The 47,376-nt window shown below is 63.3% G+C and carries 49 protein-coding genes and 3 pseudogenes; 22 read left to right on the plus strand and 30 right to left on the minus strand.

Annotated features, from left to right (window positions below):
- Positions 1–107: 107 nt before the first annotated feature.
- The 4 genes from cax to WKW77_RS33155 all read right to left on the minus strand — a co-directional run bounded on the left by cax (position 108) and on the right by WKW77_RS33155 (position 4,499).
- The gene (gene cax, locus WKW77_RS33140; RefSeq protein ID WP_340361142.1) at positions 108–1,211 is read right to left on the minus strand and encodes a calcium/proton exchanger; all 1,104 of its coding nucleotides are present in this window, start codon (positions 1,209–1,211) and stop codon (positions 108–110) included.
- Between the two features lie 36 nt (positions 1,212–1,247).
- Positions 1,248–2,450, minus strand: a complete 1,203-nt coding sequence (locus tag WKW77_RS33145) for a BamA/TamA family outer membrane protein (RefSeq protein WP_340361143.1) — start codon at positions 2,448–2,450, stop codon at positions 1,248–1,250.
- A 38-nt stretch (positions 2,451–2,488) separates the two neighbouring features.
- Complete coding sequence (locus WKW77_RS33150) at positions 2,489–3,571, minus strand: AraC family transcriptional regulator (RefSeq protein ID WP_340361144.1); 1,083 nt, start codon at positions 3,569–3,571, stop codon at positions 2,489–2,491.
- Between the two features lie 289 nt (positions 3,572–3,860).
- The gene (locus WKW77_RS33155) at positions 3,861–4,499 is read right to left on the minus strand and encodes a response regulator transcription factor (RefSeq protein WP_340361145.1); all 639 of its coding nucleotides are present in this window, start codon (positions 4,497–4,499) and stop codon (positions 3,861–3,863) included.
- A 192-nt stretch (positions 4,500–4,691) separates the two neighbouring features.
- Between WKW77_RS33155 and WKW77_RS33160 the strand changes: the two genes are divergently transcribed.
- The 4 genes from WKW77_RS33160 (at position 4,692) to WKW77_RS33175 (ending at position 8,326) form a co-directional block, all read left to right on the plus strand.
- Positions 4,692–5,255 carry a BPSL1445 family SYLF domain-containing lipoprotein gene (locus WKW77_RS33160; RefSeq protein WP_340361146.1) on the plus strand — a complete coding sequence of 188 codons (564 nt, stop codon included), beginning with the start codon at positions 4,692–4,694 and terminating at the stop codon, positions 5,253–5,255.
- 20 nt (positions 5,256–5,275) lie between these two features.
- Complete coding sequence (locus WKW77_RS33165; protein WP_340361147.1) at positions 5,276–5,881, plus strand: hypothetical protein; 606 nt, start codon at positions 5,276–5,278, stop codon at positions 5,879–5,881.
- 645 nt (positions 5,882–6,526) lie between these two features.
- Entirely contained in the window at positions 6,527–7,441 is a 915-nt protein-coding gene (locus WKW77_RS33170) for a BamA/TamA family outer membrane protein (protein ID WP_340361148.1), read from the plus strand.
- A gap of 114 nt (positions 7,442–7,555) precedes the next feature.
- On the plus strand, positions 7,556–8,326 hold the full coding sequence (locus tag WKW77_RS33175; RefSeq protein ID WP_340361149.1) for a porin family protein: 771 nt from the start codon (positions 7,556–7,558) through the stop codon (positions 8,324–8,326).
- Positions 8,327–8,357: 31 nt separating this feature from the next.
- On the opposite strand, the gene WKW77_RS33180 is transcribed toward WKW77_RS33175, so the two are convergent.
- From WKW77_RS33180 to WKW77_RS33225, 10 genes are all read right to left on the minus strand, one after another.
- Positions 8,358–8,855: a hypothetical protein gene (locus tag WKW77_RS33180; RefSeq protein ID WP_340361150.1), complete on the minus strand. Its 498-nt coding sequence runs from the start codon at positions 8,853–8,855 to the stop codon at positions 8,358–8,360.
- 113 nt (positions 8,856–8,968) lie between these two features.
- Positions 8,969–9,508, minus strand: coding sequence for a cupin domain-containing protein (locus WKW77_RS33185; RefSeq protein ID WP_340361151.1), 540 nt, complete (start codon positions 9,506–9,508; stop codon positions 8,969–8,971).
- A gap of 20 nt (positions 9,509–9,528) precedes the next feature.
- On the minus strand, positions 9,529–10,755 hold the full coding sequence (locus tag WKW77_RS33190) for an alcohol dehydrogenase catalytic domain-containing protein (RefSeq protein ID WP_340361187.1): 1,227 nt from the start codon (positions 10,753–10,755) through the stop codon (positions 9,529–9,531).
- Between the two features lie 49 nt (positions 10,756–10,804).
- Entirely contained in the window at positions 10,805–11,674 is an 870-nt protein-coding gene (locus tag WKW77_RS33195; RefSeq protein WP_340361152.1) for an alpha/beta fold hydrolase, read from the minus strand.
- A gap of 38 nt (positions 11,675–11,712) precedes the next feature.
- The gene (gene dmpG, locus WKW77_RS33200; RefSeq protein WP_340361153.1) at positions 11,713–12,780 is read right to left on the minus strand and encodes a 4-hydroxy-2-oxovalerate aldolase; all 1,068 of its coding nucleotides are present in this window, start codon (positions 12,778–12,780) and stop codon (positions 11,713–11,715) included.
- Between the two features lie 11 nt (positions 12,781–12,791).
- A complete protein-coding gene (locus WKW77_RS33205; RefSeq protein ID WP_340361154.1) occupies positions 12,792–13,742 on the minus strand; it encodes an acetaldehyde dehydrogenase (acetylating) in 951 nt (316 codons plus the stop codon).
- 67 nt (positions 13,743–13,809) lie between these two features.
- Entirely contained in the window at positions 13,810–14,598 is a 789-nt protein-coding gene (gene mhpD, locus WKW77_RS33210) for a 2-keto-4-pentenoate hydratase (RefSeq protein ID WP_340361155.1), read from the minus strand.
- 13 nt (positions 14,599–14,611) lie between these two features.
- Entirely contained in the window at positions 14,612–15,562 is a 951-nt protein-coding gene (locus tag WKW77_RS33215) for a 3-carboxyethylcatechol 2,3-dioxygenase (RefSeq protein ID WP_340361156.1), read from the minus strand.
- The gene (locus WKW77_RS33220; RefSeq protein WP_340361157.1) at positions 15,562–17,337 is read right to left on the minus strand and encodes an FAD-dependent oxidoreductase; all 1,776 of its coding nucleotides are present in this window, start codon (positions 17,335–17,337) and stop codon (positions 15,562–15,564) included. The genes WKW77_RS33215 and WKW77_RS33220 overlap by 1 nt, the downstream gene beginning before the upstream one ends.
- An 18-nt stretch (positions 17,338–17,355) precedes the next feature.
- Positions 17,356–18,351: a Bug family tripartite tricarboxylate transporter substrate binding protein gene (locus tag WKW77_RS33225; RefSeq protein ID WP_340361158.1), complete on the minus strand. Its 996-nt coding sequence runs from the start codon at positions 18,349–18,351 to the stop codon at positions 17,356–17,358.
- 121 nt (positions 18,352–18,472) lie between these two features.
- Here WKW77_RS33225 and WKW77_RS33230 point away from each other — a divergent pair, with 121 nt between their 5' ends.
- Positions 18,473–19,288: a DNA-binding transcriptional regulator gene (locus WKW77_RS33230; RefSeq protein ID WP_340361159.1), complete on the plus strand. Its 816-nt coding sequence runs from the start codon at positions 18,473–18,475 to the stop codon at positions 19,286–19,288.
- A 235-nt stretch (positions 19,289–19,523) separates the two neighbouring features.
- Here WKW77_RS33230 and WKW77_RS33235 read toward each other — a convergent pair whose 3' ends face one another.
- The 6 genes from WKW77_RS33235 to WKW77_RS33260 form a co-directional block, all read right to left on the minus strand.
- Positions 19,524–19,991, minus strand: coding sequence for an acyl-CoA thioesterase (locus WKW77_RS33235; protein ID WP_340361160.1), 468 nt, complete (start codon positions 19,989–19,991; stop codon positions 19,524–19,526).
- A 13-nt stretch (positions 19,992–20,004) separates the two neighbouring features.
- Positions 20,005–21,318, minus strand: a complete 1,314-nt coding sequence (locus WKW77_RS33240; RefSeq protein WP_340361161.1) for a CitMHS family transporter — start codon at positions 21,316–21,318, stop codon at positions 20,005–20,007.
- Positions 21,319–21,472: 154 nt separating this feature from the next.
- Positions 21,473–24,253, minus strand: a complete 2,781-nt coding sequence (gene acnA / locus WKW77_RS33245; RefSeq protein WP_340361162.1) for an aconitate hydratase AcnA — start codon at positions 24,251–24,253, stop codon at positions 21,473–21,475.
- Between the two features lie 161 nt (positions 24,254–24,414).
- Positions 24,415–25,413: a Bug family tripartite tricarboxylate transporter substrate binding protein gene (locus WKW77_RS33250; RefSeq protein ID WP_340361163.1), complete on the minus strand. Its 999-nt coding sequence runs from the start codon at positions 25,411–25,413 to the stop codon at positions 24,415–24,417.
- A 210-nt stretch (positions 25,414–25,623) separates the two neighbouring features.
- Complete coding sequence (locus WKW77_RS33255; RefSeq protein ID WP_340361164.1) at positions 25,624–26,541, minus strand: GntR family transcriptional regulator; 918 nt, start codon at positions 26,539–26,541, stop codon at positions 25,624–25,626.
- A gap of 23 nt (positions 26,542–26,564) precedes the next feature.
- Positions 26,565–27,548: a Bug family tripartite tricarboxylate transporter substrate binding protein gene (locus WKW77_RS33260; RefSeq protein WP_340361165.1), complete on the minus strand. Its 984-nt coding sequence runs from the start codon at positions 27,546–27,548 to the stop codon at positions 26,565–26,567.
- 92 nt (positions 27,549–27,640) lie between these two features.
- Between WKW77_RS33260 and WKW77_RS33265 the strand changes: the two genes are divergently transcribed.
- The 4 genes from WKW77_RS33265 to WKW77_RS33280 all read left to right on the plus strand — a co-directional run bounded on the left by WKW77_RS33265 (position 27,641) and on the right by WKW77_RS33280 (position 30,877).
- Positions 27,641–28,726 carry a lactonase family protein gene (locus WKW77_RS33265; protein WP_340361166.1) on the plus strand — a complete coding sequence of 362 codons (1,086 nt, stop codon included), beginning with the start codon at positions 27,641–27,643 and terminating at the stop codon, positions 28,724–28,726.
- Positions 28,723–29,919 (plus strand): 2-methylaconitate cis-trans isomerase PrpF, encoded by a 1,197-nt coding sequence (gene prpF / locus WKW77_RS33270; RefSeq protein WP_340361167.1) that lies wholly within the window; start codon positions 28,723–28,725, stop codon positions 29,917–29,919. The genes WKW77_RS33265 and prpF overlap by 4 nt, the downstream gene beginning before the upstream one ends.
- A 6-nt stretch (positions 29,920–29,925) precedes the next feature.
- Positions 29,926–30,666 carry an ABC transporter substrate-binding protein gene (locus tag WKW77_RS33275; RefSeq protein ID WP_422823313.1) on the plus strand — a complete coding sequence of 247 codons (741 nt, stop codon included), beginning with the start codon at positions 29,926–29,928 and terminating at the stop codon, positions 30,664–30,666.
- A gap of 88 nt (positions 30,667–30,754) precedes the next feature.
- Positions 30,755–30,877, plus strand: a complete 123-nt coding sequence (locus tag WKW77_RS33280; RefSeq protein ID WP_340361168.1) for a hypothetical protein — start codon at positions 30,755–30,757, stop codon at positions 30,875–30,877.
- 484 nt (positions 30,878–31,361) lie between these two features.
- Here the strand turns inward: WKW77_RS33280 and WKW77_RS33285 are convergent.
- The 4 genes and pseudogenes from WKW77_RS33285 to WKW77_RS33300 all read right to left on the minus strand — a co-directional run.
- Positions 31,362–31,713: pseudogene (locus WKW77_RS33285) on the minus strand (transposase); the annotation flags it as partial.
- Positions 31,674–31,775: pseudogene (locus WKW77_RS33290) on the minus strand (IS5/IS1182 family transposase); the annotation flags it as partial. The pseudogenes WKW77_RS33285 and WKW77_RS33290, both read right to left, overlap by 40 nt.
- Positions 31,776–31,879: 104 nt before the next feature.
- The gene (locus tag WKW77_RS33295) at positions 31,880–32,677 is read right to left on the minus strand and encodes an SMP-30/gluconolactonase/LRE family protein (protein WP_340361169.1); all 798 of its coding nucleotides are present in this window, start codon (positions 32,675–32,677) and stop codon (positions 31,880–31,882) included.
- Positions 32,678–32,889: 212 nt separating this feature from the next.
- Complete coding sequence (locus tag WKW77_RS33300) at positions 32,890–33,147, minus strand: hypothetical protein (RefSeq protein ID WP_340361170.1); 258 nt, start codon at positions 33,145–33,147, stop codon at positions 32,890–32,892.
- 141 nt (positions 33,148–33,288) lie between these two features.
- Here WKW77_RS33300 and WKW77_RS33305 point away from each other — a divergent pair, with 141 nt between their 5' ends.
- The 5 genes and pseudogenes from WKW77_RS33305 to WKW77_RS35180 all read left to right on the plus strand — a co-directional run bounded on the left by WKW77_RS33305 (position 33,289) and on the right by WKW77_RS35180 (position 36,803).
- Entirely contained in the window at positions 33,289–33,942 is a 654-nt protein-coding gene (locus tag WKW77_RS33305) for a phosphoribosyltransferase (protein WP_340361171.1), read from the plus strand.
- A gap of 294 nt (positions 33,943–34,236) precedes the next feature.
- Positions 34,237–34,649: pseudogene (locus WKW77_RS35175) on the plus strand (CapA family protein).
- Positions 34,650–34,764: 115 nt separating this feature from the next.
- On the plus strand, positions 34,765–35,415 hold the full coding sequence (locus WKW77_RS33315; RefSeq protein WP_340361172.1) for a BON domain-containing protein: 651 nt from the start codon (positions 34,765–34,767) through the stop codon (positions 35,413–35,415).
- Between the two features lie 771 nt (positions 35,416–36,186).
- Positions 36,187–36,534, plus strand: a complete 348-nt coding sequence (locus tag WKW77_RS33320; protein ID WP_340361173.1) for a PspC domain-containing protein — start codon at positions 36,187–36,189, stop codon at positions 36,532–36,534.
- Positions 36,534–36,803 (plus strand): IclR family transcriptional regulator domain-containing protein, encoded by a 270-nt coding sequence (locus WKW77_RS35180; RefSeq protein WP_479694175.1) that lies wholly within the window; start codon positions 36,534–36,536, stop codon positions 36,801–36,803. Before WKW77_RS33320 ends, WKW77_RS35180 begins: the two co-directional genes overlap by 1 nt.
- On the opposite strand, the gene WKW77_RS33325 is transcribed toward WKW77_RS35180, so the two are convergent.
- The 4 genes from WKW77_RS33325 to WKW77_RS33340 all read right to left on the minus strand — a co-directional run bounded on the left by WKW77_RS33325 (position 36,749) and on the right by WKW77_RS33340 (position 38,705).
- The gene (locus tag WKW77_RS33325) at positions 36,749–36,940 is read right to left on the minus strand and encodes a hypothetical protein (protein WP_340361174.1); all 192 of its coding nucleotides are present in this window, start codon (positions 36,938–36,940) and stop codon (positions 36,749–36,751) included. The genes WKW77_RS35180 and WKW77_RS33325 overlap by 55 nt on opposite strands.
- Before the next feature lie 71 nt (positions 36,941–37,011).
- Complete coding sequence (locus tag WKW77_RS33330) at positions 37,012–37,545, minus strand: murein hydrolase activator EnvC family protein (RefSeq protein WP_340361175.1); 534 nt, start codon at positions 37,543–37,545, stop codon at positions 37,012–37,014.
- Between the two features lie 230 nt (positions 37,546–37,775).
- Positions 37,776–38,102 (minus strand): EthD family reductase, encoded by a 327-nt coding sequence (locus tag WKW77_RS33335; protein ID WP_340361176.1) that lies wholly within the window; start codon positions 38,100–38,102, stop codon positions 37,776–37,778.
- 60 nt (positions 38,103–38,162) lie between these two features.
- A complete protein-coding gene (locus WKW77_RS33340) occupies positions 38,163–38,705 on the minus strand; it encodes a carboxymuconolactone decarboxylase family protein (protein WP_340361177.1) in 543 nt (180 codons plus the stop codon).
- 115 nt (positions 38,706–38,820) lie between these two features.
- Between WKW77_RS33340 and WKW77_RS33345 the strand changes: the two genes are divergently transcribed.
- The 3 genes from WKW77_RS33345 (at position 38,821) to WKW77_RS33355 (ending at position 39,951) form a co-directional block, all read left to right on the plus strand.
- Positions 38,821–39,087: a winged helix-turn-helix transcriptional regulator gene (locus WKW77_RS33345; RefSeq protein ID WP_422823315.1), complete on the plus strand. Its 267-nt coding sequence runs from the start codon at positions 38,821–38,823 to the stop codon at positions 39,085–39,087.
- 301 nt (positions 39,088–39,388) lie between these two features.
- Positions 39,389–39,706 (plus strand): glutamine amidotransferase-related protein, encoded by a 318-nt coding sequence (locus WKW77_RS33350; RefSeq protein ID WP_340361189.1) that lies wholly within the window; start codon positions 39,389–39,391, stop codon positions 39,704–39,706.
- A complete protein-coding gene (locus tag WKW77_RS33355; protein ID WP_340361179.1) occupies positions 39,592–39,951 on the plus strand; it encodes a glutamine amidotransferase-related protein in 360 nt (119 codons plus the stop codon). Before WKW77_RS33350 ends, WKW77_RS33355 begins: the two co-directional genes overlap by 115 nt.
- A gap of 49 nt (positions 39,952–40,000) precedes the next feature.
- Here the strand turns inward: WKW77_RS33355 and WKW77_RS33360 are convergent, their stop codons facing one another.
- On the minus strand, positions 40,001–41,785 hold the full coding sequence (locus tag WKW77_RS33360) for an amidohydrolase (protein ID WP_340361180.1): 1,785 nt from the start codon (positions 41,783–41,785) through the stop codon (positions 40,001–40,003).
- Positions 41,786–41,881: 96 nt separating this feature from the next.
- Here WKW77_RS33360 and WKW77_RS33365 point away from each other — a divergent pair, with 96 nt between their 5' ends.
- The 5 genes from WKW77_RS33365 (at position 41,882) to WKW77_RS33385 (ending at position 46,651) form a co-directional block, all read left to right on the plus strand.
- The gene (locus tag WKW77_RS33365; protein ID WP_340361181.1) at positions 41,882–42,802 is read left to right on the plus strand and encodes a LysR substrate-binding domain-containing protein; all 921 of its coding nucleotides are present in this window, start codon (positions 41,882–41,884) and stop codon (positions 42,800–42,802) included.
- A gap of 162 nt (positions 42,803–42,964) precedes the next feature.
- Entirely contained in the window at positions 42,965–43,210 is a 246-nt protein-coding gene (locus tag WKW77_RS33370) for a hypothetical protein (RefSeq protein ID WP_340361182.1), read from the plus strand.
- A gap of 521 nt (positions 43,211–43,731) precedes the next feature.
- Complete coding sequence (locus WKW77_RS33375) at positions 43,732–44,328, plus strand: TetR/AcrR family transcriptional regulator (RefSeq protein ID WP_340361183.1); 597 nt, start codon at positions 43,732–43,734, stop codon at positions 44,326–44,328.
- 111 nt (positions 44,329–44,439) lie between these two features.
- On the plus strand, positions 44,440–45,144 hold the full coding sequence (locus tag WKW77_RS33380) for an SDR family oxidoreductase (protein WP_340361184.1): 705 nt from the start codon (positions 44,440–44,442) through the stop codon (positions 45,142–45,144).
- A 31-nt stretch (positions 45,145–45,175) separates the two neighbouring features.
- Positions 45,176–46,651 (plus strand): MFS transporter, encoded by a 1,476-nt coding sequence (locus WKW77_RS33385; protein WP_340361185.1) that lies wholly within the window; start codon positions 45,176–45,178, stop codon positions 46,649–46,651.
- A 320-nt stretch (positions 46,652–46,971) separates the two neighbouring features.
- On the opposite strand, the gene WKW77_RS33390 is transcribed toward WKW77_RS33385, so the two are convergent.
- Positions 46,972–47,193, minus strand: coding sequence for a hypothetical protein (locus WKW77_RS33390; RefSeq protein WP_340361186.1), 222 nt, complete (start codon positions 47,191–47,193; stop codon positions 46,972–46,974).
- Positions 47,194–47,376: the final 183 nt, after the last annotated feature.

The raw sequence follows: 47,376 nt of genomic DNA on the forward strand, positions 1-47,376 counted from the left end.
ATCGGTCACCACCCACGACTCAACTCGCTTCTTCGCCAAGGTATCGATCCAGCGCCGCGATCACAACGCGGCTCGGATCGATAGTTTACCTATTTACGGATAGGTTCTTAGTGCCCGGGCACGCCAGGCACAAAGAAGAAAGCCATCCCAAAAATCAGATAGACGGCAAGCAGCAACACGCCGCGCAGCCAGTCCGATCGGCCATCGCCGGCGACCTGTCCAGTCACCAGAACCGACAGCAATACCGTGGCTACCAGACCGCCGGGAAACACCAGATCCATCGGCGCCGGTCCTACCCACAAGCTCGCGAGCACCAACACGGGTGCGACGAACAGCGCGACCTGCACGCTCGATCCGATGGCAATGGCGAGCGACAGGTCCATATGGTTCTTCATCGCCGCGCTGATGGCGCTCGCATGTTCGGCCGCGTTGCCGAGAATGGCGACGACGAAAACCCCGACGAAGACACTGCTCAAGCCGAATTCGTGCGCGGTCGGCTCGATCGCGCCGACGAGGACTTCACTGACCCAGGCGATCGCGACCGTCGCCGCCGCCAGAATGAGCAGCGATTTCTGCATCGGCCACGGCGGCGGGGTGTCACCCGTGTCTGCATGCTCGACCGAGCCGACGAACAGCGTCGAATGCGTGATCAACGAGAACACGAGGAATGCCCCGTAGACCGCGAGCAGCACCACGGCGATGGACACGCTCAACAGCACCACCTCGTGCATACCGACGGCCTGACCCTGGATACTTTCCGTGGTGCCCCTGCCCGCCGCGGCGCTATAGGCGGCGGGCAGCACCAGCGCGATGGCGGACAGTGTCAGCAGGGTGGCCTGCGAACGCGTGCCTGCAGCGTTGTAGGTCTGCTCCGGGTGGCGCAAACCACCCGCCAACATGGCCGCCCCGAGCACCAGCAGGATGTTGCCGATGATCGAGCCGGCGATCGACGCCTTGACGACATCGTGCAGGCCCGCGCGCAGTGCGGCAAATGCGATGATCAGTTCGGCCGCGTTGCCAAACGTGGCGTTGAGCAGGCCGCCGATGCCCTCCCCGGTTCGCTCCGCCAGTTGCTCGGTAGCGCGGCTCATCCAGCCAGCCAGCGGGAGTACGGCAACGCAGGCCGTGAGGAACACAAGCAGGTGCTGCTGCGGATAGAAGTGCTCCACGGCAATGCAGATCGGAACGAAGATCAAGAGCCAGTTGAACATGCCGCCCTCCCCCAGGAACACACCCGTGTCTTTCGTTCAAGGCCGGAACCATCCGTTGCCTACCACCAGATAGATCGCCGTGGTGCCCGGGCTGCGCGCCACGTCGATGCCCACGTCCAGCCCGAACTTGCGTGCCAACTCATAGCGAAAACCGAAGCCGCCGCTGCCCACATTCTGTGTGCCAGAAAAGCCATCACCAGTGGTTCGCGTCCTCCCCGCCCCGGCGAAGGCGACGCCGCTCCACCGACCAGAGAAGCGATAACGCCCCTCCACTTCGATGGAGGCCGCCTGGTCGCCTTGGTATCGCACAGCGGGAACGCCGCGCAGCTGGATGAATGGACGCAGGAAGAATGGGGTTCCGTCGGAAGACCACGCGTAATTGCCGCGTGCGCCCAGCGTCACGCCAGCCGAGAGCGGTCGCCAGCCCATCACGATCTGCTGGAACCGCTCGAAACTGTCTGTCGAACCCAGGGACTCGCGCGATGCCAGCCAGGACGTCTCGGCGTAGATGCCGCGCGTGGGCGTGAAGACGTTGTCCCGCGTGTCGTACTCCAGGATGACGGTCGGCGCGGAAACCGTCACGCGGGCACTGTCACGGAACCCGGGCGATCGAGTCTCGTCCTGCAGCTTCGGATCGAAGTCGGCAAAGACGTAGCGCATTCCGAGAGCCCAGGGCGACTCGGGTGCCAACTGCCAGTTCACCTGCGCGACGGCGCCGGTGAACTGCAGCGAGTAACGAACCTTCTCGTCCAGCGAGGAGAGGCCGGAGCCAAGCCCATAGAAATCGAGGTTGACCTGGCCGGTCGCGGCGCCGAACAAGGTGCGCAAGCGCCCGTCCATCCAGCGACTGGCATCACCCGCGAATGCGCCCTTCGTGCCGTTCTCTGTTCCGAACGCTCCGACGCCCGAGATGTCAGGGCGCGCCCACCCTTCCTTGCCGGCTTCTTCTCGCGGCCTGAGGAACATTCCGGCGGCGCCCCCTCCATAACCGATCGCAGGCTCCGTCACGACGATGGGAATCGGCAGGAATCCCCGAGGGTCCTCGAGAAAGCTGCTGACATCGAGTTGGCCATCTTCAGGGTCGAAGAACCTGCTTCGACTCGCGAGAGGCGGATCTTTCCGGGTGGCTGAAGGGGCAGCGGGGTCCGCGCGCACGGGTTCGATCGATGTCTGTGCACCCACGTGCGGCGAGGTGCCCACCGCCAGCACAACCAGAACGGCGCAGGCGAGCAGGGGCACCGTTGAAGGTTTACAAGCCCTCACTTCTCGACCCTCGATCATTCCGCAAGACCGACCCGATGAAGGGTGGCGCTTGCCTCCCGATGATTCATCCACTGCGAGGCCGTCATGCCGAAGCGCCCGCGAAACCAGCGCGAGAAGTCGGCGCCGGAGGCAAAACCGAGCAGGTCTCCCACCTGGTAGAGAGTTCTCACACCACCGGAAAGGTAGGTCTCGGCCATCTCGGCACGCACGTCGTCGATAACCGACGAAACGCTTTCGCCGCTGCCAGCCAGTTGTCGATTCAGTGTGCGCCTGTGCGTGCCAAGCTGCTCCGCAACACGCTCCACGGAGCAACCCCCGCTCGGGATCAGGAGCCGGATGGCGTGACGCACACGATCGAGCGGCTCATCGTGCGACGCAGTGAGCTGCTGGTCCAGCCGGCGCTTGAGCGCGGCTCCGAGCTCCGGGTCGGCCGATGCGATCTTCGAATCCAGTTCACGGCTGCGGCACACGATGGCGTTGAAGGGATGTGCAAAGTCGAGTGCCGGGCCCAGCACGCGCTTGTGGACTTCCAGGCTGCGCGGCGCTCCGTGGCGAAAGCAAAAGCTAACAGGATTGAAATCGTCAGCCGCGAGCGCTCGAAGGACACGAAGCGTGACCGCCGCTGCCATTTCGATCCCCTGCCGGGAGCCACCTGGCTTGCGAAGCTGCAGTTCGAGGAAGACCATCGTGAACTCGCCCATGTGATCGATGGCGAGGCGCAGGCCCGCGTTGTGCAGGCACATGTACCGGCCCAGCGCTTCCAGTGCGGCGCGCAGCGTGGGCTCCTCGCGCAGGACTGCGGCGAGCACGCCGAGATGGCTCAATCGCTGCATTTCGGCAAGCAGCAGCCCGAAGGCCTGCTGATCGGACTGACGCGCAGACTCCTCGAGCAATACTGCCACCGAATCGACGCTGATCAATGTGTCCGGATCGGAGAGCACCTTGCCCGGCAGGCCCGCCGCATCGAGCATGACGATTGGGTCGAGATCGACGGATCGGGCAAGACGCTCGTAGCCGGCCAGGGTGGCGCCACGGGTCAGTCGGCCCGCGCTGCCTCGCGCGCCGTCGCGCTGCTCCAGTGCATCAATGCGCCGCATGGCCGGAAGTCCTTCCCTGCGGAGTCGGAGGCCCCCTTAGGGGGCGTGCAGTCAGCATGTCGCATTGTTGGCGGCCAACCTTGAATTGAACATTGCACCTTTGGGCAACACTGTGCGCCCCTTCGGTCCACTGGGTTTACGAGAGGTGCCTCTGCCGGACGAGGGGCGCGAATGCGGCGCAGGCTTTAGTCGCGCAAAACCCTCTCATTCATCGCTTCTCCCAGTGCTGTTCTGATCTGCGTGCGCGAAAACTCCTGAAGATTCCCTGACGGGTAGGACCGTTCGCTTCTCAACCTTTGCAGCCTTCGACCACACGCACCAGTTCGACGATCGATCTGAATCCCAACTTCTCCATGACCTTCGAGCGATGGTGCTTGAGGGTCCGCTCGGCCAAGCCCAGACGCTCACAGATCGCCTCGCCCGACGATCCAAGAACCAGCTGCTCGTACACCTCCAGCTCTCTCGGCGAAAGGCTCGCCCGGCGAAGCTCGAATGCCTGCCGCAGTTCGCGCGATTCAGCCTTCCGTCTGTGGTCGGCAGCGGCTTTCTCGACGGCCGACAGGATGGCCCGCTCGTCGAGGGGCTCGCAGAAGAAATCCGCTGCGCCCTGTTTCATGGCGCGCACCACATCACGCGCGGTGGTGATCGAGGTCACCAGGATCACGGGCAGGTCCGACTGCGATGCGAGCAACGCCTGCAAGTCCAGCCCTTCGGGGCCGAGCGTGTCCGCGCAAAGGACCATACAGCCGGGAGCGGAACCCGGTTGTTGAAGAAGCAACTCCTCCACGGACCCGAAGGTGACGACTTGGCAGCCGTCGGATTCCAGGATTTGCCTCAACTCGAGGAACAGTTGAAATGCGTCCTCGACCTCGACAAGTCGCACGAGCGGCGCCACAGAGGCACAGCCGTTCCGCTCGAGACCCAGCATATTCACTCCTCTTCCCGTTCTTGTTGAATGACCTGAACCGGTGCGGCACAGGCGGCGATCGGCCGCGGTTCGATGCTGCCTCGGAAATTCGTTGGCGGCAAGCGGTCCAGCGATCGACTCCCGCTCAATTTGCTTGAGGCTTTCTGGCCGGGCGCGCAGAATCCGCGCCCAACAACTCAAAGGAGAAATGCCATGGACAAGCGCTCATTCCTCGCGGTCGGCCTTCTGGGAGTACTCAATTCCGCATGCACCACCACTTCCAGTTCCCGGGGCGATCCGGCTGCGAGGCGAGGCAGCATCGACGCATCGGTCGACAGTGCGCTGTCCAAGCTGCACACCCAGGTGCAGGGATCGCGCGAACTCACGGACAAGGCGAAGGGCGTACTGGTCTTCCCTTCCGTGGTCTCGGCAGGGTTGGGCGTTGGCGGCTCGTATGGCCAGGGCGCCCTGCGCGTCGGAGGCCGCACCGCCGGCTACTACAGCACCACCGCCGCATCGGTAGGGTTGCTGGCCGGCGCCGATTCGAAGGCCGTCTTCGTGCTGTTCATGACGCAGGATTCGCTCGACAAATTCGTCGCGAGCAAGGGCTGGACTGCCGGGGCCGATGCATCGGTCACCATGGCCAAGGTCGGCGCCTCTGCGGCCATCGACACGCAGACCGCGCAGCAGCCCATCATCGGCTTCGCGTTGAGCAACGCCGGGTTGATGGCCAACCTGAGCCTCGATGGCACCAAGATCAACAAGATCGACCTGTAACCCCCAGCCCGGAGATCCGAATGAAGCAACGCCTCGCACTCGTCGCAGCAGCCGCCCTGGTCGGCCTCATTTCCCTTCCCGCCCTCGCGCAGCAGAACCCCGATTCTGTTGTGGTCGGCGCCACGGCGCCCGGCCAAGCCGCGCTCGCGCGCACCACCCGGATCACCGCGACCGTGGAATCCATCGACACGGCCAAACGCGAGGTCACGCTCAAGGGACCCCGCGGCAAGGTCCTGCCGCTGCAGGTCGGCCCCGAAGTCAAGAACCTCGACAAGGTGAAGGTCGGTGACCGTGTCGCGGTGGAGTACCTCGAAGCCCTGACGCTCACGCTCAAGAAGGACGGCAAGGAGGTGCGGGGCAGCAAGCTCGCCGAAGGCGGCGCGCGCTCGGCCGCTGGCGAGCCGCCCGCTGGCGTCGTCGCGCAGCAGCTCGAAGTCACCGCCGACGTGACGGCGGTCAACAAGAAGATGCAGATCGTCACGCTGCGCGGGCCGAACCAGACCGTCGACCTGAAGGTGCGCGACCCCGAACAGCTCAAGCTGATCAAGGTCGGTGATCAGGTGCAGGCCGTCTACACCCAGGCACTCGCGCTCGGCCTCGAACCCGCGGCCGAGCGCAAGAAGTAGCGCGTCTCCGCGCCGCCCGCTCAGTACATGATTTGGCGCTTGGCCTGCCGGCCTTCTTGCTTGGTGTCGCGCTCTTCCTGGCGACACTGGGCGATGCTCTTCCGGTTCTCCGCCCTGCAATCAATCTTGGTCGAGCGAGCCTCGTGCTTGGCGCCTGATTCACGTCACGCCCTTGCTGACGCTGCTGCGCCTGCTCGGTTGCAATCGCCGTCCCCGTCGCAAAGAGAAGAACGGCAGCAGCGGTAACCCCTGAAATCCTGAGCCAAGATCCGCCCGGTCCGTACACCGTGTGTTGGGACATGTCATTCTCCGTTCCACTCATCAATTCGGTCGGCATTAGGCTACTGTCCTCCAGTTGCGTTCAACGCTTGCAACAAAGTGAGAAGTCGAATGGGTCAGTGGGGCCGATGGAAGTGGCCGCGAATACTGTTCGCCATCGGCATCGCGGCTGGCACGCAGGGCTGCGCCGAGCTCACCAACCTTGTTTCAGCCGCTTCCAATCTAGGAGCGGAATCGGGAATCGCAAAGCCCAACGGTGACTCGGCAACGCCACCGAGAGCCACCATCGGCAAGGAGGCCCAGCGCACGGTGGTCCCCATCCCACTTTCGGATCCGACCATTGGCAGTGGACTTGCTGTGCTCGGCATGTATTTCCACCCCCAAAGCGCCGACGAAGCCGCGGCGCAACCGCCCTCGCTCACTGCCGCATTCGCCTTGGCCACCGACAACGGCAGTGCGGTGGCGGGCGTGGCCCATATGCACTACTGGGACTCGGACCAATGGCGCTTTTCCGGTGTGGCGGGCTATGCCCACCTGAACCTGGACTTCTTCGGCGGTGGCGGTCCTGCGAGCAGCCGGGACAACAGCGCCAGATGGACAGTGGACGGGACCTTCATACAGCCGCAGCTCTATCGCCGCATGGCACCGAACTGGTACCTCGGCGCGCAGTTGCGCTATGCCAGCGTGAGGCAGAGCTTCGGTTTCATTCCTGCAGATGCACAACAGGCGACAGGTCCGCTGGACGTGACGACGACGGGCGCCGGCGCACTGCTCCAGCGCGACACGCGCGACAACAAGTTCAACCCCTATGACGGCTCGCTGCTTGACTTCAATACGATGTTCATCCGCGGCGGGCTGGGCGGCGACGTGAGCTACAACGCCTACGACGTTCGTTACCGCAAGTACTTGTCACTGCGGCCCGATCTGGTGCTCGCCACCGATTTGCGCGGCTGCGCCAGAACGGGCGACGTGCCTCTCTTCGACGATTGCTTCATGCAGCTGCGCGGCTATCCCGCGACGCGCTACATCGGCCGGTACATGGCGCTGGCCCAGGCCGAACTGCGATGGCGCGTGGTCGGGCCGCTTGGCCTGGTCGCCTTTGCCGGCACGGGCGTGGTCGCGAACCGCTTCGGCGAGCTCGGCGTGGGTGGCGCGCCGGTGGGATTCGGCATCGGCTTGCGATACATGGTGCTCGAAGCAGAGCGAATCAACCTGCGCGTGGATCTCGCCCAAGGCGGAGGCTCCCACGTGGTGTATCTCTCGGTGACCGAGGCGTTCTGAGCTCGATTCCGCAGGCGTGTGCCTGCGCCCACTCGGTGCGCCTTGCTTCCCCTTCGGATGCCGTGTGATGATGCGCCCCGGTTTCAGCACGGCCCTGAGCGGATGGAGGTACACATGAGCACACTGAAGCGGTCCTACCTTTCAACGGCTGCCGTTCTGGCAGGCCTCGCCAGCCTGCCCGCCGCCGCCCAGGTCGCGGAGTCGGGCAACCCCGGATGGGCGCTGGAGTTCACGCCCTATTTGTGGGCCTCTGTTTCGCCGCTTCACGTGGACCTCGGCACGCGACCATCGAACGGCGTCAACGTCCCGGTCTCCGTCTTCTCGACGAACCTGGACTTCGCCATCATGGGCAGCCTCGAGGCGCGCAAGGGCCGCTGGGGAGGGCTCGTCGACGCGCAGTACGTCAAGCTCGGCGTCACTGGCTCGCAGGCCGCCACGGCACTCACGCCGTTCTCGAACCTGGATATTTCGTACTCCCAGCAGATCTGGACGTTCGCCGGCTTCTATCGCCTGAGCGAAGGGTCGTTCACGGTCGATCTGCTCGGCGGGACCCGCTACCTCTACGCCAAGACGGATACCGAACTGAGTACCGCGTTCGCCCCCGTGACGCTGGGCCAGGAGAGAAACAAGGGGTGGTGGGATGGCATCGTCGGTGCGCGTGCGCTGGTCCCCCTCAGTGGGGATTGGGCCTTGCTCGGCTATCTGGACGTCGGTGGTGGTGGTTCCAAGGTGAGCTACCAGGCGATCGTCGGCGCCAATTACGCCTACTCGCCGCAAACGGTGTTCAAGTTCGGCTACCGCTACTTCAGTTTCGAACGCGATGACGCGCCGGTGATCAAGGCCCGCCTTGGCGGCTTGTATGCGGGCGTCGGGTTCAGGTTCTGAGGCTGCACGAGCACGTCCGCGCGATGGCAAGCTATCGCACCACCTTGACCGCTTGTCCCGGCTTCGGATCTGCGCCGCCGCTGTAGGCGCCGTTCATCAGCCTGAGTTGCGCCTCCGCACTCGCAGCGGGCAGCGTTGACGACTTCGCCAATTCTGCAAAGCCCCCGCGCGGAAAAGGAACGGTTTGCACGGTCCACGGCTTGGCCGCCGCGCGATCCGCCGGGGGCATCGGACGGAACGATGCCTCGGCCTCCTTCAACCCAGCCTCGGCGCGCTGCCGCGCCTGATTGTCCCTCGCAACGGACTGCAGCCAATAGGTGCGATCGCCCGGTCCGGTGACCAGCGTGAGCACAATCGCTCGCGACTGGCCTTTTTCGTTGCGAATCGTTCCGTCGAAATGCGTGGCAACTTCAAACCCCTCACCAAAGCTAATTCGCCTTTGTCTGCTCAGGGCACGTACCCGCTGATCCGCCCTGCCCTCGCCAAGGACGGTCCACGCTGCACAACGGCATTTCGACAGTTCATTCATCGAAGTTGCTGGGTGCCCACTGCTATCGTCCATCCCCGGAGCGAAGAACGACAGCGGTGAGTGCGAAAGCGGCCCAAATTCAGCGACGTTTGCGAGATGCATCTGCGCAGCCGTCAAGGCCGCGTGGCCCCCACGAGGACGAACAGCATGGTCGCTGGTTTGTCACTCTCGTTGCGCCAGGCGTGGCGCGTGCCGTTCTGGATGACCACATCGCGTGGTGCCAGTTTCTTCGTAACGCCGTCGGCTAGTTCAAGGTGCAGCTCGCCCTCAATCAGCACACCGTAGTCGACTGAGTCGGTGGTGTGCATGCCGGGATGGTCGACTTCGAACTTCTCCGCCAAGCCGGGCAAGACCCGCAAGTATTCCCCGCCTGCGGCCACCGGGTCGAAGCCGGGGCTCATCATCACGGCGTCCGGTGGGAACGTGATGAACATCAGGTTCGTCCCACCCGGCGAGGGAGCCCAGGAACGGGCGGTGATTGCGGGATCGCCCTCGATCGCGCCGACTGAAGCATTGGGAGCTGTCTCCCACAACAGGGAAGTGACGAAACCTGGAACGTGCTTGAACTCGGTGGTACGTGGTGCGGCAGCGTCCGATACGAAGACGGCGGTTCCCTTCGAATCATGGCCGGTGACGATACGTCGAATGTGCATGTTGCTCTCCTTGTTGCCATTCAATGAATGATCACGACGTTGGTGAACCCGCCGCTGCGCTGGTCGATCGCATCGAGCGCTTCGTTGACACGCTCGAGCGGAAAGCGCTCGTGCTCGAACACGCCAAGGTTCAGAGTGCCCGCGTGGGCCATCGCCGCCATGTCCTGCCCTTCCGCGGTCGTGAACCACAGAGAGCCGATGTAGGACTTCTGCAGGCACATGAGGGGGAATGGTTCCAGCGGTATCGGATCGGCGACGCCGCCGATGTTGATCGCTTTCCCACCGCGGCGCAGAGCGTTGAACGAGTCGAGCACTGTCGCCACCGCGGCGTTGGGGCCCAGCGCCTCGATGAGCGCATCGACACCAAAGCCCCCGGTCGCTTCCATGACGATTTCGGAAGTCGGCCGCGATCCAAGCGCGATTGGGACGATGCGCTGCGGATCCAGTTGCTGCAGCTTTTCAAGCAGTGCCGTGTTGCGCCCGGTCGCGAAGATCCTCGCCGCGCCCATAGCCAGCGCAAGGATGACCGCGCCCAAGCCCAGGGTGCCCGTCGCGCCGTCAATGAGCACCGTCTGACCCGGGGAGAACTGTGCCTTGCGCAGTGCCGAGTAGGCAGTGCCCAGATAGCCGAAGCGAGCGCCTTGCTCGAAGCTGATGGTGTCGGGCAGCTTCACCAGGTTGGCGGCGGGTGCCGTCAGGTACTGGCCGAAGCCGCCGTATGGATAGTCCTCGAACAGCTGCTGCGAGCCCGGCCCGAAGCCGAAGTAGCCCTGGAAGGTGTAAGCGGTGCAGTTGATGTGGTCGCCCCGCCGGCAGGCCAGGCAGCTTCCGCAAGACAACCCCGGATTCACGTACACGCGGTCGCCGGGCTTGATGTCCGCGCGGACCTGGCTGCCCACCTGCGCCACCACACCGGCCGAGTCGAGGCCGTAGATCGCGGGCAATGCGGGCAGCGGCAAGAAGGGAAACCACTTGGGATAGCTGGTCACCACATTGCGAAGGTTGGGCACCACGCCCGCGGCCTTCACTTCGACAAGCACGTCGTTGGGCCGAACTTCGGGCACCGGGATCGTGTCGATCTGAAATGGTTCGCCGATCTTATGTAGCCGCGCCGCATTCATCATTTTGGTCATAGTCGTCTCCGTTGAAGTGAGGGGAAAAATGACCGGACTGCAACGTCCGGCCGGGAGGATCGCTTGAAGAGCATCGGTCGCTCTTCTTGAATCGCACGGGCGTGACTGTTCCATCGCCACGCATCGGACGCGGCGTTGAACGGACAGTCAGCCTCGAATTGGCTCAGCGCGCGAGGAAGTCCAGCACCATGCGATTGAACTTGTCGGCGTGCTCCCACTGCGCCCAGTGGCCGCAACGGCTGTAGACGTGCAGATCAGCCTTCTGCAGTCCTGTCACCAATCGCAGGCCGATGTCCAGCGGAACGAACCGGTCGTCGCGTCCCCAGATCACCAACGTTGGAGACGCGATCTCGCCAAGCCGGTGCCCCACATCGGGGAACTGCTTCGGGTTCGCCTCAGCACTCTTCACGAAGTTTTCGAGGTGATCGCGGCGGCTGAGCATGTTGTCTAGGCGCGCCCGGAAGAGTTCTTCGGTGAGGTTGCTCGTGTCGTAGACGAACACGTTCATCATGCGCTTGAGGTTCTCGATCGTGGGATCGCGGTACAGGGCGCCAATCAGTTTGATGCCTTCAGTGGGCATCGGCACGAACGGGCTGGGCCCCCCGGTGCCGCCGCCCATCAGCACCAGCTTGCCCACGCGCTCGGGGTTGGCCAGCGCAAAGGCCACCGCACTGTGCCCACCCATCGAGTTGCCGACGATGTGCACCTTGTCGAGGTCAATGGCGTCCATCAGGCCCTTGAGCGCCCGTGCGTTGAGATCGGAGCGCGATCCGGTGCTGACCACTGGATCGCTCTTGCTCCAGCCCGGACAGTCCATCAGGACGACGCGGTAACCGGCGGCCACGAACGGCTCGACGTTGCGATTGAAATTGGCCCAGCCGCTGGCGCCGGGGCCCGAGCCATGGAGCATCACCACAGTCTCGGCGCCGCTGCCGGCGTCGTTGTAGTGCAGTTGCAGGTCGAGGTCACCTTCCTTGATGCGGACGAAGCGGCTTGTGTCGGATTCGGTCATGGGAGCGTTGTTGATGGACATGACTTGGTCTCGGATGTGTTGATTCGGGGAAAAGGGACTCAGGCGGCCTCGCTCATGATGGGCGGCTGGTGAACGCGCTCGTGTTCGACGCCCTTCAATAGGTCGAGGGCCACGTCAACGATCATGTCTTCCTGGCCACCGACCATGCGGCGCTTGCCCAGTTCGACGAGGATGTCCACCGTCTTCAGGCCGTACTTGATAGCTGCCGCTTCCGAATGCCGCAGGAAGCTCGAATACACGCCGGCATAGCCGAGCGCCAGGGTCTCGCGATCCACGCGCACCGGCCGGTCTTGCAAGGGGCGCACGATGTCATCGGCCGCGTCCATCAGCTTGTAGAGATCCGTGCCGTGGTTCCAGCCGAGGCGTGCGGCCGCCGCGATGAACACTTCCAGCGGCGCGTTGCCCGCCCCGGCGCCCATTCCCGCCAGGCTCGCGTCAACGCGGTCGCAGCCTTCTTCCACCGCGACGATGCTGTTGGCCACGCCCAGGCTCAGGTTGTGGTGCGCATGCATCCCCGTCAGCGTGTCGGGCTTGAGCACGTCCTTGAATGCACGGAAGCGATCTCGCACGTCGTTCATGCTCAACGCACCGCCTGAATCCACCACGTAGCAGCAGGTCGCGCCGTAGCTTTCCATCAGCTTGGCCTGCTGCGCCAAAGCTTGGGGGGTGGTCATGTGACTCATCATCAGGAATCCCACGGCCTCCATGCCCAGATGGCGCGCGTACTCGATGTGCTGCCTCGATACGTCGGCCTCGGTGCAATGCGTAGCCACGCGCACGATGCGCGCGCCTGCTTCGTAGGCGTCCTTGAGGTCGTGCACGGTTCCGATGCCCGGCAGCAGCAGCGTTGCGATCTTCGCGTGCTTGACCACGCTGGCGACGGCCCCGATCCATTCGACATCGGTGTGGGCGCCGAAACCGTAGTTGAAACTGCCGCCTTGCAGGCCGTCACCGTGCGCGACTTCGATGGAATCGACTTTTGCTTCGTCGAGCGCCTTGGCGATCTGCTTGGCCTGCTCCACGCTGTATTGATGGCGAATGGCATGACTGCCGTCACGCAGGGTGACATCCGAGATGTAGATTTTCTTTTCGGGTTGGTGGCTCATCAGTGTCTCCTTCAGACTGCCACCGCGGCGAGCATCCGCTCGGCCATGGATTCGCCGGTGCGCAAGGCGGCGCTGGTCATGATGTCGAGGTTGCCGGCGTAAGCAGGCAGATAGTGAGCAGCGCCTTCCACCTCCAGGAAGATGGAGGTCTTCAGCCCGTGCATGCGGGCACCGACGCCAGGAATGCGGATCGGGCGTTCGGCCTCGATTCGGTCGAACTGCACGCGCTGCTTGACGCGATAGCCCTGCACATACGCCTGAACGTCGGCGGCCATGCGCTCGACCGATGCGGCGATTTCGTCTTCGTCGGCGAAGTCGCTCAGCGTGTAGACGGTGTCGCGCATCATCAGCGGCGGCTCGGCCGGATTCAGCACGATGATGGCCTTGCCCTTGGCAGCGCCGCCCACCACTTCGATGGCCTTGGACGTGGTCTCGGTGAACTCGTCGATGTTGGCGCGGGTGCCGGGGCCCGCGCTCTTGCTCGAGATGCTGGCGACGATTTCGCCGTAGTGAACCTTCGTCACACGGGAGACGGCGGCAACCATCGGGATGGTGGCCTGGCCGCCGCACGTGACCATGTTGACGTTGGGCGCGTCAAGGTGCGCCTGGCCGTTGACCACGGGAATGCAATACGGACCGATCGCTGCGGGCGTGAGGTCCACGAGGCGGATCTCCGGCTTGAGGCTGCGCAGGAAGGCGTCGTTCTTGACGTGCGCGCCGGCCGAGGTGGCATCGAAGACGATGTCGATGTCATCGAAAACGGGCAGGCGCGAGAGACCTTCCACGCCTTCGTGGGTGGTGGCCACACCCATGCGTGCTGCACGGGCCAACCCGTCGGATGCGGCGTCGATCCCGACCATCGCCCCCATTTCGATGTGGCGGCCATGGCGCAGGATCTTGATCATCAAGTCTGTGCCGATGTTGCCGCTGCCGATGATTGCGGCTTTCAATTTGCGGGTCATGAATGTTCCTTGTCGGATAAAGCAACCGCTGCGGTCGAAGCGATGGCGTTGGGTGCAGTGGAATGGCTCATACAGCGGAGAAGCGCGCGCGAACGCTGCCCACTCCTTCGATTCGTGCCTCGAAGTGGTCGCCCGGGAGTACGGGCACCATGGGCCCCAACGCCCCAGTAAGGACGAGATCCCCCGCGCGCAGCGGTTGGCCAAGCGAAGCCAACTTGCGTGCCAGCCAGACGGCGGCGTTGAGGGGATGGCCCAGACACGCTGCACCGTTGCCGCTAGACACCGTCTCCTCGCCGCGCAGCATCGTCATGCCACACAACTTGAGGTCCAGGCCGTCGAGCTTCGTGGGCACGCCGCCCAGCGCGACCAGGCCGCTGGAGGCGTTGTCGGCGACCGTGTCCGCAAACCGGATGTTCCAGTTGGCGATGCGGCTACCCACGATCTCGATGGCCGGCAGGACATAGGCCGTGGCCCCGATGAGTTCCACCAGCGTGGTGTCGGCCGCCAGCAGGTCACGCTCAAGGACCAGCGCGACTTCGGCCTCGACCTTGGGCTGCAGCGTGCGCGAGAGCGGTATCTCTTCGTCGTCGCCATAGAGCATGTCGGCGAACAGCGTGCCGAAGTCGGGCTGATCGACGCCAAGCTGGCGCTGCACGGCAGGCGATGTCAGACCGATCTTGCGGCCGACCACCCGTCGGCCCCGCGCCAAGGCATGCGCCAAGTTGGCCTGCTGAATGGCGTAGGCGAGGCTGCCATCCGGATCGCTGCCTATTTCGTCGCGCAAGGGGCCAATCGGCTCTCGTTGAGACTCGGCCATGCGCAAGCGCTCGGCCCACTGTTCGATGCGGGGGTCCATTTGGATTTCCTTTTCAGTTGGGTTGCTTCAGCAACATGACGCCGAAGCCGGCGATGTATTCCGGAATGGCCTGGTAGTGGCGCAAGACGCAAGTCAGCGGGCGGTCCACGGTGAGGGCGCTGCGCGCGACGAGCCAGGTCTTGGACTCATGCGCCGACAGGCCGCCCTCCTTTTCGATGCTGTCCTCGCTCATCGCGCACAGCGCATCGAGGCCCGCCGTGCCATCGACCAGACCATCCATCCACCGGCGATCCCAGTCCGGGTTGATAGGCTTCATGGCGCTGTCGCCCGCTGCCAGCGCCAGGCCAGCGGCCATTACGCGCTTCGTCTTGACCTCGCGCTCCTCTGGCGTTGGCTTGCTCTTGTGCGTAATGCGTTCGCGAACGGCCGGGTCCGGATGCGAGAGCGTAGGGACCGGCGGCTCGTGCGAGAGGCCGCCGGAGCCAATCAGAAGGGTGCGCCGCGGTTCGTTGTCGAGAAAGCGGCCGATTGCTTGGCCCAGCGCTCGACAGCGGCGCAGTCGCGGAATACCCGGCTGGGCCACGGCGTTGAGGAAGATCGGTAGCACCGGAGGCGTATCCAAGCCACCCCACAGAAGCTGCAGCGACTGTGCAAAGCCATGATCGACCTGCATGCTGCGTGATACGGCGAGATCGAAGTCCTCGTCCATCAAGCGCGTGGCCAGTGCCGCAGCCGCGTCGGCATCCACATTGAGATCTCCAGCCGGCGTCAGATAGTCACCCACCGAGCGCGCCTGCGTGCCGATGCAAAACGGCGGCATGAGCTCATTGAAGAAGCCGTTGTAGTGATCCGGCGCCACGAGCACAACGATCTCCGGCGCGAATGCCAAAACCTGATCGCGTGCGCTGGCAATGGCGGTCTTCAGTGCCTGGTCGACCGCTGGCGCGACAGGGTTGAGCCCCATGAGCGGTGAATGCGAGATGCCCAGGAAAGCGCGTTCCATCACGCTGCCTCCAACACCTGCGACTTCTGGTCCAGCAGCGAAGCCAGGGCCTGCTCAAGTTCCTCTCGGGCTTGCGCGGAATCGGCCACACCAACATGCCGGCGCCATGCCACGACACCATCAGGTCGCACCAACAGGGCACCCGCTTCCTCGATTTCACGCACCGCATGCCAACTGCAGTAAACGTCCTGGGCAGCCGGCCTTCCGATCACGACAGTGCGGAGGAACGGCAGGCCCATCTCATTCGCGGCGTCCGCCCAGGCTTGGCCAGCGATCCCGGTCACCAAGGAGACCTTGCCCTTGCCCACCAGATCGAGCGTGGACACGCGACGGCCGTCCTGACCCACCAGCCAGGCGTGCGGCAGCTTGGCACCGGGGCGCGTCGTCGGTTGGACGCGAAGCACCGGGTCGCGCTTCCAGACCTCCTCGGTTGCGTCGGCTTCCGGAATGACGGCCTCGGACACGCAGCGCTGGTTGAGTTCGACACCCTGGGCATTGAACTCGTAGTTTTTCAACTTCAATGCCTCGGCCAACGCGGAGCGCCGGGCGGCGCCTGCCGGTCCTGGATCGGCGAGTTCGACGAGTCCCGCCGCGAGGGGATCCGGAGCATCCGAGTTGCGGAAGGCCCGGTTGAGCGGGGCATAGTCCAGCCGCGACTGGTTGGCGCGCTTCACGATCTGTGCGCCGACAGGCGCCCGCTCCAGCGTGTACGAGTCCAGCAGATGCTCGCCAGCGTGCCCCTTCACCACGAATGCCAGCTTCCACGCGAGGTTGAAGGCGTCCTGCATGCAGGTGTTCGAACCCAGGCCACTCGATGGGGGATGGCGGTGTACTGCATCGCCGCCACAGAAAACGCGACCGGACGAATAGATCGGCGCATGCGCCTGATTGACATACCAGACGGACGTGCTGTCGATCTTGATCTCCATATCTGGGTCTCCCACGAGGACGCGCACCTTGCGCTTGACTTCCTCGGGCGAGAAATCGGGCTCTCCCTTCGACATGTCGAAACCCCATCCTGCGATCCACTGCTTCCATGGGTTGATGGCACGCAACAGCCCCATGCCGATCTCTCCGAACGAGGCGTCGGAAGTCACCATCCAGTACAGGATGCTGGGGCGATGGGCGACGTAGCGCGTAAGGTCGGCAGTGAACAGGACATAGGCTGTCGCAGCGCGCGCCAGTTGACCCTCCACCTTCAGGCCCGCATCGTCCATGACTTTCGATTTGGCGCCGTCCGCGCCCACCAGATAGCGCGCCCTCAACTCGTACTCGCGACCGCTAAGAAGGTCGCGCAACATGACAGTGACGCCGGTGGCATCCTGCTCGTGCCCCAGGTATTCGGTGTTGAAGGAGAAGATCGCGCCGCGCTCCGCAGCATTCTTCACCAGCAGTGGCTCCATCTTGTCCTGAGGAAGATCCATCATCGGGCAGGGGCTGCCCTGCAGGTAGTCTCCGATGCGTTCGTCGCCGGTGCCCCAGGTGCGCAGGCGGGCAATCTCGGGTCCGGCAAGGCTGGTGGTGAAGAGCGTGTCGCCCATCCATTCCCAGGGCGTGGCATCTCGGCGCGCTTCCTGCTCAACTCCCAGATCGCGTAGCACTTCCATTGCGCGCTGGTTGGTGATATGCGCACGCGGAGTGTTGGCCGTCCAGTTGTAGCGGTTGACGACGTGCACGCGCACGCCATACGTTGCCAGTGCAAGCGCGGTCGTCGCTCCCATCGGGCCGGTGCCTACCACCAGCACATCGGTTTGAAACTCTTCCGGTCGGGTCATGATTTGCTTCCTGCTCGGTCACTTGACGGTTGCCTGGATGACCCCGCCATAGGTCTCGATGTCGCGAAGCACGCGCGCTGTCAGTTCGGCAGGGTCCGCGGGATAGGGATCGCCCGAGATAGCAAGCTTGTCCTTCATGGCCGGCTGCCTGAGCGCCGCGTTGAACTCGCGGCCCAACTTGTCGACGATGGTTTTCGGCGTCCCGGCGGGAGCAACAAAGAATAGGTAGTTGGAGATCACCAAACCCGGGTATCCGCTCTCCGCCAAGGTCGGAACATCGGGCAGCAGCGGATGCCGCTGCGCGCCAAGCGTGGCGATCGGCACCAATTTGCCAGCCTTGATGTACTGCTGCGCGTAGTGCACCGGCATGACCATCGTGTCGATCTGTCCCGCGAGGAGGTCTGTGGCCGCCGGTGCCAGGCCCTTGTAGGGAACGTCCACAAAGTCGGCCTTGGTCAGGCTGTGCAACTGATGCATATGGATGAACCACGGGCTCCCCGTTCCCATGGTGCCGAAGTTCAGGCCCGAACTCTTGTTGTCCTTGGACAGTTGAACCAAGTCCTTGACAGTGCGCGCCGGTACTTTTGGGTTCACCACAAGCACCAGCGGAACGCTGATCATTCCTGACACAGGAACGAAGTCCTTGATCGCGTCGTATGGCACCTTGGCGCCGAGAACGTCGGCTGCCTTGGGGAGTTTCGCCATCGCATGGTTGATCGCGTGCGAGTCAGAAACTACGCCGATGGTGTAGCCGTCCGCCGGCGCCCGTGCCACGACTTCGGTTCCGATGATCGAGGACGCGCCAGGACGGTTGTCGATGATGATCGTCTGCTTGAGATTGGCAGAGGCCGCTTCTGCGACCGCACGCGCAGCCGAGTCGGCATTGCCGCCTGCCGGATACGGCACGATGATCTTGATAGGCTGCTTGGCAGGCCATTCCTGTGCCCAAGATGGGCTGGCGGCGAAGCCCAGTGCGGCAATGGCGCAAAGGGCGCGGCGAGTGATGGTCATCATGTCTCCTGAATAGGCTGGTGAGATTGCGTTGGGCGCATTCCTTGCGAACGGTTGGCAGTGTCCGAGCGAGGCTCCAAGCCGTATAGTCCGTGCACACAGTGCACCGAAAAGAGCCGACCTCATGCCTACCTCAAGCAGCTTTGGCGACCCCTCGCTCTATCGGGAGGTACGCGGACTAAGCCGCGGACTGGCGGTGTTGCGCGCCTTGAATGCAATGCCTGGCGGTATCGGCGGGGTGGTCGAGCTGGCTCGCCTCACAGGGCTGCATCGCACGACCGTGAAGCGCCTGCTCGAGACATTGAAAACCGAAGGTTTGGTGCATCACAAGGACGATGGGTTGTCCTATGCCTTGGGCTTTGAAGTCAGGCGTTTGTCCGAGGGGTACGTGGGCGCAGACTGGATTGATCGAGTGGCTGCTCCGGCCATGCGCGCACACCTGCGGGCCCTCTCCTGGCCGAGTGATCTGGCCACTCCGGACGGTGGTTTCATGATCGTGCGCGAATCCACGCACCGCGTGAGCATGCTGTCGCAACACCGGGCAACGATCGGTATTCGCATCCCCATGCTGGTTTCCTCGCTCGGCCGGGCTTGGCTGGCTTGGTGCGCGGATGAGGAGCGCGAGGCGACTTTGTCGCTACTTCAGGAGCGCACCGACCCCATCGGAGAAATGGCACGCGACACCGCGTATGTGAAACGCGTCCTGCGGGAAACGCGCAGACGCGGGTATGCGATGAACCGGGGCGAATGGCTGACTGAGGCCAGCGTGACTGCGGTGGGCTTCCCCATCCGGATCGGGGAGCATGCAATCGGGGCGATCAATCTGGTCCTGCAGAACAACGCCGTGACCGATCGCGAGATCGCTACGCGCTACGTGCCCCTGTTGCGAACCTTGGCCGACGAAATATCTGAAGGCGTCGCGAGGTCGCCACGCGGCTAACCCGACGAAATGCGAACCAAGGGCAAACCCTCGATTCGGACGTAATCGACCTGTAGTGGCTCGACACGACGCCCCCGAACCACGGTAGGGCTGCAAAGGGCACGAAGGAGCGGCTCCGCCCTGCCCTCCTCTTCGGCTGCACTCGCTGCACTGCCGGCTTCGCCAAAACGGCCTTGCTCGACGGCACCGTGCCCTGAACGGAAGTAGCGGTGCTGTGGAAGCGGTGGTTCAACCTCTATCGCCTGGCGCGCTTCTCCATCTCGCGTCGCAGCTCTTTCCGGTCGACCGCTTCGGCATAGCGTCGCTTCTCGTCAGGAGTGAACGGACGTAGCGGGGTAACTGATACCGGCTTTCGGTTCTCGTCGACCGCAACCATGGTGAAGAAGCATGAGTTCACATGGCGGGCCTCCTGCGTCCGGATGTTCTCAGCCACGACCTTGATGCCAACCTCCATCGAAGACGTCCCAGTGTGATTAATGGAGGCAAGGAAGGTGACCAACTCCCCCACGTAGATTGGCTGCCGGAAGACCACTTGGTCGACGGACATGGTCACCACATAGCACGCCGCGTAGCGCGCGGCGCACGCATAGGCCACTTGGTCGAGCAACTTGAGAATCGTGCCGCCGTGCACGTTTCCGGAAAAGTTGGCGGTATCCGGCGTCATCAGGACGCTCATCGAGAGCTGGTGTGCTGGCATGTCCACGACGCCTCTCCAATCAGAACAAGGGGATGATTCCAAAGAGACCCGCCGAAAGAATCATGACCACGGCGAGCAACGCAGCCCACTTCAGCGTGAACTTCTGGTGGTCACCAAACTCGACACCGGCGACTCCCATAAGAACGTAGTTCGCGGCGACCAATGGGCTGAGTTGGTGAATCGGCTGCCCCAGCAGGGAAGCGCGAGCAATGATTTCCGGCGCGATGCCATAGCCCTTTGCCGCTTCCGCCAGGATGGGCACCACCCCAAAGTAGAAGGCGTCGTTCGATAGGAAGAAGGTCATCGGAGCGCTCAGGAGCGCGGTGATGAGTGGCAGGAAGTTGCCGGCAGAATGCGGGATGGACTGGACGACGCTTTGTGCAATCGCGTCGGTCATCTTCGTCCCAGAAAGAATGCCGGTGAATACGCCCGCCGCAAAGATGACGGACACCACCGACAGCGCGCTGGCCGAGTGGGCGGCAATGCGCTCCTTCTGGTCCTTGAGGTTCGGGAAGTTGACCGAGATGGCAATAGCAAACGCGCCCATGAAGAGCAACGGCAGCGGCAGGATGGCCAGTACCAGGCACACCATCAGGCCGATGGTCAACACCAGGTTGAAGACCATCTTTGCCTTGCTGACGCGCGGAGGGTCCGATGCGTCGAGGTCAACGTCCCCACCAATCGGGGACGCCTCCATGTGGTCCGGCTTCCAATCAATGCGCTTGAGGCGAGCGCGCTCCCGAAGGCCAAGGTAATAAGCCACCGCGAGGGTCGCGAGGCAAGCCATCGCCATTGGCGGAATCAAGGGAGTGAAGACTTGGTTGGCCTCAAGGTGGAGCGCGCTCATCACCCGCGCAGTCGGACCGCCCCAAGGTGCAATGTTCATGATGCTGTTGGCCATCATGGTGACGCACGGAAGAATGAGCGGGTTGATGCCCAGGCGGCGATGCAGCGGCAGCATGGCCGTTACGCACAGGAGGTACGTGGTAGACCCGTCGCCATCAAGGGAGACAATCATTGCCAGCAGCGCAGAGCCAACGACGAGACGCACCGGGTCGCCCTCTGTCAGCCTGACGATGAGTCGAATGAGGGGGTCGAACAGACCCACATCAATCATCAGCCCGAAATAGAGGATGGCGAACAACAACAGCACCCCAGTCGGTGCGATGGCCTTCAACCCGTTGATGACCATCGGGCCGATGCTTCCGCCGAAGCCGCCAATCAGTGCAAAGACGATGGGCACGGCGATGAGCGCGATGAGCGCCGTAGCTCGGCCGGTCATGATTAGCGCCATGAAGACGACAATCATTGAGTACGCAAGGATGGTTAGCATGGTTGTCTCGAGTTGGGCGGTGCTGGCCCTCGGTGATTTCTGATTCGGCTCGATGCGGGGGCAGCGCAGGTCCCTCCCGTGCTGCCGAGCTTGCAGCGCAGGATTGCTTCGAGGCAAAGAAAAGCTAGGAAGGCCCAGGAGCCCTCCTGCTAGGTCAGCCTAGAGTTGCGCCCTGACTGGCGCTAGGTACTTCGCTGCCAGGCATGGCGTCAGGCAGCTCGTGCTGGGGACCGCCCACCTCCGGCTGTATGCGCTTCGCCGAGTGGGAGACGTGCTCTTCGGACTTGCCGGACACATAGTCACGCCACACCAGCGGCAGGATGCCGCCGTGGCGCCAGTAGTCCACATCCTCCTCGGTATCGAGGCGGATGATGAGTGGCACGGTCGTCGTCCTTCCATCGGCTCGACGTACGATGGCCTCAATGCGCCCCGAAACTTGGAGGTGCTGGGAGAGCGCCGGCACGTCGATGGTTTCGCTGCCATCCAGGTTCACCGACTCCGCCGTCGTGCCTGGCTCGAACTGCAGTGGTAGCACGCCCATGCCCACCAGGTTGGTTCTGTGGATGCGCTCGAAGCTCTCTGCAATCACGGCCTTGACGCCAAGAAGGGCCACACCCTTGGCTGCCCAGTCGCGGGACGAGCCGCAACCGTAGTTCTTGCCGGCGATGACGGCGAGGGGCACGTCCCGGCGCAGGTACTCCTCCGCCGCTTCGAACACCCGCATCTGCCTGCCGTCGGGCATGAGCTTGGTCTCGCCCCCTTCGACACCGGGTACGATGCGGTTACGCAGACGGATGTTGGCGAAGGTCGCACGAACCGCCACGTCGTGGTTGCCGCGCCGAGTCGTGTAGTTGTTGAAGTCCCGGCGTTCGACACCCTTCGAGAGAAGGAAGTCGGCGGCCGGAGTACCAAGGCTGATAGCGCCCGACGGAGAGATGTGGTCGGTCGTCACGGAGTCGCCCAGGATGACCAAGGGTCGCATGCCGACGATGTCCTCAACGGGAGCGGCCTCGCGCGAGAGCCCTTCGAAGTAGGGCGGCTGGAGGATGTACGTGCTCTCGTCGTTCCAGGGGAACCGTTGGCTTCGCTCACCCGCCAAGGCATCCCACGGTTCACCACCTTCGAACAGGTCGGAGTACTTCTGGCGGAAGATTTCCGGCTCGTAGGCGCCTTCGACTGCCTTCGCAATCTCGGCTGACGTCGGCCAGACGTCACGCAGGTACACCGGTTGACCGTTGCTGCCAGTTCCGATGGGCTCCGAGGTGACATCCACCGACAACGTGCCGGTAAGCGCGTAGACCACCACGAGGGCCGGCGAGCCGAGGTATGCGGCTCGCACGTTGGGGTGAATGCGACCCTCGAAGTTGCGATTGCCTGAGAGCACTGCAGTGCCGACCAGCTTCTCGGCATCAATGGCCTCGACCAGGTGCTCAGGCAAGGGACCGGAGCCGCCGTTGCAGGTCGTGCAGCCGAAGCCGGCAACATGGAAGCCAAGTGCATCGAGAGACGGCTGAAGGCCTGCCTTCTCGAGCACGGCCGCCGTCACGTGGCTTCCCGGCACCAGGGATGTCTTGACCCAGGGCTTGGCTTTGAGGCCCAAGGCGACCGCCTTCTTCGCGACCAGGCCCGCGGCCATCATGTTCACAGGGTTGGCGGTGTTCGTGCAGCTGGTGATGGCCGCAATAAGTACGTCGCCGTCGTGCAGTGAGAACTGCTCACCCTTCACGGGGGCAACGTGCTTGGGGTCGAGAGGCCGGCCGGCGATCTCCTGGTAGTGCTTCACGAATGCGCTGGGCACCGTCTCCAGAGGCAGATGGTCCTCGGGATTGCGGGGACCAGCCAGACACGGGCGGATTTCATCGAGGTCAATGGTCACGACGGTATCGAAGACCGGTGCGGGCGTCTCCGCGCTGCGCCACAGCTTCTGCGCCTTGGCGTATGCCTCGACGAGCTCGACCTGCGCGTCTTCGCGACCCGTCATACGCAGGTAGTCCATCGTGCGCTCGTCGATGGGGAAGTACACGGCGGTCGCCCCGTACTCCGGCGACATGTTGGCAATCATGCCGCGGTCGCCCAGGGACAGGGCCTCCAGACCGTTGCCGAAGAACTCAACGAACTTACCGACCACGCCCAGGGCGCGCATGCGCTGGGTGATGGCGAGGACCAGGTCAGTGGGGAGCACACCTTCCCGCAGCTTGCCCTTGACCTCGATGCCCACCACTTCTGGGAGCGCGAGTGCGACGGGCTTGCCAACCATGACCGCCTCCGCCTCGATGCCGCCGACGCCCCAGCCGAGCACGCCGAGGCCGTTAATCATGGGGGTGTGGCTGTCGGTCCCGACGCAGGTGTCAGGGATTGCGAGTTCGCCCTGAGCGTCCTTGTCCATCCAGACCACTTTGCCGATGTACTCAAGGTGTATCTGGTGCATGATGCCCTTGCCCGGGGGAACGATGCGCACGCCCTCGAAGCTGCTGCTGCACCAGCGCAGAAAGGCGAAGCGCTCGGCGTTGCGTTGGTACTCGCGCTCCAGGTTGACCTTACGTGCAACCGGGGACGCCCAACTGTCCACCTGCAACGAGTGGTCGATGATGACGTCGACCGGCACTTTGGGTCCAACTTGCGATGCATCGCCACCGGCCTCCGCGACGGCGTCGCGCATACCAGCCATGTCCACAAGCATCACCTGGCCAAGAATGTCCTGCCCGTAGACGCGCGTCGGGTAGAAGCTCAGACCTGCGCCCACTTTGCGGCCAAGAAGCGCATCGATTTCGGCTTGGGTGTCCACGCCACGGGTCGCCGCCTGGCGCACGAGGTTTTCCAGCAGGATGCGCAGGGAGAAGGGAAGCTGGTCGACGCCGTTTACGTCAGCGATGGAGACATAGCGCACCGTCCGGTTGGCCACTGGAAGTTGCTTAATCTGAGGTTCGGTTTTCATCTGACTTCCTTGATCGGGTAGACGGTGCTGGTCCAATAGCCATGGCAATTGCGGGCCTGGTGCGCTTTTCATCGATGGCCTTGCAGTGCTCAGTGCGTTCGCATGCTCAGAACGACTCGGTGCGGCGCGCTCGCAAGGCCTCGAACGCGCCGCGAGTCTTCTTATTCGACCTTGATGTCCCGCTTCGTGACGAGCGCCTGCCAGCGCGCGGTCTCATCCGCGAGCAATTTGCCGAACTCAGCCGGAGTTCCGCCTGCAGGCGTCAGGCCGTCCGAAGACATGCCTTTGGTCATTTCCGCACCGTGGATTGATTCGTTGATGGCCTTGTTGAGCTTGGCGACGATGTCCTGCGGGATGCCCTTGGGGCCAATGATTCCGTGCCAGTTCGTCACAGAGTAGTTGGGGAAGCCAGCCTCGGCAGTCGTGGGCACATCGGGAAGTGCTGCCAGCCGGTTGGGTGTCGTCACGGCCAGTGCTCTGAGCTTGTCAGCTTTGGCGAATGGGAGCGTGGAAGCGACCGTGCCGAAGACCACCTGGGTCTGGCCCGAGATGGTGTCGGTCAATGCGGGGGCCGTGCCCTTGTACGGCACATGCATCATTTGTGCGCCCGTGACATCAAGGAAGTACTCGGTCGCGATGTGGACGATGCTGCCGGTGCCCGCCGAGGCGTAGCTCAGCTTGTTGGGCTCCTTTTTGGCCAAGGCCACCAGGTCCTTGAGGTTCTTGGCTGGCACCTCTGGGTTCACCGCGATGATGAATGGTCCTCGAGCCAACTGCGCGATGGGAGTGATGTCCTTGATGGGGTCGAACGTGAGCTTGTAGAGCGCAGGGTTCACGGTGTAGCTGGCGGCAGCCAGGAACAGCGTGTACCCGTCCGCCGGCGACTTCAGCGCAGTGCTCGCCCCCAGGTTGCCACCCGCGCCCGGGCGGTTTTCAACGATGACCGGTTGGCCCAGCTTTTCGCTCATTCTTACCGCGACCAGGCGCGCGATGAAGTCGGAGCCACCACCCGGAGCGAAGGCCACCACGAGCTTGATGGGGCGGTTCGGATACGGCGCTTCAGCCCAAGCCGGGGCGCAGAAGGCGCAGACCGCGGCGGTCGCCAACAGCGCGCGTCGCACCGCGCCAAAAGACGGCTTCTTTGTCTCGTTGATTTGCATGAATCTTTCCTTCACTGCTTGTTTTGGGGGCGGCGCGAAATGACGTGAATCTCGTCAGCGCCTACGTTGTATTTTCTAGTCAGTTTCGACAATCATAGTCGAGGGTATACCCTTATCACTCGTAACCGGTTGCTCAGGCCGTTGGCGCGCGCAGGCATCCGCCGGGCAAGGAGCCCGGGCGGTTAACAGTTCGAGGGAGGCGGGGCCTACTCAGGCCGCTTGCGAGAAGACGCTGGAGTCCTGCAGCTTGCCGCGGCGCGCGCCGTTCAGGTGTGCCCGCATCAGGTTGGCGGCTTGCATGAAGTCCTGGCGCTCGATGGCGTCCAGGATGGCCAGATGCTCTGCTGCCTGGGTGTGCCGGGGGCCTCGCTTGGTGGCCTGGCGGTATTCCACCAACCGGCGCAGTTGATTGATTCGCCGCACCGACTGCAAGACGAATCGGTTGTGCCCCCACTGGGCAATCGTCTCGTGGAAGTGGCTGTTCGCCTCGAACAGCTCGATGGGGGTCATCGTCTGGAATCCCCCGTCCACGATTCGTTGCTGCTCACGCCTGAGCTGCTTGAGCTCGGCCGGCACGAAATTGAAGGACGGCCCGAGGATGGCGCCCGGCTCAATGGACTGCCGGAAGAGGTAGCTCTCCTCGTAGGCGTCCGGAGAGTCAATCAAGGACAGGAATCGCCACCCGTGCCCCATGCTTTGCTCAATCCAGCCCTCCTCGGAAATCCGGGACAGGACTTTTCGTAGGGTGCTGCGCGCCACCCCATATCGACGCATCAACTCGGCCTCGGTCACCTCGTCGGGCAAGAGTTCAGACTGACGGTCCTCCGCGATACGAAGGTAAAGGGGGTCGTCTGTCGACAGGAGACTAGCCACAGAACCGTCCCAGTCCTTGGCATCGACACTCAGAAAGAAGCCGCGGTTGGTGTCCTGCTGCAGGACGCCAAGCTGGGCCAGGTGCCTCAGGGCAACCTGAATGGGTGAACGGGACGTCCCAATGTGCTGTGCCAGCTGAATCTCGGGAAGATGGTCCCCTGCGACACGGTTGTCCCTGCGCACCAAGGCGACGATTTCCCGGGCAACACGTTGCTGCAGGGAGGTCAGTTCCGGGGCAGAGGCAACTTCATTCACAGAGGACATCCCTCAAGTCTAGGTCAGTCAATCTTTATCCCGTACTGCTTGATGAGCTTAGACCAGCGCTCGTTCTCACGCTGAATGAGTTCGGCGAACTCCTTGGGGCCCGCGCCAACTGGCTCGGTCATCCCCGCTGACAACTTTTCGGCGACGTCCTTTTCCTTCAGAGCAGCAGAAGCGGCGGCGCTGATTTTCTGGATGACCGCGTCCGGGGTGCCCTTCGGCACGGTCAGGCCCATCCAGGAAGCAAATTCATACCCACTAACACCACTCTCGGCCACCGTCGGGACGTCCGGCAGCGCCTTCGAGCGGTTCTTGCCGGTGACGGCCAGCGCCTTGAGCTTACCCGCCTTGATGTGTGGGAGAGCAGCCAGCGGGAATGCCACGACGGTGCTGATTTCACCGCCGAGCAGCGCGACGATAGCCGGCGCACCGCCCTTGTATGGCACATGGGTGATGTCCACCTTGGCCATCGACTTGAGCATCTCGCCGGCGATGTGGTTGGCGCTGCCATTGCCCGCCGTGCCGCACGTGAATTTCCCTGGGTCCTTCTTGGCCAGCTCCAGGAATTCCTTGAGATTCTTAGCCGGCACGGAGGGGTTCGCGATGATGACCAGGTCGATGGAGGTTAGCCAGGTCACGGGAGCAAGGCTTTCGACCTTGTACCCGGGGTTCGGATAGAGCCAAGGGTTCAACGACATGGTGCCTTGATTCACGAACGTCACGGTGTACCCGTCAGGAGCAGCCTTGGCGCCAAGGGCCGTGCCGATGTTGCCGCCCGCTCCAGCGCGGTTGTCGATGACGACCGCCTGGCCCAGCACTTCTTGCATCTTGCTCTGGATGCTTCGGCACACCACGTCGGCGTCGCCGCCAGCCGGCTGGGGAACGATGAGCGTCACCGGCTTGGTTGGGAACTTGTCCTGGGCAAAGCTACGGCCGGCAAAGCTGAGAGGCAGGACAGCGGCGCCTGCCTGCAGCAGCGCGCGACGAGAAATGCGGGTCATGAGGTTGTCTCCAAAGAAGTGGGCGGAAGCCCATTGGGAATTGCTGATTGTCTAAACTAATCATATAATGCAATCCAACGACAGGTCAAACCATGGAGACAATCCCGAACTTCGACCATCCCGACGTCGCGTATCGCGCATTTGTCGGGTGCAGGACGACTGCGCTTCGGAACGCCCGGGGCCGCGGAATAGAAGTTTTCGATGTGTCGAGTGCCGGCCGATGGACCCACAGATGGACCGTCCCCGCCGGCGACAACCCGTCCTACCTCCTGCTGGATGAGCAGCGCCGCGCGTTGCACTGCGTTCATGGAGACGGCGGCGAAATCAGCAGCTTCAAAGTCGACGTTGATGGCCGCCTTCACGGGCTGGGAATGCAGTCCACTCGAGGAACGAATCCCGTGCACCTGGCGACGAGTGCCTGCAAGGACTGGGTCGTCGTAGCTAACTACGCCTCGGGCAGCGTCGTGAGCCTGCCGATTCAAGAAGATGGCTCGCTTGGCCCAGTGGCACATCTCCTCGAGCTCCCAGCAAAGGCCGGCCCTCATAGGACCCAGCAGCGCGGCGCACATCCACACCAGGTCGTCCTCGACCCGTCGGGTCAGTGGTTCCTCGTACCGGACAAGGGCGCCGATGGCATCCATACAGTTGCCATCAACGAGGCGACAGGCGAACTACGCCTGGTATCGACCCTCGAAGTCGCACCAGGGAGCGGCCCACGGCATCTGGTCTTCCGTACGGACGGCGTGATTGCCTGGGTTGTGTTGGAACTGTCCAGCCAAGTCCTGCGGACGCGGTTCGACGCGTCGACGGGTCGGTTGGAGCCCATCGCTCGCACCACGACAGTCCCCGACTGCTTCACCGGCGAGAACACGGGCGCTGGCATCGGCCTATCCCGAGACGAACGCCACCTGCTGGTGAGCAATCGCGGCCACGGCAGCGTGGTGCGCTACGACGTCAGTCCAACAGGCGGTGCACTGTCCTCCCCAACCTGGACCCGAGTCCAAGGCACCGTTCCCCGCTTCATCTCTCCCCTCCCCGACAGCGATGCCCTGTGTGTCGCGAACGAAGACGCCGACTCCATCGTCAGCGTCGCGGGGCCGTCTCTTGTCGAACGGCTGGCCACCACCGGTAGCCCGGTGTGCTTCGCGTTCACCCATCCATCGAAAGGAAACCCATGACAAAGCAAGCTTCACAGATTGGCATTCGCGCGACGTACATGCGCGGGGGAACCAGCAAGGGGGTGTTCTTCACGCCGGACGACCTCCCGGCGTCCGCTCGCCAACCTGGCGCGGCACGAGACGCCCTCATGCTGCGTGTCACCGGAAGTCCGGACCCCTATGGGAAGCAAATCGACGGCATGGGTGGTGCAACCTCGAGCACCAGCAAGGTTGTCATCGTGGGCCAGAGCTCTCACCCAGACTGTGACGTTGACTACCTCTTCGGCGCGGTCGCCATCGAATCGCCCGTCGTCGACTGGAGCGGCAACTGCGGCAACCTGACCTCGGCCGTCGGTCCGTTTGCCATCGAGCGAGGCCTGGTAACGGCGCCGGAGAACGGCGTCGCAGTCGTGCGCATCTGGCAAGCCAACATCCAGAAGAAAATCATTGCGCACGTCCCCATGAGCGATGGTCAAGTCCAAGAAACTGGCGACTTCGAACTCGACGGGGTGACCTTCCCTGCAGCTGAAATCAAGCTGGAGTTCCTGGACCCCGGGGCGGACGAAGACGGCGAAGGGGGCGCAATGTTCCCCACGGGGAACATGATTGACAAGGTCGATGTGCCCGGAGTGGGCGTCGTCGAGGCGACTCTCATCAATGCCGGCAATCCCACCATCTTCGTCGACGCGGTCACTCTGGGCCTGAGCGGTTCCGAGTTGCAGCCTCGCGTCAACACGGACGCTGAACTGCTGGCAAAGGCCGAAGCCATTCGGGCGAACGCGACTGTCGCCATGGGCCTCGTGGCCACGGCCGCAGAAGCAACCGAAAAGCGTCCGCACACGCCAAAGCTGGCCTTCGTTGCGCAACCCACTGGATACACGGCGTCCAGCGGCAAGGCCCTCAGCTCTGACGACATGGACTTGTGCGCCCGCATCTTTTCGATGGGCAAGCTCCACCACGCGATGACCGGCACCGGAGCTGTCGCGATTGCGGTTGCCGCGGCAATCCCTGGCACCTTGGTCTCCCGCGTTCTCGGTGGCGGCCGCCACGATGAAATCCGCTTTGGCCACCCCTCGGGTACGCTGAAGGTCGGCGCAGATGCAGCCGAACAGGACGGAAGCTGGGCAGTGACCAAGGCGCTCATGAGCCGCAGCGCGCGCCGCCTGATGGATGGGCAAGTCTTCGTCCCCTCCAACTGGTCCTCAGAGCAGTGAGGTTTCGTGGTGCATTACTCTGCGCATGACGCTGAAGCGCTCGCCCCGACCGGGGTGCTCCGAGCCACAATCAATCTTGGCAATCCCATACTGGCGTGCCAAAAAGCAGGCAGAGAGCCCACAGGCGTTTCCGTGGACCTGGCCCGAGCGCTAGCAACGCGCTTGGACCTTCCGCTCGAACTATCGGTCTTCGACGGTGCGGCCAAGGCCGTCGATGCCGTCTCGAATGACCGTGCGGACGTGGGCTTTTTCGCTGTCGACCCGCTGCGTGTTCAGGGCGTCCAGTTCACGTCGCCGTATGTGCTCATCGAGGGCTGCTACCTCGTGCGTGAAGACGCACACTTCCACACCCACGAAGACGTCGACCAGCCCGGCGTCAGCGTCGTTGTGGGGAAAGGCAGCGCCTACGACCTGTATCTGACGCGTGCACTGCAGAAGGCCGAGCTCGCACGGAGCCCAACATCACCAGGGGTAGTGGACCTGTTCATCGAAGGCCGCTACGACGTCGCGGCAGGCGTCAAGCAACAACTCGAATCGGATGCCCAACGCGTCGGTGGGCTGCGCCTTCTGCCCGAGCGCTTCATGGTCATCAAGCAGGCGATGGGACTTCCTTCCATACGAGGCGCGCTGGCGGTATCGCTGCTTCAGCAGTTCATCGAGAACTGCAAGTCTTCCGGCTTCGTGCAAGAAGCGCTCAAACGCCACCGCATCGACGGCGCAGCGGTTGCGCCTGCGGCGACGCCATAGGATTGTTTGCACCGGCTGGTACACCCAAGCCCATCGTTGACCGTCTGCGGACCGAAGTCATCGCCGCCCTGAAATCACACCTGGCAATTTGAAGAGCGATGGCTTCGTCGCTGGGGCGGGCGTCACGCCCGAGCAGTTCACCGCCCAGATTCAGGAAGAGACGAAGAAGTGGGCCACTGTCGTCAAGAAGGGTGGCATCGAGCTCAACTGAACCGGCGCCTGCCGGCGATGACCGTTTCGGGTGGATGACTTGGATTTCCGCTTGTGGCCGGTCGCTCCAGTTCCAAAAGCTCACGCAGATGTCTGCAACGGGCACGAAGCCGCAGTCCGCCCCGCCCTCTTGCTCGTTAAGGGTTGTGGGACATCTGCCCGGCAAATGCGCAGCGCATAGAGTGACCACGACCTGAGGGCAGGTGTCGCACAAGCCTCGAGAGAGGAAACCGCGGAGCACAACGCGGCGGTTGTTCAGGGCCGTCTCGCTATGGCGATAGTGGCGAGAGCCATGCCGTCAATGTCGACACACAAGGGTTGTGCGCATGCGCTGGGCGGATGGCGCGGGTCCTTCGTGCGCGCTGCAGGGCCACGGGTGAGCCTGTGGCAGGCAGTCGCTGGTTCCGAGGGCTGCGTAGAGCTCACGCCAGCCTTGTCGACTCGTTCGCTGGTCGACCTCAAGGACGCAAGGGATGGACTCGAAGTCATGGCGGTGCGCGAATCGCTTCTCCACGGATGTACACCTGCGCGATGGTCATGGCGTGGCCGCAGTGCCGGCAGATGAAGGTGGGGCGCTCGGGATGCATCTCGGCATCGAGCTCGTTGCTGTCCGTGCATGCCGACGGCGCTGGCAGCGCATGCAGCAGCTCTCGCGCGGCGACCAGACTTGCCGTTGCGCGCGCCGTTGGCCGGGAGGCCGTAGTGACGGATGCGATGGAAGCCCGTGGGCAGCACATGCAACAGGAAGCGGCGCATGAACTCCTGCGGTGAGAGCGTCATGACCTTATGGCGCGTGCGGCCCTTGGCACGACGCGTTCCATGTCGGCCAGAAACTCCTCACGTCGCGTGCGCTTCTTCTTCATCGTGTATTCGGCACTGGCAAAGCTGCGTTGGCTCATCGTCGTACTGGTCTCATCAGGTGTCTGATCAACAACGCATCACTCGCCGGCTGCGAGGACGCGACGCTGAATTAATCAGCGTCTCCTAAGCCGACGTTCATTGTTCAGTTGAACGGCCAACCTGCACCCGGCGTCGCCACATCGACGGAAAGGATCTGCCCCGTTCCACCCATCTCTCCCATGCGTTCCATGCCGCACCATTTCGCCGAGGTGACAAACAGAGTGCGGCGCTCCGGGCCGCCCAGCATGCAGGCGAACGCGCCGCGATCGAACTTGAGTTCATCAAGAACTTCGCCGCCTTCGCGGACGCGGCGGCAATAGGCGTTCGGCACATCGGCGTACCAGAGGGCGCACTGCGCATCGAAGCAGATGCCGTCGGGCGGACCCTCGAGTTGAGCCCAGATCCGCCGACCGGACAGGCGCCCATCCTGATCCACATCGAACGCGGTCAGCCGCCGGCCCCAGCTCTCTGCGCACAGCAAGGTTCGCCCATCGGGACTCAATGCCATGCCATTCGGAAATTCGAAGCCCTGGGCCTGCGACTCGACACGGCGATCGGGGTGGACAAGGAGCAGCGCCGGTCCGTTCACGTAGATGCGACCCTGCGCATCGACCACGATCTCGTTCCAGGCACCGGACGATCCGAAAGGCGCAAACGGCATCAGGCGGCCGTCGACGCCTTGGCGGAGGAGATGGTCGGCGCCGGATGCCACGACTAGCATCGAACCGTCGGGATCGAAGTCGAACGAAAGCGGCGGCGCAGCGGCTTCGCAGACAAGGCGGGTCGAGCCATCCGCCTCCAGCGTGAAGATGCCGCCGGCTGTCCAGTCAGCGAACCAGAGCCGTCCGTCGTGCCACCGTGGTGACTCCACAAGCCCGAGGCCAGTCGCCAGCGTGCGCATTTGCATGGGCTTCTCCTTCGTCCATCGAGAGCGCTGCAGCAGGCATTCTGGCACTACTTGATGGCGTCGGACACCGACGCCGAGGACGTCGCCACGCTGCGGCTGCGCATCGGCCGCACGGCAGCCGCCTGGCTGCGCCTTTAGCCACGGCGAGCAGGCGCGACAGCCGGATGCCGAGCCACAGGTCTTGCATGGCGCGCCAACCGCCCGGCTCAGGTGCGACCGAAACGATCCGTGCGCAGTTCGCCCTCGCGGACCCAAAGTCCCGGTGCCTCGCAGCGCAGCAGTTCGCTGCCGCTGAGCACGTAGTCTCCGATCTGGAAAACGACGCCGTTGAACTGACAGTAACCGCCCGGGCCTTCGGGCTCGATGTCCTCCTTCTCCTCGTCATCGAGGATGGGCGAAGTCTCCCGTTCGGGATCGGGGGCTCCGACTTGGAGGTGGCCTTCAGGTGTGGGTGTGTCGACCATGATGGGTACACCATAGTCGCGCCGGCGCCATCTTCGTTTGACCGGGCGCAAACACTCGCAACGGCCGCTGCGCAATCATGGCCTTGCCGACGTTTGCGTCCGTGCAAGGACGCAGCACATCGAGCCCCGGAGGATGAAGCCATGTATTTCACCGACCGCCTCGATGCCGCCGAGCAGCTTGCGAAAGCCTTGCAGGCTTACCGCGGGCGCCGCCCGCTGATTCTTGCGGTCCCGCGTGGCGGCGTGCCGATGGGCCATCTGCTCGCCCAACGACTGGATGGTGATCTCGATGTCGTGCTGGTCAGAAAGCTGAGGGCGCCCAGTTCGCCGGAGTTCGCCATCGGATCCATCGACGAAAGCGGATGGGCCTATGTCGCGCCGCACGCGCACGCCGCCGGAGCGAATCACGCCTACATCGAGCAGGAGAAGCGCCACCAGCTCGACACGCTCGGCGAACGAAGGCGCCTGTACACGCCTGGCCGGCCGCCGATCGATCCGGCGGGCCGCATGGCCATCGTGGTGGATGACGGGCTCGCGACGGGCGCGACCATGATCGCGGCCCTGCATGCGGTGCGCGCACACAAGCCCGCCACACTCGTGTGCGCAGTGCCGGTGGCATCGACGGAAAGCCTCGCACTGGTGCGCCCGCTGGCCGACGAGGTTGTGTGCCTCGACGCGCCCGAGGACTTTTACGCGGTCGGGCGGTTCTATCGTGCGTTCGATCAGGTCGAGGACGACGAGGCGATCCGCCTCCTCGACGACGCGGCTGCCCGATCCAGACCGTCATCATCGTGACCGACGACCTTCGGGCAGATGGCAGCGAGGGTGTGGCCGGCAAAGGCAGCATCCGGCTGTTCTTGTGCGGTGACGTCATGACCGAGGCCGTGGCATCGACCAAGTTCTGCCGCATCCCTGCAACCCGCACCTGTTTGAGCCGTGGGCGCGCTCGGCGCTCCGGTATGTCGAGCTTGCAGAACGCGCGTCGGGCCCGATCGGTCGAGCGCTGGACTTCGAGTATCCGTGGGGCGATACGCTGGAGGCCTGCAGGTGCGACCGCCCGATGCGCGCATCGTGAACCTCGAAACGGCGGTGACCACCAGCGAGGACTGGCAGACCGGCAAGGGCATCCACTACCGGATGAGCCCGGACAACCTGCCTTGTCTCACGCGGGCCGTCATCGGCTGCTGCGTCCTTGCCAACACCACGTCCTGGATTGGGGGCCTGCCGCGCTGGAACAGACGCTCTCGTCCTTGCACGCGGCCGGCACGCGCACGGTCGGTGCCGGGCACAATGCGCAGGAGGCGGCAGCGGCGACGACCTCTACGATGAGTATCCAAGTTGCCGGTGGGCTCTTCGACAGGCAGCGGTCGTGGATTGATTCTCCTTCTGGATTCGAGGTCTTTGCTGAATATGTCCCTCGGCCCCGGCACTTACCAGCGTCCGCGCCACCTGCCGAAGCCCTATGCCCACGGCCATCGCGCGGATCGGAAAGCCCGGACTGATCCGAGTTGATCCAACGCAAGCGGATGTCTCTCGAAGCTACCTAGAGTGGAACGGAAGCGAACTACACCTCTCGTGCGTTCGCCCCATTGCCACTGTTGGACGAAAGGAACTCCCATGCGATCCGATGCACAACTCAGAAGCGATGTCCAGGCCGAACTGGATTGGGATGCCGCGATCAAGTCGACCCAGATCGGCGTGGTCGCGGCAGACGGTGTCGTCACCCTGACGGGCCATGTCGCCAGTCACGCGGAGAAGTACGCCGCCGAAGCCGCAGCCCGGCGCGTCAAGGGCGTCAGGGCCCTTGCGGTCGAGATCACCGTGAAACTGCCCGCCTCCGACACCCGCGCCGATGCCGACATCGCCATGGCGGCAGAACGTGGCCTCGAATGGTCGTCGCTCGTGCCGGCCGGGAAGATCAAGCCGACGGTCGAGAACGGCTGGATCACCCTGCACGGCGAAGTCGACTGGGAATATCAGCGTAGGGCTGCTGAACGCGCGGTGCGCACCCTGATGGGCGTCACCGGTGTCACGAACGAGATCCGGATCATCCCGAAAGTGAAGGCAGTCGACATCGAGAAGCGGCTTCACGACGCCCTATCGCGACAGGCCGACCGCGAGGCCGGTCATATCCAGGTCATCGTGAACGGCGACGAGGTTCGTCTGAAGGGGAAGGTCCACTCCTGGGCCGAGTTCGACGCCGTGAACGGTGCAGCGTGGTCCGCCCCCGGCGTAAGCGCCGTGCTCAACGACCTCACGATCGAGTGAATGCGCGGTGAGCGGGCTGACGCGCGAGCGCCGGCCCGTTCAAGCAGGCAAGACACCCGCTGTACACCCAGTGTTTCCTTCAGTTTCCTGCCATTGACGGGTCAGTAAAGCGGCCGGCCTAGATTGAAGTTATGGGATCAGGTCAATCAGGAGACTCAAATGGCCACCTCCACCGCTGCCGCTGCCGCTGCCGCTGCCGCTGCCGCTGCCGCTGCCGCTGCCGCTGCCGCTGCATATGAGCTTCGCTTTGATGCCCTCTTTGCGAATCGCCAGTCGTTCAGATCCATGCGATGGCCTGGGTCATGTCGACATCGATTCGCTCACCGAGCGCGGACGCCTCAACTATCTCTACGCACGCGCCATGATCGGTGTGGAAGTGGCCTGGCCCGACGTTCGTACGTGCTCGCTCGCTCACTGATGGCACCAGGACTATGGATTGACGTGGGTGAATCCGGTCTCGGGATGCCTTCCAAGCTGGGCGCGGCTCCGAGGAGATGCCTATGCTTGAAATTCGCTGCGAAGGCGTAGGCTCTCCGGTGTGACACTCAGCCAACGTCTTTCGGCGCCTCAATGGAGTGTCATCCTTTTGTATTCCGCTCGGACCTTTCCACAGTCGGAGGCAAGCGGCTACTTGCCTTCTATCGGCCGAGGTCGCCGGTTCAGAGAACTTCAGGTCGGTGGAGGAGTTGGCGTGTTATGACGGGCGCCCTCGGGCTGGGTCGTTTGCAAGCGTTGACAACGCGCAAACCACGGATATGAGGGAGGGGCATCATGAAGGCGTCGAAGATTGGCGGAGAGATCATGTCCCTGAGCGAAGAAGTCGACCGTCTGGCTGAATTGCACGGGCGCGGCGTGCTTTCGGACGAGGAGTTCGCGCGCGCAAAGTCGCACCTGTTGGGTGCCCGGGGCCAGGCATCCGGACAATCGTGGGCGTCGGCCGTCAATGCGCTGCGCCGCAGCCGGAGCGAGCGCTGGATCGCCGGCGTGTGCGGTGGCCTGGCTCAGGCGACCGCCCTGGAGGTCTGGGTATGGCGACTCATCTTCGCCGCGCTGTTATTCTGCGGCGGGGCGGGGCTGGTGGTGTATCTGCTGCTTTGGATCTTCGTGCCAAGCGAGTGATGGTCAACCACAGCACGCCTCCCGCCAACTCTCACACTGGACCCTTTGCCAGTTCGACCGCCTTCAAAGGCCCGAGCGAACATGCAACTGTTGCAACCGGGCAGGACGTGTCCTTCTTTGTTCGAGACGGCAACCAACGGGTGCACGTGGTCAAGGTCACGCGTCCGGATGCGCAGCACAGTCCCGCACGGATTGGAGATTCGATGCCACTAGATCAGGGTGCGGAAGGCAAGGTCGTGCTCGCGGAAGCCGGGTCATGCGGCTTATGAGCGTTCGACTTCATTTGCGCGCCTTGACCGGGTTGCTGGCCGGTTTGCTGCTTGCCTGGGTCCTGTTGCTGCTGGCCCGGGTTCACAGGCTGGTTTCCACTCTGGCCGGGATTGGTTTGGCCGGATTGATTGGTCATCCGTTTGCCTCATCAAGTAGTCGGAGCAACAGCGCTCCATCCCTGGCGCTGCCGGCCTCAAGGGGCAGCCGCTAGCGCGGCTCGTGCGAATCGCTGCTGAGGTAGGGCTCGGGGTCGACCGCCACGCCTTTCCTGCGGACCTCGAAGTGGAGCTTCACGCCGTCGGCGCCGCTGTTGCCGATTTCGGCGATCTTCTGCCCTTGGCGCACCAGTTCGTTTTCCTTGACCAGGATGGTCTGCGCGAGGGCGTATGCGGTGAGAAACGTGTCGTTGTGCTTGACGAGGACCATGTTGCCGTAGCCGGGCAATTCGCCGCCGACGTAGACGACACGCCCGTCAGCCGCGGCGATTACCGGGTCGCCCATGTTCCCAGCGATGTCGATGCCCTTGTTGCGTGTACCGTCGAACGGGGAGATCGTGCGGCCGGACGCCGGACGGACGAACGTCGCCTGCGGCTTGGGCGCGGGTGGGGTGGGTCGCACGGTGACGGGTGGCAAGCCGGCCGCCGGGCCGTGGACTTTAGGCGTGGTTGTCGTACAGGCGACCAGCGAGGCCGCCGCGGTTGCGGCGACCACGGCGCGAAGGAGGTAGGGCTGAACTTGCATGCTACTTCTTGGGAGCTCAAGGCGAGGTATTCCTCCGCCTCATGAACGGGTCACTTTTAGCATGGCACTCCGGCGACGGACGCCGGTGCGCACCTAAACCTGTTCCAGGATGTACCAAAACTCGGCCACGCAAGCGTTTGCCCGCGCCGCCCGCGCCGCCCGCAGTTGCACCGCGTTATCCTAGGGATTCGGATACGCGAATGCGGCGCTTGGCGACATTCGCACCTCGGTCAGACTTCCGAACGCTCTACGACCACCTCACTGATCTGCACCACGGGTTGAATATCCGTGTAATTGGCAATGTCGCCCCTGATCTCCTGCTGGTGCTGGCCAGAGGCTGCCAGGTAAGCTTCGACAGAAGTGCATACGAAGTCGCACTTGGCTACGTAAACAGGGTCAGTGCCTGGAGCACGCCCTGAGATGCCCTTGTCCACCGTGTAGTACAGACATGCAGCGCCGAGCAGCCGATTCATCATTGGCATATGCCTTTCTCGGTAGTAAGCATGATCGAATCGCGCACCTGCGGCGTACGGGTACATGACACTGATTTTGATCATCGAGATTTCTCCTGTTGTTGCACGGTAGTCAATATGCCGACGACTCGGCCAGAAGCAGCCTCAAGCCGGGAATCGCGCGCCCGCCTCTTCCAAGGGCATGCGCAGCCCGTTCGTGAGGTAGCTGACGGTGCGATAGAAGCCAGCCAGCATCAGCAGTTCAATGAGGGCTTCTTCGCCAAAGTACTTTCGCAACTCGCTCCACAGTCCACTGTCGATGTCGCAGTGCTCGTGCAGAGAGTCGCACAGGCGCAGAAGGACCTGTTCCTCGGTTGACCAGCAGCCTTCGTTCGCCGAACCCGTGACGGTCGCCTCAACCTGCTCCGGCGTCAGGCCGCCGAGCCTTGAGAAGGCCGTGACGTGGATGCCCCATTCATATTCTGATTTGCACAATGCCGTTGTTCGATGAATCACGATTTCGCGCTGTCGGATGCTCAAGTTGCCCTTATCCAGCAACTCACCGGCAAAGAACTTCTGGAATAGACGAGGGTCGCGTGCCAACGTCGTGAACAGCCGCAAGGGGGGCTGTCCCTTCATCAGCCTGTCGAGTGGCCTGGAAATGTCTTCACCAAATGGTGGAGTTGCTGGCTCGATGCGTGCGGGCATACAGATTCCTGATTCAAGTGCCGAGCTATCGTAGGCCTCTTGCTGTATAAAGTAAAGCATGACGACACCTCGTATCGGCCAACCAGTTCGCGGTTCCACCACCGGCCGCCCCATCATGGTCGCTCTGGACCTACTGGGACGACGCACGGCGCTGCGCGTGCTCTGGGAACTTCGGGGGGACCCGCTGACCTTCAGGGCCCTGCAAGACGCTTGCGAGACGAACACCAGATTGCTCAACACGCGGCTCACTGAACTGAGGGAAGCCAACCTTGTCGAGCATGCCGAGGGTGGCTATCGACTAACGGATGAAGGGCGACGGCTTGCGAAGGCGCTGAAGCCGTTGTCAGCTTGGGCGGACCAGTGGGGGCGTGGAAAGCGATGAGAAGGTGACTCGCACCATGCGCGTTGGTGCGCCATGGAGTACTCACGGTGCCGGTCCGCAGTGTTGACCGCTTTTGCATGGGGCTAGACTTCCGCTCAGGGCACGAACCCGCAGTTCCGCCCTGCCCTCCCGAAGGACGGTTTGCGCTCTCAAGGTCGGATCGACCTTTCCTGCCCTGATCGTGTCGCTTGGCGACTTTGACGACTGGATCAGGTGCGGGCTGAATGGGGCCACCACCATCGAGATCCGCGTCGCGGACGCACGGGTCGAGGCGCTACCTCCCGCCCAGAACTTGAGTGGTGTGGTCATCACCGGATCGCACGCCATGGTGAGCGACCGTGAGGCCTGGAGCGAAGCGGCTGCGGCTTGGCTCCGGGACGCCGTGTTAGAGGGACTTCCGGTGCTCGGCATCTGTTATGGCCATCAGCTTTTGGCCCATTGCCTCGGTGGTGAGGTTGGCTATCGCACGCCGAGGGGATCGAGATCAGCTCAAGGGCCGTGCGATTGCTGCCGGGAGCCGAGGCCGATCCGATCTTCGGCGAGTTGCCGCCGACGTTCACTGCCCGCCTCGTGCACCGGCAGTCCGTGCTCAGACTGCCCGATGGCGCCGTGCCCTTGACTGCCAACGATCACGAACGCCATCAGGCCTTTCGGTTCGGCCCTTCTGCGTGGGGCGTGCAGTTCCACCCTGAATTCAGTGCGGCTGCTATGCGCGGCTATATCGAAACACTCGGAAGTGACCTGCGCGATGAGGGAAAAGACCCATCGGCGCTGAGCGCGGACGTGATCGAAACGCCGGACGCATCGCGTCTCATGCGCAATTTCGTGCGTCACGTGCAGTCCGCCGCTTGCGCCGGAGTCTGATCCTTCAGAGGGTAAATGCGCTCCCGCTTCTTGTACGGGAGCAAGTCACCTACTGGCGACCCAGATGCTGGCCAAACGTCACAGCGTTGTTGCGATAAACCTCGCGTCCACCCACGTAGGTTGCGACAGGCGTCAGGGTTTTGATCTGTGCATCCGGGATGGTTAGGTAGTCACTCGTCAAGACGGCGAAGTCAGCAAGTTTGCCCTTCTCGATCGAGCCCTTGATGTCCTGTTCGTTGTTCAGTTTTGCAAAGTTGCTCGTGAACATTCGCAGTGCCGCAGGTCGACTGATGCGTTCTGACGCGCCGTAGATTCCGTCGTTGACGGTATCGCGAACGACGAAGTGGTACATGGTGAGGAACGGATTGAGTACCAGCGGCGAATCCGACCCCCCGGCAACTTCGAAGCCCGCATCCGAGAATTCCTTCGTGCGAACGACCACGTCTGCGCGCGCTCTTCCCCAGAGTCCCGCAAGGATCGGCGCCGCGTAATAGAGATGCGGTTGCAGCGAGAGTTGGACGCCAAGCGCCTTGATGCGTGGGATCTGATCCGATCTCGCTACCAGCGCGTGCTCGATCACCCACCCCTTCACGATGCCCGGGGATGCCTTGTCGAGCTTTTCCCAACTCGTGAGGACCTGGTCCAGCGCGGCATCTCCGACGACGTGCACCGCGACTCGATACTTGCGTTGGGCCCATGCGCTTACCACGGCTTCGTGTTGATCCGCAGTGAACAGAGGCAGGCCGAAATAGGTCCCGTGCTGCCCATAGGGCTCTTCAAACGCCTCCGTCATGAAGCCACCCTCGAATCCACCGTCGACGTAAGTCTTGGCGCCCCATACACGAGCCCAGTCATCGCCGCTCCCCGGCGGCATGTCAGCCGCATCGGAGATTTGCTGGACGTCCTGTGCTGTACCGACTCGAGAATCGAGCAGCATGTCGAATCGCAGTGTCAGTTTTCCCTCGTTCTGCAATTGGCGGATGAGTTTGTAAGCCGCAGGCACCTTGGTCCCGGTGAAGGCGCCCGGTATGCGTACGCTTGTCACCCCGAGCGCATTCAGCTTCTGTTGGAACGCCTGCATCCGGGTGCTGTCGAACGGCGGGTCCGGCGGAAGCGTCATGAGACTTCGCGCGGCGTTGATCAGTACCCCGGTGAGGTGCCCGTTGACATCCTTCTCGATGATGCCCCCCTGCGGGGACACCGTGGATTCGGTAATGTTGAACTTGCTGAGGGCTGCGCTGTTCAGCACTGCGGTCAGGCCTCCGCGCAGGAGAACCAGCGGGTTGTTCGGAGCGACCGAATCCAACTCAGCGCGCGTGGGCATGCGGCGCTCATCCAATTGCCCGTGATACCAGTCGGGGTTCGAGATCAGCAACTCGCCCGGTTGCGCCTTGGCGACCGCCATGCTGATCGTGGCCAGCATCTGAGCAATCGAACGAACTTGAGACACGTCAATGCCAGGCCCACCCCCCACGTCGTGTAGATGGCCGTCACCCAAGCCGGGGACGACAGTACGCTTGCCAAGATCGACGACAGCGGTGTTGGCGCCGATGTAGGAGTTCAACTCGGACTGGCTTCCCACGGCGAGGAAGCGCCCATCCTTGACGGCAAATGCTTCCGCGACTGTGTCGCTCGCGTCCACCGTGAGGACCTTGGCATTGGTGTATACCGCGTCGGCCGTGACTGCGCCAGGCGGCGCCGCTGCAGTTGCCAGCCCGGCTGAATTGCTTCCGCCCCCTCCGCAGCCAGCGGCCATTGCAGCCAGCATCGAAGCGACGGCTGCAGCAAGCGTAAGAAGGGTGGTTCTTCTGCCCTTCGAAATCGATGTGATCAAGTTGTCTCCTTCCGTGGTTGAACGCTGATGTCGAAAAAATGTAGAGTCTTCGCGTGAACACCGAAAGCCGACTTTTTTTACGAGGAGACAACCAAAATGAATCGCCCTCTGGAAGCGCCACCCATGAAGAATCATCAGATCAGGGCCTTTATCCAGGTGGCCGAAAGCGGATCGATCCGGGCTGCCGCTAGAACTCTTTTTCTGAGCCAGAGCGCCCTCACCAAGTCGCTGCGGGAGCTTGAGGAAGACGTAGGTGCGGAACTGCTCCTGCGCAGCTATAAGGGCATCGAGTTCACCCCCGCCGGCAAGGTGCTGCTCACACATGCCCGGCTTGCACTTTCAGTGCTCGATAAGGCGCGCGAAGAAGTGCGGCTGCTTCGAGGCGGCTCTGGCGCCCGTGTTTCGGTAGCCACGACACCTCTTGTGGCGATCGAGGCGCTACCGAAGATCTGGAAGATGTTCGAGAGATTGCAGCCCGACGCGCAGCTGTCACTCAGCGAAGGCTTTCTGAGTCATCTTCTGCCGGCGCTGCTTGAGGGCCGGCTGGATTTCGCGGTTGCGATCGCGGACCCCTCTGATCTGCCCTACGAACTTGTGTTCGAACCCCTGATGCAAGTTGTCGCCTTGCCCGCAGGTCGACGTGGCCACCCGTTGGCCACTTCGCGAGCCTGGGAAGGCCTCAAGGACGCAACCTGGGTCATGAATTTCTCACCCGGCAGCCAGAGCGAGACGCTGGTGACATGGCTGAGAGACAGCGGCCTCGCAGTCCCTCGCAAGATCGTCAATTGCGCTTCACCGATGTTGATGGCCGAGCTCATGCGACGTACCGACATGGTGGGGTTCTGTCCCGAGGTTCTGCTTGAAGACAAGACCTACAGCGCAGGCCTGCAGCGCTTCCGAGTCAGGCCGCTGCCGCCACCCATGGCACTGGGCTTGATTCAGTTGAGGGGTGTACCCCAAAGTAGCGCGGCCAAGCCGCTGGCAGCACTGTTTGTGAAGCATTTTCGAGGCGCGTAGTCGCTGCAGCAATGGCTCGCTGACGGAGGCTTGTCGCCTTGGACGGCCGGATCAAGCGGCTGGCAGGCTCTCGCGATCTCGCGATAATCGCTCCCATCACGGCAGCGTTGCAGAGCCGAGTCGAACAGAGCCTCGCGTATCGCCCCAGATTCCAAAATTTCAATGACCACCATCCGAATTTCCCTTTGCGCGTGTCTCGCGCTCCTGGCAGCTAACGCTTTGGCGATCACGCGCAGCGATGACGTGATGGCCGATCGATACGCGGACGTTCAGCACTGCATCGAAAGAGCACTCGGCAGGCAATGGAAAGAGAGGTTCGACATCGAAACAACCATCAACCGTTGGGGCGCTGTGACCGACCTGCGATGCCGGCGACAACTTGACCTGGCAGGTCAGCCACGACCTTGAGTCAACAACATGCCGGTGCATGACTGAAAATTAGAGACGCGTTCGAGCTGATGCGTCCGCTTGAACGCCGAGTAGCTCCGATTGGTCAACCTCAGGTGTCGCAGTGCAGCCTGCCCGTCGTTCCTCGCTCGAATGACTGCTCGCCGTTCCGAACCCCGACCACCTTAAGGGGCCCGCCAAAGGACCGCTCGTGGCCGCGATGCGGAGGCCTCCCAAATTTCGGCAAGTCCGCAAATGGCACCAACCCGCAGTTCCCCTGCCCTCCCAAAGTACGGTTCGCCCTGCACAACGGAAGTCGACAGCTCTCAATCATCGCGACGAGTGCGGCGCGAGCCATGCCCTCGTTCTGCCCACCGGCGCGCCTCTCTCATCTCCCGCAGCGGTTCTTTCCCATCAATCACCTCCATTGAGCGCCGCTTCTCGCCCAGGCGACCCGGCGTAGACAGCAGACGCAATTTGACAGGCGCTTTTCCTTTGAATATTATGACAAACATATTAATTCAATTTAGCGTTGGCCTTTCATGAGCCGAACCCCGAACAGCCGCAGGGAAGAAACTCACGAGCGCATCGTCTCCGTGGCCAGCCGCGCGATCCGTAAGCGCGGCTATGCCGGCGTTGGCGTTGCCGAGGTCATGAAGGAAGCCGGCCTGACACACGGGGGCTTCTATGCCCACTTCGATTCGCGTGATGCGCTGCTGGTCGAGGCGCTCGAACGTGCCGGTCACGAGAGTTCTGCGGCTTTGAGCCAAGCTGCCGAGCGCAGCGCCCGCAAGGGCGTGAGCGCGTTCCGTTCGCTGGTGGAAACCTACCTTGCCGACTCCCAACTGGCCTCGCTGGAGTGTGGCTGTCCCGTGGCTGCGCTTGGCTCCGATATGCCACGTCAGTCCGAGCTCGTGCGCGAGGCCTCCGCCCATCGGGTGCGGCGCCTGATCGCCGGCGTGCGCCACGCCCTGCCTGGCGCGTCGCGTGCGGCCGCGGCGGCGGTGGCGGGCACCTTGGTCGGCGCACTACAGCTGGCACGGGCGCTCGGTGACGGACCGGAAGGGCGCTCCGTGCTTGCGGATGCGCGCAAGTCGCTGCTCGCGCAGTACGACCAACTGGCCACTGGGCCCCGCTGACGAAAACGACATGCCAAGGCAGCGATCGATATTGCTTCGCCTTTTAATATGACAGTAATCATATCAACGTGTACTCCCCCACCACCTCACACACCCTCAGGAAAACCTCTCATGAACATCGACAACGCCACCGTCCTCGTCACCGGCGCCAATCGCGGCATCGGCCTGGCCTTCACCCGCGAACTGGTTGCCCGCGGCGCTCGCAAGGTCTACGCCGGTGCCCGTGATCCGTCCAGCATCCAGCAGCCCGGGGTCGAGGCCATCCGCCTCGATGTCACGAAGCCGGAGGAAGTCGCGGCAGCGGCGGCCCGCGCCGGCGATGTGACGCTGGTGATCAACAATGCCGATGTCGCCCAGGTCGGCGGCTTTCTGGCGTCCGACAGCGAGGAGGCAGCGCGGCGTCAGTTCGAGACCAATTTCTTCGGCATGCTGCGCATGAGCAAGGCCTTTGCGCCAGTGCTGAAGGCCAACGGCGGCGGTGCGCTGATCAATGTGCTGTCGATCGTTTCCTGGATCAACGGCGGTCAGCTCGCTGCCTATGCGGCGACCAAGTCGGCCGCCTGGTCGCTCACCAACTCGTTGCGCCACGAACTGGCCTCGCAGCACACGCAGGTGCTCGCCCTGCACATGGCCTTTGTCGACACGGACCTGGCGCGCGGGCTCGAGGGGCCGAAGACGAGCCCGGAAGACATCGTCAAGCGCGCGCTGGACGGTCTCGAGGCCGGTCTCGATGAGGTGCTGGCCGACGAACGCACCCGCCTGGTCAAACAGGGGCTCACGGCGGCCACGCCGAGCTACATGCCGGCACGCAGCTGAGCGCGGGCACGAACACGACATGGACACGTAAATGACGATTGCCAACGCACCTGCCGCCACGGCGGTCGCAGCAACGACAGCTGCTGCCGCTGCGACTGCAGCAGCCCATCAACGCCATGCATCGCCTTGGCCGGTGTTCTGGGTCGCCAGCATGGCGACCTTTCTGGTGTCGCTGGACGGCACGATGCTCTACTCGGCCTTCGGAGCGCTGCGGGCCGGCTTTCCGGATGCCAGCGCCGCCGACATGTCGTGGGTGCTCAACGCCTACGCGGTGGTCTATGCAGCGATGCTGATTCCCGCCGGCGGCCTGTCCGATGCGCACGGTCGCAAGCGAGTCTTCATGCTCGGCGTCACGCTGTTCATCGCCGCTTCGGCAGCCTGCGGGCTTGCAGGGAGCGTCGAGTGGCTGATCGCCGCGCGCGCGCTGCAGGCGGTCGGCGCCGCGCTGCTCACGCCAGCGTCGCTGTCCATCGTGCTGGCGGCCTTTCCGCAAAACAAGCGCGCCGTCACCGTCAGCCTTTGGGGTGCGGTGGGCGGCTTCGCTGCTGCGGTAGGGCCGAGCCTGGGGTCCTTCGTGATTCAGAACGTCGGCTGGCCTTGGGCCTTCTTTATCAACCTGCCGATCGGCGCCCTCTCGCTCTGGTGCGGTGCCTACTTGCTGACCGAATCGACGCGTTCGGCGCATCGACCCAAGGTCGACGTGGTCGGGATGGCCTTGCTGATCGTCGCCGTGGGCGCACTGACGCTGGCCATCGTCGAATCCGAGTCGCCCGCCTGGTCGCGCGGGCAACTGATGGCTGCCGCTGCCGCCGGGGCCATCGCGCTGGTGGCCTTTGTCGTCTGGGCCCACAACGTACGGGCGCCCCTCGTCGACCTGAGCCTGTTCGGCAACCCCACCTACAGTGCGGTCAATGCAGCCACGCTCACGTTCGGAGTCGCCTTCGCGATGATGTTCTTCGCATTCTTCTTCTACATGAGCAACGTCTGGCATTACAGCCAGGCCCAGGCAGGCTTGGCGATCGCGCCAGGACCGCTGATGGTAATTCCGGTGGCCATCGTGACGGGCCGCCTTGCAGGGCGCTACGGACATCGGCCGTTCCTGGTCGGCGGCGCCTTGCTGTATGCGGCCACCGGCCTCTGGTTCCTCCTCGTTCCAGGTGCCGAACCATCGTATGGGGCGCAGTGGCTCCCGGGCCTGTTCCTGAGCGGGGCCAGTGTCGGCATGGTTATGCCGTCGTTGTCGGGCGCCGCGGTGAGCAAGCTGCCTGCGGCCCACTACGCGGTCGGGAGCGCGGTCAATCAGGCCACGCGCCAGATCGGCTCTGTAATCGGCGTCGCGATCACTGTGGTGCTGCTCGGCCACGGAGCGCTGCAACGCGGCGACTTCGACGCCGTTTACAAATGGCACATTGGATTGGCGCTGTTGACGGCGGTGCTGTGCGTGCTGGTCAATACCAGGCCGGCGGCACTGCCGCCGGTGTCAACACGTGCAGCGCGAGCGAGTTGACCGCGCCCTGTCGCTGTCGCCCCGGTTCGGCAGGGTCCGCGAAGGGCTCGGGTGCAACCGTTGCGGCCCGTACGACGCCGCCGATCAACGGACCGTCACGGGCCCAAGGGCACGATGAAACACGCTGGGGCTACACATGCCAAGTTCGCCGTGGCGGCGCAGGGTGCCCGATAGGATGTTCCGAAGTGCGAACTCAGTGCTCATCGATAACTCAATATTGAGCGCACCAGCTGAATCTGAGGTTGGCCCGCGGGTACATCGCGTGAAGCTCATGGACAACCCGCGCACATGCTCTACCAGCAGGTCAATCACGCCGAGATTCACGAGGAATTCGCAAGAACATAGAAATGACTTCGATTGATTCTTGATGCGGCGCTCAGCGTGCCGCCTCCCGTGACGTTGCCTAAAGTGAGCACGTGGCGATGTTGCCCGATGCCTTGGTCTTCTCGACAGTATTCAACTGCTCCAGTGAGCAGCCGCAGGTGGCTGCGGCCTCGGTGGAGGATGGCATTGCCATCCCTTAGAGAGAAGGTGTCCATCATGGAATCGCACGACACCTCCGCCACGGGCCGTCCCGACGACTTTGTATTCCTCAGTCGATTGACGATGCCTCTCACCTAGGGATGGTCTGCAAAACAGGCCCGGCCCTTGCATGATCTGAAGCCATGATTTCCAAACGCGTGACGCCCCCGGGTCAACTCGGTCTGGGTTTGAATCTGTCGACG

The organism is Variovorax ureilyticus (assembly GCF_037889935.1).
In the GTDB taxonomy this organism is placed as follows: domain Bacteria; phylum Pseudomonadota; class Gammaproteobacteria; order Burkholderiales; family Burkholderiaceae_C; genus Variovorax; species Variovorax ureilyticus.

Coding starts and splice junctions, on each gene's coding strand:
- cax (WP_340361142.1), bottom strand. CDS start 1,211: ATGTTCAACTGGCTCTTGATCTTCGTTCCGATCTGCATTGCCGTGGAG.
- WKW77_RS33150 (WP_340361144.1), bottom strand. CDS start 3,571: ATGCGGCGCATTGATGCACTGGAGCAGCGCGACGGCGCGCGAGGCAGC.
- WKW77_RS33155 (WP_340361145.1), bottom strand. CDS start 4,499: ATGCTGGGTCTCGAGCGGAACGGCTGTGCCTCTGTGGCGCCGCTCGTG.
- WKW77_RS33160 (WP_340361146.1), top strand. CDS start 4,692: ATGGACAAGCGCTCATTCCTCGCGGTCGGCCTTCTGGGAGTACTCAAT.
- WKW77_RS33165 (WP_340361147.1), top strand. CDS start 5,276: ATGAAGCAACGCCTCGCACTCGTCGCAGCAGCCGCCCTGGTCGGCCTC.
- WKW77_RS33170 (WP_340361148.1), top strand. CDS start 6,527: ATGTATTTCCACCCCCAAAGCGCCGACGAAGCCGCGGCGCAACCGCCC.
- WKW77_RS33175 (WP_340361149.1), top strand. CDS start 7,556: ATGAGCACACTGAAGCGGTCCTACCTTTCAACGGCTGCCGTTCTGGCA.
- WKW77_RS33180 (WP_340361150.1), bottom strand. CDS start 8,855: ATGAATGAACTGTCGAAATGCCGTTGTGCAGCGTGGACCGTCCTTGGC.
- WKW77_RS33185 (WP_340361151.1), bottom strand. CDS start 9,508: ATGCACATTCGACGTATCGTCACCGGCCATGATTCGAAGGGAACCGCC.
- WKW77_RS33190 (WP_340361187.1), bottom strand. CDS start 10,755: ATGGAACAGTCACGCCCGTGCGATTCAAGAAGAGCGACCGATGCTCTT.
- WKW77_RS33195 (WP_340361152.1), bottom strand. CDS start 11,674: ATGTCCATCAACAACGCTCCCATGACCGAATCCGACACAAGCCGCTTC.
- dmpG (WP_340361153.1), bottom strand. CDS start 12,780: ATGAGCCACCAACCCGAAAAGAAAATCTACATCTCGGATGTCACCCTG.
- WKW77_RS33205 (WP_340361154.1), bottom strand. CDS start 13,742: ATGACCCGCAAATTGAAAGCCGCAATCATCGGCAGCGGCAACATCGGC.
- mhpD (WP_340361155.1), bottom strand. CDS start 14,598: ATGGACCCCCGCATCGAACAGTGGGCCGAGCGCTTGCGCATGGCCGAG.
- WKW77_RS33215 (WP_340361156.1), bottom strand. CDS start 15,562: ATGGAACGCGCTTTCCTGGGCATCTCGCATTCACCGCTCATGGGGCTC.
- WKW77_RS33220 (WP_340361157.1), bottom strand. CDS start 17,337: ATGACCCGACCGGAAGAGTTTCAAACCGATGTGCTGGTGGTAGGCACC.
- WKW77_RS33225 (WP_340361158.1), bottom strand. CDS start 18,351: ATGATGACCATCACTCGCCGCGCCCTTTGCGCCATTGCCGCACTGGGC.
- WKW77_RS33230 (WP_340361159.1), top strand. CDS start 18,473: ATGCCTACCTCAAGCAGCTTTGGCGACCCCTCGCTCTATCGGGAGGTA.
- WKW77_RS33240 (WP_340361161.1), bottom strand. CDS start 21,318: ATGCTAACCATCCTTGCGTACTCAATGATTGTCGTCTTCATGGCGCTA.
- acnA (WP_340361162.1), bottom strand. CDS start 24,253: ATGAAAACCGAACCTCAGATTAAGCAACTTCCAGTGGCCAACCGGACG.
- WKW77_RS33250 (WP_340361163.1), bottom strand. CDS start 25,413: ATGCAAATCAACGAGACAAAGAAGCCGTCTTTTGGCGCGGTGCGACGC.
- WKW77_RS33260 (WP_340361165.1), bottom strand. CDS start 27,548: ATGACCCGCATTTCTCGTCGCGCGCTGCTGCAGGCAGGCGCCGCTGTC.
- WKW77_RS33265 (WP_340361166.1), top strand. CDS start 27,641: ATGGAGACAATCCCGAACTTCGACCATCCCGACGTCGCGTATCGCGCA.
- prpF (WP_340361167.1), top strand. CDS start 28,723: ATGACAAAGCAAGCTTCACAGATTGGCATTCGCGCGACGTACATGCGC.
- WKW77_RS33295 (WP_340361169.1), bottom strand. CDS start 32,677: ATGCGCACGCTGGCGACTGGCCTCGGGCTTGTGGAGTCACCACGGTGG.
- WKW77_RS33300 (WP_340361170.1), bottom strand. CDS start 33,147: ATGGTCGACACACCCACACCTGAAGGCCACCTCCAAGTCGGAGCCCCC.
- WKW77_RS33305 (WP_340361171.1), top strand. CDS start 33,289: ATGTATTTCACCGACCGCCTCGATGCCGCCGAGCAGCTTGCGAAAGCC.
- WKW77_RS33315 (WP_340361172.1), top strand. CDS start 34,765: ATGCGATCCGATGCACAACTCAGAAGCGATGTCCAGGCCGAACTGGAT.
- WKW77_RS33320 (WP_340361173.1), top strand. CDS start 36,187: ATGAAGGCGTCGAAGATTGGCGGAGAGATCATGTCCCTGAGCGAAGAA.
- WKW77_RS35180 (WP_479694175.1), top strand. CDS start 36,534: ATGGTCAACCACAGCACGCCTCCCGCCAACTCTCACACTGGACCCTTT.
- WKW77_RS33325 (WP_340361174.1), bottom strand. CDS start 36,940: ATGACCAATCAATCCGGCCAAACCAATCCCGGCCAGAGTGGAAACCAG.
- WKW77_RS33330 (WP_340361175.1), bottom strand. CDS start 37,545: ATGCAAGTTCAGCCCTACCTCCTTCGCGCCGTGGTCGCCGCAACCGCG.
- WKW77_RS33335 (WP_340361176.1), bottom strand. CDS start 38,102: ATGATCAAAATCAGTGTCATGTACCCGTACGCCGCAGGTGCGCGATTC.
- WKW77_RS33340 (WP_340361177.1), bottom strand. CDS start 38,705: ATGCCCGCACGCATCGAGCCAGCAACTCCACCATTTGGTGAAGACATT.
- WKW77_RS33345 (WP_422823315.1), top strand. CDS start 38,821: ATGGTCGCTCTGGACCTACTGGGACGACGCACGGCGCTGCGCGTGCTC.
- WKW77_RS33365 (WP_340361181.1), top strand. CDS start 41,882: ATGAATCGCCCTCTGGAAGCGCCACCCATGAAGAATCATCAGATCAGG.
- WKW77_RS33370 (WP_340361182.1), top strand. CDS start 42,965: ATGACCACCATCCGAATTTCCCTTTGCGCGTGTCTCGCGCTCCTGGCA.
- WKW77_RS33375 (WP_340361183.1), top strand. CDS start 43,732: ATGAGCCGAACCCCGAACAGCCGCAGGGAAGAAACTCACGAGCGCATC.
- WKW77_RS33380 (WP_340361184.1), top strand. CDS start 44,440: ATGAACATCGACAACGCCACCGTCCTCGTCACCGGCGCCAATCGCGGC.
- WKW77_RS33385 (WP_340361185.1), top strand. CDS start 45,176: ATGACGATTGCCAACGCACCTGCCGCCACGGCGGTCGCAGCAACGACA.
- WKW77_RS33390 (WP_340361186.1), bottom strand. CDS start 47,193: ATGATGGACACCTTCTCTCTAAGGGATGGCAATGCCATCCTCCACCGA.